This is a genomic window from Streptomyces sp. NPDC096193, assembly GCF_040302905.1.
Classification (GTDB): Bacteria; Actinomycetota; Actinomycetes; order Streptomycetales; family Streptomycetaceae; genus Streptomyces.
In genome coordinates this window covers 56,405-111,522 of sequence record NZ_JBEOSJ010000026.1, presented here as the reverse complement: position 1 = coordinate 111,522, position 55,118 = coordinate 56,405, and the positions used below count along the sequence as shown (strand labels likewise).

At 70.7% G+C, this 55,118-nt stretch carries 52 protein-coding genes and 2 pseudogenes (1 of these 54 cut by a window edge); 19 read left to right on the top strand and 35 right to left on the bottom strand.

What is annotated here, in order from left to right; all coding sequences use genetic code 11:
* Positions 1-86: pseudogene (locus tag ABTX78_RS29735) on the top strand (IclR family transcriptional regulator); the annotation flags it as partial.
* Positions 87-158: 72 nt separating this feature from the next.
* Here ABTX78_RS29735 and ABTX78_RS29730 read toward each other — a convergent pair.
* The 19 genes from ABTX78_RS29730 to ABTX78_RS29640 all read right to left on the bottom strand — a co-directional run bounded on the left by ABTX78_RS29730 (position 159) and on the right by ABTX78_RS29640 (position 23,539).
* Complete coding sequence (locus ABTX78_RS29730; RefSeq protein ID WP_352209864.1) at positions 159-818, bottom strand: HAD family acid phosphatase; 660 nt, start codon at positions 816-818, stop codon at positions 159-161.
* Between the two features lie 184 nt (positions 819-1,002).
* Positions 1,003-2,049 (bottom strand): sugar phosphate isomerase/epimerase family protein, encoded by a 1,047-nt coding sequence (locus ABTX78_RS29725; protein WP_352209863.1) that lies wholly within the window; start codon positions 2,047-2,049, stop codon positions 1,003-1,005.
* Positions 2,050-2,082: 33 nt separating this feature from the next.
* Entirely contained in the window at positions 2,083-3,477 is a 1,395-nt protein-coding gene (locus ABTX78_RS29720; protein ID WP_352209862.1) for an alkaline phosphatase family protein, read from the bottom strand.
* Positions 3,474-4,643 (bottom strand): metabolite traffic protein EboE, encoded by a 1,170-nt coding sequence (eboE, locus tag ABTX78_RS29715; protein ID WP_352209861.1) that lies wholly within the window; start codon positions 4,641-4,643, stop codon positions 3,474-3,476. The genes ABTX78_RS29720 and eboE overlap by 4 nt, the downstream gene beginning before the upstream one ends.
* 12 nt (positions 4,644-4,655) lie before the next feature.
* Positions 4,656-5,504 (bottom strand): TatD family hydrolase, encoded by an 849-nt coding sequence (locus tag ABTX78_RS29710; protein ID WP_352209860.1) that lies wholly within the window; start codon positions 5,502-5,504, stop codon positions 4,656-4,658.
* The gene (locus ABTX78_RS29705) at positions 5,504-6,127 is read right to left on the bottom strand and encodes an EboA domain-containing protein (RefSeq protein WP_352209859.1); all 624 of its coding nucleotides are present in this window, start codon (positions 6,125-6,127) and stop codon (positions 5,504-5,506) included. Before ABTX78_RS29705 ends, ABTX78_RS29710 begins: the two co-directional genes overlap by 1 nt.
* Positions 6,121-6,987 carry a sugar phosphate isomerase/epimerase family protein gene (locus ABTX78_RS29700; protein WP_352209858.1) on the bottom strand — a complete coding sequence of 289 codons (867 nt, stop codon included), beginning with the start codon at positions 6,985-6,987 and terminating at the stop codon, positions 6,121-6,123. Before ABTX78_RS29700 ends, ABTX78_RS29705 begins: the two co-directional genes overlap by 7 nt.
* Entirely contained in the window at positions 6,984-8,039 is a 1,056-nt protein-coding gene (locus ABTX78_RS29695) for an SCO3242 family prenyltransferase (RefSeq protein WP_352209857.1), read from the bottom strand. The genes ABTX78_RS29700 and ABTX78_RS29695 overlap by 4 nt, the downstream gene beginning before the upstream one ends.
* The gene (locus ABTX78_RS29690; RefSeq protein WP_352209856.1) at positions 8,036-9,154 is read right to left on the bottom strand and encodes an inositol-3-phosphate synthase; all 1,119 of its coding nucleotides are present in this window, start codon (positions 9,152-9,154) and stop codon (positions 8,036-8,038) included. Before ABTX78_RS29690 ends, ABTX78_RS29695 begins: the two co-directional genes overlap by 4 nt.
* Before the next feature lie 85 nt (positions 9,155-9,239).
* Positions 9,240-12,938, bottom strand: a complete 3,699-nt coding sequence (locus ABTX78_RS29685; RefSeq protein ID WP_352209855.1) for a ThuA domain-containing protein — start codon at positions 12,936-12,938, stop codon at positions 9,240-9,242.
* 285 nt (positions 12,939-13,223) lie between these two features.
* Positions 13,224-14,228, bottom strand: coding sequence for a sugar phosphate isomerase/epimerase family protein (locus tag ABTX78_RS29680; protein WP_352209854.1), 1,005 nt, complete (start codon positions 14,226-14,228; stop codon positions 13,224-13,226).
* Between the two features lie 9 nt (positions 14,229-14,237).
* On the bottom strand, positions 14,238-15,443 hold the full coding sequence (locus tag ABTX78_RS29675) for a Gfo/Idh/MocA family protein (RefSeq protein WP_352209853.1): 1,206 nt from the start codon (positions 15,441-15,443) through the stop codon (positions 14,238-14,240).
* 46 nt (positions 15,444-15,489) lie between these two features.
* On the bottom strand, positions 15,490-16,536 hold the full coding sequence (locus ABTX78_RS29670) for a substrate-binding domain-containing protein (protein ID WP_352209852.1): 1,047 nt from the start codon (positions 16,534-16,536) through the stop codon (positions 15,490-15,492).
* 74 nt (positions 16,537-16,610) lie between these two features.
* A complete protein-coding gene (locus tag ABTX78_RS29665; RefSeq protein ID WP_352209851.1) occupies positions 16,611-17,642 on the bottom strand; it encodes an ABC transporter permease in 1,032 nt (343 codons plus the stop codon).
* Positions 17,639-19,162: a sugar ABC transporter ATP-binding protein gene (locus tag ABTX78_RS29660; protein ID WP_352209850.1), complete on the bottom strand. Its 1,524-nt coding sequence runs from the start codon at positions 19,160-19,162 to the stop codon at positions 17,639-17,641. Before ABTX78_RS29660 ends, ABTX78_RS29665 begins: the two co-directional genes overlap by 4 nt.
* 354 nt (positions 19,163-19,516) lie before the next feature.
* On the bottom strand, positions 19,517-20,698 hold the full coding sequence (locus tag ABTX78_RS29655) for an ROK family transcriptional regulator (protein WP_313943138.1): 1,182 nt from the start codon (positions 20,696-20,698) through the stop codon (positions 19,517-19,519).
* Between the two features lie 475 nt (positions 20,699-21,173).
* A complete protein-coding gene (locus tag ABTX78_RS29650; protein ID WP_352209871.1) occupies positions 21,174-21,851 on the bottom strand; it encodes a GntR family transcriptional regulator in 678 nt (225 codons plus the stop codon).
* Between the two features lie 144 nt (positions 21,852-21,995).
* Positions 21,996-22,484, bottom strand: coding sequence for an NUDIX hydrolase (locus ABTX78_RS29645; protein ID WP_352209849.1), 489 nt, complete (start codon positions 22,482-22,484; stop codon positions 21,996-21,998).
* A gap of 107 nt (positions 22,485-22,591) precedes the next feature.
* A complete protein-coding gene (locus ABTX78_RS29640; protein WP_340476358.1) occupies positions 22,592-23,539 on the bottom strand; it encodes a beta-ketoacyl-ACP synthase III in 948 nt (315 codons plus the stop codon).
* Positions 23,540-23,765: 226 nt separating this feature from the next.
* Here ABTX78_RS29640 and ABTX78_RS29635 point away from each other — a divergent pair, with 226 nt between their 5' ends.
* From ABTX78_RS29635 to fdhD, 5 genes are read left to right on the top strand one after another with little or no spacing between them, the layout of a single operon-like run.
* Entirely contained in the window at positions 23,766-24,749 is a 984-nt protein-coding gene (locus ABTX78_RS29635) for a 2-dehydropantoate 2-reductase (protein WP_352209848.1), read from the top strand.
* A complete protein-coding gene (locus ABTX78_RS29630; protein ID WP_352209847.1) occupies positions 24,746-26,674 on the top strand; it encodes a molybdopterin oxidoreductase family protein in 1,929 nt (642 codons plus the stop codon). Before ABTX78_RS29635 ends, ABTX78_RS29630 begins: the two co-directional genes overlap by 4 nt.
* Positions 26,665-28,503 carry an NADH-ubiquinone oxidoreductase-F iron-sulfur binding region domain-containing protein gene (locus ABTX78_RS29625; RefSeq protein WP_352209846.1) on the top strand — a complete coding sequence of 613 codons (1,839 nt, stop codon included), beginning with the start codon at positions 26,665-26,667 and terminating at the stop codon, positions 28,501-28,503. The genes ABTX78_RS29630 and ABTX78_RS29625 overlap by 10 nt, the downstream gene beginning before the upstream one ends.
* Entirely contained in the window at positions 28,500-29,360 is an 861-nt protein-coding gene (locus tag ABTX78_RS29620) for a 2Fe-2S iron-sulfur cluster-binding protein (protein WP_352209845.1), read from the top strand. Before ABTX78_RS29625 ends, ABTX78_RS29620 begins: the two co-directional genes overlap by 4 nt.
* 5 nt (positions 29,361-29,365) lie before the next feature.
* Positions 29,366-30,205: a formate dehydrogenase accessory sulfurtransferase FdhD gene (gene fdhD / locus ABTX78_RS29615; protein WP_352209870.1), complete on the top strand. Its 840-nt coding sequence runs from the start codon at positions 29,366-29,368 to the stop codon at positions 30,203-30,205.
* Between the two features lie 94 nt (positions 30,206-30,299).
* Here the strand turns inward: fdhD and ABTX78_RS29610 are convergent.
* The 3 genes and pseudogenes from ABTX78_RS29610 to ABTX78_RS29600 all read right to left on the bottom strand — a co-directional run.
* Positions 30,300-31,012, bottom strand: a pseudogene (locus ABTX78_RS29610) (histidinol-phosphatase); the annotation flags it as partial.
* Positions 31,013-31,355: 343 nt separating this feature from the next.
* On the bottom strand, positions 31,356-31,748 hold the full coding sequence (locus tag ABTX78_RS29605) for a (2Fe-2S) ferredoxin domain-containing protein (RefSeq protein ID WP_352209844.1): 393 nt from the start codon (positions 31,746-31,748) through the stop codon (positions 31,356-31,358).
* A gap of 129 nt (positions 31,749-31,877) precedes the next feature.
* Positions 31,878-32,912 (bottom strand): bile acid:sodium symporter family protein, encoded by a 1,035-nt coding sequence (locus tag ABTX78_RS29600; RefSeq protein WP_352209843.1) that lies wholly within the window; start codon positions 32,910-32,912, stop codon positions 31,878-31,880.
* Between the two features lie 126 nt (positions 32,913-33,038).
* Between ABTX78_RS29600 and ABTX78_RS29595 the strand changes: the two genes are divergently transcribed.
* Entirely contained in the window at positions 33,039-33,938 is a 900-nt protein-coding gene (locus ABTX78_RS29595) for a LysR substrate-binding domain-containing protein (protein ID WP_352209842.1), read from the top strand.
* A 399-nt stretch (positions 33,939-34,337) separates the two neighbouring features.
* Positions 34,338-36,161 (top strand): AMP-dependent synthetase/ligase, encoded by a 1,824-nt coding sequence (locus ABTX78_RS29590; protein ID WP_352209841.1) that lies wholly within the window; start codon positions 34,338-34,340, stop codon positions 36,159-36,161.
* 144 nt (positions 36,162-36,305) lie between these two features.
* Here ABTX78_RS29590 and ABTX78_RS29585 read toward each other — a convergent pair whose 3' ends face one another.
* From ABTX78_RS29585 to pqqA, 6 genes are read right to left on the bottom strand one after another with little or no spacing between them, the layout of a single operon-like run.
* The gene (locus tag ABTX78_RS29585) at positions 36,306-37,088 is read right to left on the bottom strand and encodes a Tat pathway signal sequence domain protein (protein WP_352209840.1); all 783 of its coding nucleotides are present in this window, start codon (positions 37,086-37,088) and stop codon (positions 36,306-36,308) included.
* Between the two features lie 57 nt (positions 37,089-37,145).
* Positions 37,146-38,270, bottom strand: a complete 1,125-nt coding sequence (pqqE, locus tag ABTX78_RS29580; RefSeq protein ID WP_352209839.1) for a pyrroloquinoline quinone biosynthesis protein PqqE — start codon at positions 38,268-38,270, stop codon at positions 37,146-37,148.
* Positions 38,267-38,557: a pyrroloquinoline quinone biosynthesis peptide chaperone PqqD gene (gene pqqD, locus ABTX78_RS29575; protein WP_352209838.1), complete on the bottom strand. Its 291-nt coding sequence runs from the start codon at positions 38,555-38,557 to the stop codon at positions 38,267-38,269. Before pqqD ends, pqqE begins: the two co-directional genes overlap by 4 nt.
* Before the next feature lie 26 nt (positions 38,558-38,583).
* Positions 38,584-39,351, bottom strand: a complete 768-nt coding sequence (gene pqqC, locus ABTX78_RS29570) for a pyrroloquinoline-quinone synthase PqqC (protein ID WP_502994000.1) — start codon at positions 39,349-39,351, stop codon at positions 38,584-38,586.
* Positions 39,306-40,202 (bottom strand): pyrroloquinoline quinone biosynthesis protein PqqB, encoded by an 897-nt coding sequence (pqqB, locus tag ABTX78_RS29565; RefSeq protein WP_352209836.1) that lies wholly within the window; start codon positions 40,200-40,202, stop codon positions 39,306-39,308. Before pqqB ends, pqqC begins: the two co-directional genes overlap by 46 nt.
* A 10-nt stretch (positions 40,203-40,212) precedes the next feature.
* Positions 40,213-40,323, bottom strand: coding sequence for a pyrroloquinoline quinone precursor peptide PqqA (gene pqqA / locus ABTX78_RS29560; protein ID WP_352209835.1), 111 nt, complete (start codon positions 40,321-40,323; stop codon positions 40,213-40,215).
* Between the two features lie 269 nt (positions 40,324-40,592).
* Between pqqA and ABTX78_RS29555 the strand changes: the two genes are divergently transcribed.
* From ABTX78_RS29555 to ABTX78_RS29545, 3 genes are all read left to right on the top strand, one after another.
* Positions 40,593-41,426 (top strand): aldo/keto reductase, encoded by an 834-nt coding sequence (locus tag ABTX78_RS29555; RefSeq protein ID WP_352209834.1) that lies wholly within the window; start codon positions 40,593-40,595, stop codon positions 41,424-41,426.
* A gap of 228 nt (positions 41,427-41,654) precedes the next feature.
* Entirely contained in the window at positions 41,655-42,065 is a 411-nt protein-coding gene (locus ABTX78_RS29550; RefSeq protein ID WP_352209833.1) for a hypothetical protein, read from the top strand.
* 163 nt (positions 42,066-42,228) lie between these two features.
* The gene (locus ABTX78_RS29545) at positions 42,229-42,684 is read left to right on the top strand and encodes an RICIN domain-containing protein (RefSeq protein WP_352209869.1); all 456 of its coding nucleotides are present in this window, start codon (positions 42,229-42,231) and stop codon (positions 42,682-42,684) included.
* A gap of 15 nt (positions 42,685-42,699) precedes the next feature.
* Here ABTX78_RS29545 and ABTX78_RS29540 read toward each other — a convergent pair whose 3' ends face one another.
* On the bottom strand, positions 42,700-43,566 hold the full coding sequence (locus ABTX78_RS29540; protein WP_352209832.1) for a class I SAM-dependent methyltransferase: 867 nt from the start codon (positions 43,564-43,566) through the stop codon (positions 42,700-42,702).
* A 47-nt stretch (positions 43,567-43,613) separates the two neighbouring features.
* On the bottom strand, positions 43,614-44,555 hold the full coding sequence (locus ABTX78_RS29535) for an AraC family transcriptional regulator (protein WP_352209831.1): 942 nt from the start codon (positions 44,553-44,555) through the stop codon (positions 43,614-43,616).
* Positions 44,556-44,635: 80 nt separating this feature from the next.
* On the opposite strand from ABTX78_RS29535, the gene ABTX78_RS29530 reads away from it, so the two are divergent.
* Positions 44,636-45,472 carry an NmrA family NAD(P)-binding protein gene (locus ABTX78_RS29530; RefSeq protein WP_352209830.1) on the top strand — a complete coding sequence of 279 codons (837 nt, stop codon included), beginning with the start codon at positions 44,636-44,638 and terminating at the stop codon, positions 45,470-45,472.
* 43 nt (positions 45,473-45,515) lie between these two features.
* Here ABTX78_RS29530 and ABTX78_RS29525 read toward each other — a convergent pair whose 3' ends face one another.
* Complete coding sequence (locus ABTX78_RS29525; protein ID WP_352209829.1) at positions 45,516-46,469, bottom strand: helix-turn-helix transcriptional regulator; 954 nt, start codon at positions 46,467-46,469, stop codon at positions 45,516-45,518.
* Between the two features lie 40 nt (positions 46,470-46,509).
* Between ABTX78_RS29525 and ABTX78_RS29520 the strand changes: the two genes are divergently transcribed.
* Together ABTX78_RS29520 and ABTX78_RS29515 are read left to right on the top strand one after the other, a co-directional pair.
* Positions 46,510-46,989 (top strand): hypothetical protein, encoded by a 480-nt coding sequence (locus tag ABTX78_RS29520; protein WP_352209828.1) that lies wholly within the window; start codon positions 46,510-46,512, stop codon positions 46,987-46,989.
* Positions 46,986-47,447: a hypothetical protein gene (locus ABTX78_RS29515; protein ID WP_352209827.1), complete on the top strand. Its 462-nt coding sequence runs from the start codon at positions 46,986-46,988 to the stop codon at positions 47,445-47,447. Before ABTX78_RS29520 ends, ABTX78_RS29515 begins: the two co-directional genes overlap by 4 nt.
* Before the next feature lie 298 nt (positions 47,448-47,745).
* Here ABTX78_RS29515 and ABTX78_RS29510 read toward each other — a convergent pair whose 3' ends face one another.
* Complete coding sequence (locus tag ABTX78_RS29510) at positions 47,746-48,051, bottom strand: 4a-hydroxytetrahydrobiopterin dehydratase (RefSeq protein ID WP_352209826.1); 306 nt, start codon at positions 48,049-48,051, stop codon at positions 47,746-47,748.
* A gap of 97 nt (positions 48,052-48,148) precedes the next feature.
* Here ABTX78_RS29510 and ABTX78_RS29505 point away from each other — a divergent pair, with 97 nt between their 5' ends.
* Positions 48,149-48,655, top strand: coding sequence for an FBP domain-containing protein (locus tag ABTX78_RS29505; RefSeq protein WP_352209825.1), 507 nt, complete (start codon positions 48,149-48,151; stop codon positions 48,653-48,655).
* Between the two features lie 9 nt (positions 48,656-48,664).
* Here ABTX78_RS29505 and ABTX78_RS29500 read toward each other — a convergent pair whose 3' ends face one another.
* Genes ABTX78_RS29500 through ABTX78_RS29490 form a run of 3 tightly spaced genes read right to left on the bottom strand, consistent with a single transcriptional unit; the run spans position 48,665 to position 51,302 of the window.
* Positions 48,665-50,197: an ATP-dependent DNA ligase gene (locus ABTX78_RS29500; RefSeq protein WP_352209868.1), complete on the bottom strand. Its 1,533-nt coding sequence runs from the start codon at positions 50,195-50,197 to the stop codon at positions 48,665-48,667.
* On the bottom strand, positions 50,080-50,862 hold the full coding sequence (locus tag ABTX78_RS29495; RefSeq protein ID WP_352209824.1) for a hypothetical protein: 783 nt from the start codon (positions 50,860-50,862) through the stop codon (positions 50,080-50,082). The genes ABTX78_RS29500 and ABTX78_RS29495 overlap by 118 nt, the downstream gene beginning before the upstream one ends.
* Positions 50,859-51,302 carry a hypothetical protein gene (locus ABTX78_RS29490; protein WP_352209823.1) on the bottom strand — a complete coding sequence of 148 codons (444 nt, stop codon included), beginning with the start codon at positions 51,300-51,302 and terminating at the stop codon, positions 50,859-50,861. The genes ABTX78_RS29495 and ABTX78_RS29490 overlap by 4 nt, the downstream gene beginning before the upstream one ends.
* Before the next feature lie 225 nt (positions 51,303-51,527).
* Between ABTX78_RS29490 and ABTX78_RS29485 the strand changes: the two genes are divergently transcribed.
* From ABTX78_RS29485 to ABTX78_RS29470, 4 genes are all read left to right on the top strand, one after another.
* Positions 51,528-52,127: an XRE family transcriptional regulator gene (locus ABTX78_RS29485; RefSeq protein ID WP_352209822.1), complete on the top strand. Its 600-nt coding sequence runs from the start codon at positions 51,528-51,530 to the stop codon at positions 52,125-52,127.
* 70 nt (positions 52,128-52,197) lie between these two features.
* A complete protein-coding gene (locus ABTX78_RS29480; protein WP_352209821.1) occupies positions 52,198-52,746 on the top strand; it encodes a toxin-antitoxin system, toxin component in 549 nt (182 codons plus the stop codon).
* 94 nt (positions 52,747-52,840) lie between these two features.
* The gene (locus ABTX78_RS29475; protein WP_352209820.1) at positions 52,841-54,025 is read left to right on the top strand and encodes an MAB_1171c family putative transporter; all 1,185 of its coding nucleotides are present in this window, start codon (positions 52,841-52,843) and stop codon (positions 54,023-54,025) included.
* Positions 54,022-55,118, top strand: the 5' portion of a protein-coding gene (locus tag ABTX78_RS29470) for an FAD-dependent monooxygenase (protein ID WP_352209819.1). Its footprint extends 355 nt past the window's final position; 1,097 of the gene's 1,452 nt are visible here — the first part of the coding sequence; it begins with the start codon at positions 54,022-54,024; its stop codon lies off the right edge, out of view. The genes ABTX78_RS29475 and ABTX78_RS29470 overlap by 4 nt, the downstream gene beginning before the upstream one ends.

Genomic DNA, 55,118 nt, shown 5'->3' with positions numbered 1-55,118 from the left:
CGCAGCTCTACCGGCGGCAGGGAGACATGCGGATCTGTGTGGCGGCGGCCGAGCGGCTGTCCGGTCTGCGGGACACCGTGCCGGTCCCGGATCGACCGGTCGCGGCGGCCCCCCTCGTCGTGCGTGGAGGACCTTCGGGTGAGACCCGCCGACGAGACCTAGGAGAGGTCGCCGTCGTAGTCGGGCAGCTTGAACGTCTTCTCGGCGTGCCCGCCCACCAGGTCGGTGGTGTTGTTGCCGATGTTGGCGATGATCGTGTAGCCCTTGGCCTCGATCTCGGCGCGCTTGCCGGTCTTGTACGTGCTGACCTCGTGGAAGAGGTCGGGCAGGTCGCGGACGTACAGACCGTCGACCGGGAAGCCGACCCGCTCCAGGTTGTACTCGGTCAGCGAGTAGATGATGCCCGGGCGTGCGGTGACGAAGAAGATGTCCACACCGCGGGACTCCGCGTACGTGGCGAGGTCGAGCACCGGCTTCACCGCGGGGGTCGGGATCTCCCAGAAGTAGTGGAAGTCCGTCTCCAGCGACGTGTTGTCGATGTCGAGGACGATCGCCTGCTTCTTGCCACCGGTGTTCGCGGTGCGCTGCTCGATGTAGGGACGCGCGACATCGATGACGGCCTTCACATCACGCTGCCACGTCGCGTAGTCGACATCGGCGAGGAACGGACCGTTCGACGTCTGCGCCGTGGAAACGGCCTTGGCCGCCGGGCCGTCCGCCGGTGCCGGGGTCGCGGCGGTGGCCACGGGCGTGGCCACGGTGAACGCCAGTGCGGCGACGCCCGCCACCGACCGGACTCTCCACTTGCCTGCATGCATGGGGGGTTCTCCTGGTCTCGGAACAGCTCAGGGAAAGCCCTCCGCCCGTACGGACGGAGGGCCTTGACATGCTCGCGTCCCATGATGGACGGAACCTTACGTTCCCTCTACTGGCCGGTAGCAAGATTCTCGACGGACCTCCGGTGACGGTCCGCGAACCGAACGAGAGACGACGACGGACGGCCTAGCAGTCCTTCTCACGCAGCGAGTGGAGGTGGGCGCTGGACTTGCGGGCGAACGCGAAGGACTCGACCGGGTTGTCGTGCTCCGCCTGCCAGTGGTGGTCGCGGCGTCCGCCGTGGGTCTTGTTCACCGCCGAGATGAACCGCTTGTAGTCGATGTCACCGTCACCGACGTCGACCATGTCGTACCCGTCGCGGGCCGCATCGTTGCGCTCGCCGTCCTTGACGTGGAAGAGCGGGTAGCGGTCCGGCTGCCTGAGGACGTAGCGCAGCGGGTCGAACGGGGCGGGGGTGCCGTCGACCTGCTTGCCGAAGCGGAACTGGGCCACGTACGCCCAGTAGATGTCCATCTCCAGGTAGACGAGGTTCGGGTCGGTCTCGGCGAGCAGCACGTCGTAGAGACGGACCTTCGGCTTGTCGGTGGCGAAGGAGAACTCCTCGGCGTGGTTGTGCTGGTAGAACTTCATGCCGCGCCTGCGAGCGGCGGCGCCGTAGGTGTTGAAGTCCTCGGCGGCGCGCTTCCAGCCGTCGACGGTCGCGCCGTAGCGCCAGGGCCCGGAGGCGGTGCCGATGTGCTTGAGCCCGAGGGCCTGGGCGTCGTCGAGCACCTTCTCCAGGTTCTGCGCGAAGCTGTAGGCGCCCGGGTTGTTGTCGTCGTAGTAGTTGACGTGGCTGCCGATGGGGTTCAGGCCGTGGTCCCTGGCCAGCCGCTTGAGCTGAGCGAGCGTGATGGGGCCCGCGGAGCCCTGGGTGTAGCCCGCGAACTCGACCTCGTCGTAGCCGTACTTCGCCAGCTCCGCGAAGACGGGCGCGAAGCCGAGGGTGGAGACCTTGTCCCGCAGCGAGTAGAGCTGGATGCCGAGTCGCCCGGGCGGCAGGACGGGACCGCCGCGGCCGTGTCCCCTGTCCTGTGCCGCCGTGACGGGGGCCGCGGAGGCCGGGACGGCCGCTCCGAGCATGGCGGCGGCGCCGGCGGCGACGCCGAGCATGCCGCGTCTGCTGAGACGGTGGGAGAGCTCCGGGTCGTGGTTCTTGGAGGTGCGGCTCATGTGGATAACTCCTTGTTGTCGGTGCCGTCTGGTTCAGTGGAGTCCAGCGAGGTGAAGCAGCAGGGACTTCACCTCGGTGGCTTCGACGCGGCCGGTGACTGCCTGGGGGGTGGAGCAGATGATGAGCGGGCCTTCGTCGTCGTGTGCGGGCAGCCGGCCGTGGCTGCCACGAATAGGTGACGGGTCGAGGGGGACGACGGCGAGCCGGTAGCGCATGCCGAGCTTCTTGCGCGCGATCGCCGTGGCCGCCTTGACCTTGACGTACGGATCCTGGGGATCCATGAAGAGTTCGACGGGGTCGTAGCCGGGCTTGCGGTGGATCTCGACCAGCTGGGCGAAGTCGGGTGCCCGGTTGTCGTCGAGCCAGTAGTAGTACGTGAACCAGGCGTCCGGTTCGGCGACCGCGACGAGCTCACCGGCACGGGGGTGGTCCAGGCCGTGGGCCTTCTTGCCCTCGTCGTCCAGGAGTTGCTCGATGCCCGGGAGGTCCGCCAGCGCCTGACGGGTGGCCTCCAGGTCCTCGGGGCGACGGACGTAGACGTGGGCGATCTGGTGGTCGGCCACCGCGAAGGCCCGGGAGGCCATCGCGTCCAGGTACTCCATGCCGTCCTGGGTGTGGACTTCGAGCAGCCCGGCGCGGCGCAGGACCCGGTTGATGTCGACGGTGCGGCTGACCCTCGTGATGCCGTACTCCGACAGCGCGACGACCGTGCGGCCCTCCCTGTGGGCGTCGGCCAGCAGCGGGGCGAGGGCCGCGTCCAGGTCGGTGGCCGCCCGGTGGGAACGGAGGTCGTCGGGGCCGAAGCGCTGCAGGTCGTAGTCGAGATGAGGGAGGTAGCACAGGGTCAGATCGGGATGGCGGGTGGCCATGATGTGACGGGTGGCGTCGATGATCCACTGGCTGGACACCAGGTCGGCGCCGGGACCCCAGAAGTGGAACAACGGGAAGGTGCCGAGCTCGCCGGTGAGTTCGTCGTGGAGCTCCGGCGGGCGGGTGTAGCAGTCGGGTTCCTTGCGGCCGTCGGCGTAGTAGACGGGACGGGGAGTGACGATGAAGTCGGTGTCCGCGCCCATCGCGTACCACCAGCAGATGTTGGCCACCGTGTAGCCGGGGTGCGCACGCCGCGCCGCGTCCCACAGCTTGTCGCCGCCGACCAGTCCGTTGTGCTGCCGCCACAGCAGCACATCGCCCAGGTCGCGGAAGTACCAGCCGTTGCCGACGATGCCGTGTTCGGCGGGCAGGGTGCCGGTCAGGAAGGTGGACTGCGCGGCACAGGTCACGGCCGGCAGCACGGTGGACAGCGGGGCCTGGGAGCCGGAGCCGGCGAGTGCCCGCAGGTTCGGCATGTGCTCCAGGAGCTGAGGGGTGAGGCCGACGACGTCCAGGACGAGGAGAGGGGTGGGCGCGGTCTGTCCGGCGTCGGTCATGGCAGCTCCTTGAGGCCGAGGTCGACCAGGAGGTCGCGGGCGAGGGTGAGTTCGGCGGCGATGCCGTCGGCGAGCTGGGTGCGGTTGCGGGGGCGCAGCTCGGCGGGCAGGGCCTGCCAGGTGTACGTCTCCACTTCCAGGTGACGGGTCAGGGGTGCCGGGCCCCCGACGAGCCGGGCCAGCGTGTCCTTCAGGACGGGGAGGGTGGAGGCGAGGGGCGGGGCGGGCGGGGCGTGCAGCGGGACGTGGAAGTGCGATCGCCACGGTGCGCCGTCGGGCAGTGCCTCACCGGCGACGGCTTCCGGCAGGTCGTCGGTGCCGCGCAGGCCGGCGCTCGTCCGGGTGCGGGTCTGGTGCAGGAAGCGGGGCTCGGCGAAGGCGGCCAACGCGGCGCGTACGTCGGGCAGATGGGGTTCCTCGGCATGCAGGGCCGCGGACAGCTGGGCCTTGGGCACGGTTACGCCGGCCGCGGTGAGGGCGGCCAGGGCGGTTTCTGGATCTTCGAAGGAGGTGGCGAGATGACAGGTGTCGATGCAGACGCCGATCCGGTGGGAGGCGACGCCGCTCAGGGGCGCGATGGCGTCGGCGGTCGTCTCGACGATGCAGCCGGGTTCGGGCTCGACGGCGATGCGGACGGACTTGCCCGTGAGGTCCTCGAGGGCGTCGAGGCGTTCGGCGAGCGCGGTCAGCGCCGCGCGGGCGCTCTCGGCGGCAACGTTGTCGAAGGGGGTGCGCCATGCCAGCGGCAGGGTGGAGATGGTGCCCTCGGTGACGTCCTCGGGCAGGAGGCCGGCCAGCACCCGGGCGAGATCGGTGGTGTGGGAGAGGCGTTCGGGATCCGTCCAGTCCGGCTTGTAGACGCGGTACTTGACCTCTTCGGCGCCGAAGCCCTCGTAGGGGAAGCCGTTGAGGGTGACGACCTCCAGGCCTCTGCGGTCGAGTTCGCCGCGCAGGCCCCGCAGCGCGGCGGGGTCGGTGACGAGGGCCCGGGCCGCGTCCTTGGCCAGCCAGAGGCCGATGCCCAGCCGGTCACGGCCGAGACGGCGGCGCACCGGCTCGCAGTGGTCGCGGAGCTGGGCGAGGACGCCGTCGAGGGTCTCGGCGGGATGGACGTTGGTGCAGTAGCCGAGGTGGACGGTGGTGCCGTCGGGGTGGCGGAAGCGCACGGGACTGCCTCCTCATTCCCCGCCGCGAAGGATGGAGTTGCCCTCGTGCAGGGGCTCCGGTTCCGGGGTGTCGAGCTGGAGGCGGCCGCTGAGGCCGTAGAAGGCGACGGGGTTGCGCCAGAGCACCTTGTCGACGTCGTCCTCGCTGAACCCCGCTGCGAGCATGGCGTCGCCGGTGCTGCGGGTCTTCAACGGGTCGCTCTTGCCCCAGTCGGCGGCCGAGTTGACCAGGATCTTCTCCGTTCCGTACTCCTTGAGCACGGCGACCATGCGGTCCTCGTCCATCTTGGTGTCGGGGTAGATGGAGAAGCCCATCCAGCAGCCGCTGCCGACGGCGTGCTTCATGGTGGTCTCGTTGAGGTGGTCGAGCAGCACGCGCTCCGTCGGCAGGGCGGATTCGCGGATGACGTCGACGGTGCGGTGCAGACCCGCGAGCTTGTCCCGGTGCGGGGTGTGGACGAGGGCGGGCAGGCCGTGGTCGGCCGCCAGCTGGAGCTGGGCGGCCAGTGCGGTGTCCTCCGCCGGGGTCATGGAGTCGTAACCGATCTCACCGACGGCGACGACGTTGTCCTTGACGAGATAGCGGGGCAGTTCGTCGAGCACCGGCACACAGCGCGGGTCGTTCGCCTCCTTGGGGTTCAGCGCGATGGTGCAGTGGTGCGCGATGCCGTACTGGGCCGCGCGGAACGGCTCCCAGCCCAGCAGGGCGTCGAAGTAGTCGGTGAAGGAGGCGACCGAGGTGCGGGGCTGTCCCAGCCAGAACGACGGCTCGACGAGAGCGCGGACTCCGGCCGCGTACATCGCCTCGTAGTCGTCGGTGGTACGGGAGGTCATATGGATGTGGGGGTCGAAGATGCGCATCAGATCTCCTCCGTGGGGGACGTCAGGGCGAGGACGCGGTGGAGGTCGGCGGGTACGGGACGGCCGGCCGCGGTGCGTTCGGCGGCGTAGTCGCCGAGCATCCTGGCGAGTTCGGCATCGCCGCGGACGCGCCGTTCGAGTCCGTGGGCGCTGTCCACGGGCACACCGGTGAACAGGCACTTCAGCAGGGCGTGCCGCCAGGCGTGGGGATCGAGGTGCTCGAAGGCGTAGGGGCCGACGGCGGCGGCGACCAGCCGGGTGTCGTTGGTGCGCAGCGCGTCCTCCACCAGCGGGAGGCCGGCGGAGGGCGGTGGGGAGAGCTGGGGCAGTGCAAGCAGGACGGCCCGGCGTTCGGCGGCGCTGCCCTGCTGGTAGAGGCGGGTCAGGGTGTCGGCGTCGGCGCGTGCCTCGAGGAGCAGCAGGGCGCGGACGGTGTCGGCGTTGTCCTGACCGCACTGACGGCCCGCGGCGGCGAAGCGCATCTCCCATGAGCGTGCCGCGTACACGGTGGTGGCGTCCTCGCCGGCGTCCGCGGCGTGCGCCGCTTCGGCGAGCGACTCGTCGAGCCAGGCGCGGGCGGCTCCGCCGAGCCGGCTGTCCAGCTCCTTGCGGGTCATCAGCATGCCGCCGCCCCCTTGGCGCGCAGGAACTCGATCGAGGTGCGGGCGAGTTCGGGGCCCGCGTGGGAGTGGCGGGGCAGTTCGACGACCGTCAGGCCCTGGTAGCCGGTGGCCGCGAGGGCGGCGAGCACGGGTGGGAAGTCGATCTCGCCGTCGCCGAAGGGCAGGTGCTCATGGACGCCTCGGCGCATGTCCTCGATCTGGACGTGCCGCAGCCAGGGGGCCGCGTCGCGGACGCAGTCCGCGGGCGACGCCGGCTCCAGGCACTGGCAGTGGCCGATGTCGAGTGTGAGGCCGAGCGGGGCGGGGCTGTCGAGTAGGCCTCTGAGGTGGTGGAAGTCGGCGAGGGTGGCGAGCAGATGACCTGGTTCCGGTTCGATGGCGAGGGGCACTCCGGCGCGTTCCGCGGCGTCCAGCACCGGGACGAGGGCCTCGGTGAGGCGTTTCCACGCCGTGTCGTCGTCGGTCCCGGCCGGGGTGATGCCGCTGAAGCAGTGAACGGCGTGAGCGCCCAGGTCGGCGGCGACCTGCACCGCGGTGATGAGCAGCGCGGTCCGGGCGGCCCGCTGGTCCGGATCTGCGTCGAGCAGCGACGGCCCGTGCTTGCGCCGCGGGTCGAGCACATACCGGGCGCCCGTCTCGACCGTGACCTCCAGGCCCAGCTCCCCCAGCCGGGCGGCCACCTGGCGGGTGCGGGCGGCGAGGTCGGAGGCCAGCGGGTCCAGGTGCATGTGGTCGAGGGTGAGACCGACGCCGTCGTAACCGAGGTCGGCCAGCAGGGCGAGCGCGTCGGACAGACGCAGGTCCGTCAGCCCATTCGTGCCGTAGCCGAGACGGATGGAGGGAGCGGGGTGTCGGCTCATGTGGGGCTCACCTTCCGTGCGAGCTTGCGGGCGAGCGGTACCAGTCCCATCAGGGCCACGGCCGACGCACCGCCGCCGGCGCGTGCGGCCAGCGCGGCCTGGAGCGGGATCATCGCCCGGATGCCGCCGCCCACCGCGCGCTGGGTGAGCGGCGGGGACGGGTTGAGGGCGGCGTGCAGGAAGGGCTTCGCCGCGGTGCGGACGTACGCACCCGCGAGCGCGGTGACCAGCAGCCGCGCCGGCGGTGTGCCCGGGGCGGTGCGCTGTTCGCGGATGCCGAGCGCGCCGAGCCCCAGCGTGGCTGCGAGCGCGGTGAGGGGTACGAGCGTCGATCCGCCGTGGGCCTCGTGCCGTGACACGGAGGTGACGGCGTAGGTGTGCGCACCCATCACCACGGCACCGGGCAGGGCGGCGCGGGTCCTCGGGACGGTGGTGGCGGCTGTGCCGCGTACCGCCCTGCCGGTGACGGGCCTGCCGCGGACCGGCGAGCCGGCGACCGACCTGGCACGTGCGGCAGGATTGGTGGCGGCCGTACGGGTACCCGACGTGGCGCGCGCAGCCGTGGCGGTGGCCGCCGACGTGCCCGGAGCTGCCGCCGTACCCGTGGCGGCCGCTCCGAGCAGGACGTCCAGGCTCCGTGCCGCCGCCATCGCCGCCGGGCCTCCTCGGGTGTGCTTGAAGTGCAGGTCGTACGACCAGACCGTCGCCGCGAGGGCCGTGGCCAGAGCCAGTGACCGACGGCCGGCGGCCGCGGACAGGGCGAGGCCCGCTCCCGTCAGGACCGCTGCGGCCGTCAGTGCCGACCGTGGGGCGATACGGCCCGAGGGGATGGGCCGGTGCGGGCGGTCGATCGCGTCCTCGTCGCGGTCCGCCCAGTCGTTGAGCGCCATGCCCGCCTCGTACAGGCAGAGCGAGGACCCGAGGGCGAGGGCCGTGCCGCGGTTGGGGGCCACTCCGAGGGACGCCGCGCCGGCGAGCGCGTCTCCCGGGACGGTGAACAGGGCCGAGACCCGGAGCAGTTCGGCCCACGCTCCCACGTCCCGCTTCCTCACGCCGTCTCCCGCAGCCGCTCGGCGAAGGTCAGAAGTGCCGCGAACTGCTCGGACAGTCCGGCGGGGCCTCCGTCGGGGTCCTTGAAGTAGAAGCCCAGCTCCGGCAGCGGTCCCTCGATGCCCACCTCGTGGGCCCGGGCGACGAGCCGCGCCAGGTCGAGTACGAGCGGCGCGGCGAGTGCCGAGTCGCAGCCCTGCCAGATCGTCTGGAGGATCATCCGCGAACCGAGGAAGCCGTCGAAGGCGATGTGGTCCCAGGCGGTCTTCCAGTCGCCGAGCGCCGGTACGTCGTCGATGTGCACCTCGCCCTGCGGGGTGTGGCCGAGGGTGTCGGCGAGAACGCGTTCCTTGCCGGCGTTCTTCGCCGCCGCGGCCGCCGGATCGGCCAGCGCCGCTCCGTCCCCGCCGCCCAGCAGATTGGTGCCCGACCAGGCCCGTACGGACAGGGCGCGTTGCACGAACATCGGGGCGAGCACGGAACGGAGCAGCGTCTGGCCTGTCTTGCCGTCACGGCCGGCGTGGGGAAGTCCACCGGCAGCGGCGGCGTCCATGAGGGCGTCGGTGCGCAGCCCGGTGGAGGGGGTGAAGTTCACGAAGGGGCTGCCGGCCCGGACGGCCGCGGCCGCGTACAGGGAGCTGGGCGGCAGCCGCAGCGCACCCGGTTCCGGCAGGGGTTCGGTGGAGGAGACGTTGATGACGACGACCCGGGCCAGTGCGTGCCGCTCCCGGAAGTCGCGTATGTCGGCGGCGAAGGCGGCGATGAGTTCCTCGTCGCCGCGGGTGTCGCCGGACTGCGGGCCACCGGGCCGTATCTCGGCGTCGGCGGCGGTGAGTTCACCGCGTACGGCGGCCGCGAGTCCGTGGGGCAGCACGCCGGCGGCGGTGAGTTCCTCGGCCCGCTTGGGCAGCGGGCAGTGTGCGGTGTCGTGGCCGCCGAAGACCAGCGACGGCAGGGCGGGCAGACCCGATGCCGCGAAGGGCGGTGTCTCGGTGACCATGCCCGTCGGCGGATGCAGGCCCGCGCTGACCGCGGCGCATCCTGCGACGGCCGTGGTGGCGACGGAGCCGCGGGCTCCGACGAACCAGACTCCGGTGCGTACATTCTCGTTCGTCACGGACTGCCTCCCTGCCTTGCGATGGTGTGGAGGACGGCGGGCGGGGGGTACGGCGCCTCCCCGCCCGCCGCCGTCTGGGGGGCGCCTAGGAGGGCAGCTCCCTGAGTTGGATGTTGCGGAAGGACGCCTGGTCGCCGGCTCCGTGGTTCTGGAGACCGATGTAGCCGTCCTTCAGGCTGCGGGCCGGGTCCGTGTTGGTGAAGTCGTTGATCTTCACACCGTTCAGGAAGACCTGGAGACGTTCACCCTGGACCTTGATCTCGTAACTGTTCCACTGCCCCGGAGGCCGCAGGACGCGGTCGCGGGCCTTGATGTCCGCCGACTTGAAGCCGTAGACAGCACCGGTGGTGCGGTCGGCGGCGTCGGTGGCGTCGATCTGCACCTCGTAGCCGTTGTTCACGGCTGACCAGGGGTCGTCGGAGGCCGGGAAGCCCACGAAGACACCGGAGTTGTCGTCGCCGTCGAGCTTCCAGTCCAGCTTGAGGGAGTAGGACTTCAGCTCCTTGGCCTGGTACCAGGCCATGCCCATGCCGCCCTCGGAGCGCATCTCACCGTCGACGACGTTGAACTTGCCGGGCCCGGCCTGCTTCCAGCCCTCCAGCGTCTTGCCGTTGAAGATGGGCCGGTAGTCGGTCCGGGGCTTGCAGTCGGCCTTGACCTGGCCGGAGGCGTAGCGCAGTCCGCCCAGCAGGTGCTGCTTGAAGGCCGGCTCGGCGTACGACTCCTTGGTGTGGCCGCCGCCGGTGTAGAAGGCACGGCCGCCCTCGTAGGTCTGGCACCAGGCGATCGGGTGATCGCCCTTCATCGTGCCGCCCTGGTAGGTGGTCTCGTCCAGGGTCGCCAGCACCCGCGCCTGATCACGCGGGTTGGTGCGGTAGTTGTACCACTCGTCGGTGCGCTCCCAGGCCTCGTGGAGGTGCTCGGTCGACGGGTGGGTGTGGTCCTCGACGCGCACGGTCGCGGGCTGGATCTGCGGGTGGGAGGCGAAGTACGCGCCGACGAGCCCGCCGTAGAACTTCCAGTCGTACTCGGTGTCGGCGGCCGCGTGGATGCCCATGTACCCGCCGCCGGTGGCGACGTAGTTCTCGAACGCCTTCTGCTGGTCGGCGTTGAGGACGTCACCGGTGGTGGACAGGAAGGCGACGGCGTCGTAGCGGGCGAGGTTGCTGGTGGTGAACTGGCCCGCCTCCTCCGTCGCGTCGACCGTGATGTTGCTGGACTTGCCGAGTTCCTTCAGGGCCGCGACTCCGGTGGGGATGGAGTCGTGGCGGAAGCCGGCGGTCTTGGAGAAGACGAGGACGCGCTTGGCGGTCCGGTCGGGTGCGCTGTTGGAGAGCTCGAAGTCGTCGATGTCGTAGAGCGCTCCGGCACCGCCCTTGAAGACCAGGAAGAGTTCGGTGGTCTTCTTGGGCACGGCCCGCAGGGGCACGTCGATGTCCTGGAAGGTGTCCCAGCCGCCGGTGACGGGCACGGGCGCGGAGCCGAGGATCGGGCCCTTCGCCGAACCGGTGCGCACCTCGAGGAATCCGCCGGCCCCGCCGGAGGAGATCCGGGCGGTGAGCTTGGTGGAACCGGTCAGGTTGTACGGCTTGAAGGAGATCCAGTCGTCGTTGTCGACGTCACCGACGGTCTTGCCGCCGTGGGCACTCGCCTTGTCGTAGACCTTGATGCCGGAGGAGCCGCTGAAGTGCTCGGCCTGCCGGTGGCGCGGCTGGAGCTGCGCCTGGTCGTGAGAGGTGAGCGCGGCCTGGCCACCGCCTCCGCCATCGGTGTACTCGGCGTCGAAGACTCCGAAGATGTTGGCGTTGGGGTCGTGCCCGCCGTCGGCGGAGGTCTTGATGGTGCCGGTGCAGCCGTTGGCCGAGGTCACGGGGTGACCGTGGCTGTCGTGGCCGAGGATGTACGTCACCTTGACCTTGGCGCAGTCGATGGCCCCGGTGGCGCCGTCTTCGGGGTCGGTGACCGTGACCTTGAACGGGACCTCGTCGCCGAAGCTGAACAGGGCTCCGTCGACGGGCAGTTCGAGTGTCACCTTCGGTGCGGTGTTGCCGACGACGACGTGCACGCCGGCGGAGCCGGTGCGCCCGGTCGGGTCCTTGGCGGTGACGGTCGCGGTGTAGGTGCCGTTCTTCTTGTACGTGTGGCTGGGGTTGGCGGCTGTGGACGTGCCGCCGTCGCCGAAGTCCCACGCATAGGTGAGGGCGTCGCCGTCACCGTCGGTGGTGCCCGCCGAGGAGAACGCGACCCGCAGGGGCGCCTTGCCCGAGGTCTTGTTGGCCGAGGCCTCGGCGACGGGTGAGCGTCCGCCGGTGGCGTTCTCGATCCGGTAGAGGCCGGCGTTCTCGTCTCCGCCGAACCAGGCGGTTCCGTAGTCGAGTACGTACAGGGCGCCGTCCGGACCGAAGGCCATGTCCATGATCTGCGTGCCGGTCCACGGCACGGCGTTGATGGACTGGACCGTGCCGTCCTCACCCTGCTCGATCCGCTTGATCCAGCGCCGGCCGAACTCACCGGCGAAGAAGTCGCCGTCGTAGGCCTCCGGGAACTTCACCGGGGAGTCGGACGCGGCGTCGTAGCGGTAGACGGGTCCGCCCATCGGGGACTCGGAGCCGCTGCCGAACTCGGGCACCGAGCCGCCGTCGTAGGGGATCCAGGCGGCCTGCGCGGGCGGCAGGTCGACCAGGCCGGTGTTGTGCGGCGACTCGTTCTTGGGTGCCGCGCAGTCGAAGGCCGCGCCGGACTCCTTGGTCGCGAAGTCGTAGTCGACATAGGCGTCGTTGTCGCCGGTGCAGAAAGGCCAGCCGTAGTTGCCGGGCTTGGTCACCCGGGCGAACTCCACCTGTCCGGCCGGACCGCGCTTGGGGTCGGCCGCACCCGCGTCGGGCCCGTAGTCGCCGACGTAGACGATGCCCGTCTTCTTGTCGACGCTGAAACGGAAGGGGTTGCGGAAGCCCATCGCGTAGATCTCGGGCCGGGTCTTGTCGGTGCCGGGCGCGAAGAGGTTGCCCTCGGGGACCGAGTAGGTCGCGTCGTCGTTCACCTTGATGCGCAGGATCTTGCCGCGCAGGTCGTTGGTGTTGCCGGAGGTGCGGCGGGCGTCGTACGCGGGGTTGCGTCCGGGACGGTCGTCGATGGGGGTGTACCCGTCGGACGCGAAGGGGTTGGAGTCGTCACCGGTCGACAGATAGAGGTTGCCTTGCGCGTCGAAGTCGATGTCGCCGCCGACGTGGCAGCAGATGCCGCGCGTCGCCGGGACGTCGAGGATCTTCTTCTCGCTGGCGTTGTCGAGGGTGCCGTCGGCCTTCAGAACGAAGCGGGAGAGCCGGTTGACGCCGTCGAACTTGGCGAAGTCGGCGGCGGTGCCCTCGTTGGGAGCGTCACCCGCGGGGGTGTCCATCGGCGGTGCGTAGTAGAGGTAGATGAAGCGGTTCTCACTGAACTTCGGGTCCAGGCCGATGCCTTGGAGACCCTCTTCGTCGTGCGAGTAGACCGGGACGGTGCCGACCACGCGGGTGTTGCCGGCGCTGTCGGTCATCCGCAGCTCGCCGTTGCGGGACGTGTGCAGCACGCTGCGGTCGGGCAGCACGGCCAGGGACATGGGTTCGCCGGTCTCCTCACCCCCCTTGGCGAGAGTGACCTGCTGGAACTCCTCGGCAGCCGGCGCCGGCTCGGGATCGGCGGCGGCCGCGATCTGGGGCGCGGTGAAGAGTAGTGAGGTTGCGGCGAGGAGGCTGCCGGTGAGGAGTGCGAGCGATTTTCTTGCTCTGGGCCTTTTCCTGTGCACGAATGTCCTCCGGGATGGGCCGGTCGAACGGGCGGGGCGGTGTTCTGCCCTCAACCGCCGGGCGGGCTGGTCGTGGAACCGGAGTGCGCCGTCACGCCGGGGACCACCTATGTCCTGTACACCTCATGGGACGGTAGTCGGGTTCGTCCTGGACGGAAAGCCCTTGTGCGGAAGGGAAGTTCAACTTTTTCCTACCGCAGGACAAAGGCGAACCCGGGCAGGCCGGACAGGCCCGGCGGCGGATCGGCCGCCGGGCACTGAACTGCCTGAATGCAGCTCGGAGAGCTAGTCGCCGCCCCCGAAGGCCGCGTCGAAGGAAGCGGTGGGCGGGTCGAAATCGAACCGCTTGAGGTCGGCAAGCGCTTCCGGAGCGCCCGCCAGCCGGTCCATGCCGGCGTCTTCCCACTCCACGGAGATCGGCCCGTCGTAACCGATCGAGCGGAGCATCCGGAACACGTCCTCCCAGGGGACGTCACCATGTCCGGCCGAGACGAAGTCCCAGCCCCGCCGTGGGTCGCCCCAGGGGAGGTGGGAGCCGAGGCGTCCGTTCCGTCCGTCGAGACGCTTGCGCGCCTCCTTGCAGTCGACGTGGTAGATCCGGTCGCGGAAGTCGTACAGGAAGCCGACCGGGTCCAGGTCCTGCCAGACGAAGTGGCTCGGGTCGAAGTTCAGTCCGAAGGCGGGCCGGTTGCCGACGGCCTCCAGCGCCCGCTTGGTGGTCCAGTAGTCGTACGCGATCTCGCTCGGGTGCACCTCGTGCGCGAACCGCACCCCCTCGGCGTCGAAGACGTCGAGAACCGGGTTCCAGCGCTCGGCGAAGTCCTCGTAGCCGCGCTCGATCATCCGCTCCGGCACCGGCGGGAACATCGCCACCAGATGCCAGATCGAGGACCCGGTGAAGCCGACCACCGTCCGCACACCGAACGCGGCCGCGGCCCGGGCGGTGTCCTTCAGCTCCTCGGCCGCCCGCCGGCGCACCCCCTCGGGCTCACCGTCGCCCCAGATGCGGGCGGGCAGGATGCCCTGGTGCCGCTCGTCGATGGGGTTGTCGCAGACGGCCTGGCCGACGAGGTGGTTCGAGATCGCCCAGCACTTCAGCCCGTACTTGTCCAGCAGCGCATGCCGGCCGTCCAGGTAGGAGGGGTCGGCGAGCGCCTTGTCGACCTCGAAATGGTCCCCCCAGCAGGCCAGTTCGAGACCGTCGTATCCGAAGTCGCGGGCGAGCCGGCACACCTCCTCGAGGGGCAGATCGGCCCACTGGCCGGTGAAGAGCGTGAACGGACGTGGCATGGAGGCCTCCTAGTCCTGCGCCTGTACGGGGGTGTAGACGGCGTTCTTCTCGGCGCTCTCCTCCACCGCGGCGAGGACCCGCTGCACCTGGAGCCCGTCCGCGAACGACGGCGCGGGATCACGGCCCGTGGCGATGGCCTCGACCAGGTCGCGCGCCTGGTGGGTGAAGGTGTGCTCGTAGCCGAGCGCGTGACCCGGCGGCCACCACGCCTCGAGATACGGATGCTCCGACTCGGTCACCAGGATGCGGCGGAACCCCGCGGTGGCGGCCGGCTCGGTGTTGTCGTGGAAGGAGAGCTCGTTGAGCCGCTCCAGGTCGAACGCGATCGCTCCGAGCTCGCCGTTGATCTCCAGCCGCAGAGCGTTCTTGCGGCCGGACGCCATCCGGGTGGCCTCGAAGGAGGCGAGCGCGCCCGACGTCAGCCGCCCGGTGAACAGGGCCGCGTCGTCGACCGTGACCGGCCCCCGCTCGGCGCCGCCGCCCGCCCCGGACAGGCCGGTCGACGCCCCGGCGAGCAGCGGACGCTCCCGTACGAAGGTCTCCGAGAGGGCCGACACCCCCACGAGGTGCTCCCCCGCCAGGTACTGCGCGAGGTCGACGATGTGCGCCCCCAGATCGCCGAGCGCCCCGGAGCCGGCGTGCTCGCGCTGGAGCCGCCAGGTCAGCGGGAACTCCGGGTCGACGAGCCAGTCCTGAAGGTAGGTGAAGCGCAGATGGCGGAGGGTGCCGAGGCGCCCCTCCCCGATCAGCTTCCGGGCGTAGGCGATGGCCGGCACCCGCCGGTAGTTGAAGCCGACCATCGCCATCTGGCCGCGCGCGCGGGCGCGTTCGGCCGCCGCCGTCATCGCCTCGGCCTCCGCGACCGAATTGGCGAGCGGTTTCTCGCACAGCACGTGCTTTCCCGCCTCCAGCGCCGCGATGGCGATCTCCGCATGGCTGTCGCCCGGGGTGCAGACATCGACGAGCTGTACGTCGTCCCGGGTGATGAGGTGGCGCCAGTCGGTCTCCGCCGCGGCCCAGCCGTGCCGGTCCGCCGCGGCTCTCACCGCAGACGGGTCGCGGCCGGCTATCGCGGCGAGGACGGGCCGCATCGGCAGGTCGAAGACCCGTCCCACGGTGCGCCACCCCTGGGAGTGGGCGGCGCCCATGAACGCGTATCCGACCATGCCGACGCCGAGTGTCGGCGGCGCGGCTCCACTGTCCCTCTGTTCCATACGGATTCCTCCTCGTCGGTCTGCTCGGTGGGGGCGGGCGCGCCGGTCAGCTGAAGCCGGTGGGCAGGTACTGGTCGACGTTGTCCTTGGTGACGACGGCCGAGTACAGGGTGAGCGAGGCGGGGATCTCGAGTTCGGCGAGGCCGCTGACGCCCTTGGCCTGTCCGAGAGCGCGGGCGATGTCGACGGCGGAGGCGGCCATCGTCGGCGGGTAGAGCACGGTGGCCTTCAGCACGCTGTTGTCGGCCTTGATGGCGTCCATCGCGGACTTGGCACCCGCGCCGCCGACCATCAGGAAGTTGTCGCGGCCGGCCTGCGCGATGGCGCGCAGCGCGCCTACGCCCTGGTCGTCGTCGTGGTTCCACAGGGCGTCGAACTGGCTCTGTGCCTGGAGGAGTTGGGCCATCTTGGCCTGGCCGGACTCCACGGTGAAGTCAGCGGCCTGACGGGCCACCTTCTTGATGTTGGGGTAGTTCTTGAGCGCGTCGTCGAAGCCCTGGGTGCGCTGCTTGGTCAGCTCGAGGTTGTCGATGCCCGCCAGCTCGATGACCTTGGCGTTGGGCTTGTTCTTGAGCTGTTCGCCTATGTACCTGCCGGCGTTGAGGCCCATGCCGTAGTTGTCGCCGCCGATCCAGCAGCGGTAGGCCTGCGGGGAGGCGAAGACGCGGTCCAGGTTGATGACGGGGATGCCCGCCTTCATGGCCTGGAGGCCGACCTGGGTCAGCGCCTTTCCGTCGGCCGGGAGGACGACGAGGACGTCGACCTTCTTGTTGATCAGCGTCTGGATCTGGCCGATCTGCGTGGCCGTGTCGTTGGAGCCCTCGGTGATGTCGAGCGTCACGTCGGAGTACTTCTTCGCCCGTGACCTGGCGTTCTGGTTGATCGCGTTCAGCCAGCCGTGGTCGGCCTGCGGTCCGGCGAAGCCGATGGTGACGGCCTTGCCGGGCTTGTCGTCGGCCACCGGTGCGTTGTTGGTGGCCTCGCCCTTCGATTCGGGCTCGTTGCTGGTGCAGGCCGTCAGCAGCGCACCGGCGCCGATCGCGGCGGTGCCGAAGAGAAGTCCTCTGCGGCTGGGGACGGGAATTTCTGGCATGGCGGATCGACCCTTCGCTGGGCGGTGCGACAGATGGGGGATGGGGGACGAGGGTGGCGTGGGCGGCCTGGTGGTCAGGCGTCCCCGCCGCGCAGGGTGCGGTGCTGCACCAGGACGGCCGCGACGATGATCGCGCCCTTGGCGATCTGCTGGACGGCGGTCTCCAGGTTGTTGAGGGCGAAGATGTTGGTGATGGTGGTGAAGACGAGGACACCGAGGACGGAGCCGACGATGGTGCCCCGGCCTCCGCTCAGCAGGGTGCCGCCGATGATCGCGGCGGCGATGGCGTCGAGCTCGTAGAGGTTGCCGTTGGTGTTCTGACCGGAGCCGGCGAGGACGATCAGCATGAAGGCGGCGATGCCGCAGCACAGTCCGGAGAGCAGGTAGAGGTAGAGCCGCTGCCTGCGGACGTCGATGCCGGCGAGCCGGGCGGCTTCCGCGTTGCCGCCGACGGCGACGCTGCGGCGTCCGAAGGTCGTACGGTTCAGCACCAGCCAGCCGATGACGGTGACCGCGGCGAACACGATCACCAGCGGCGGGATGCCGAGGACGTACGCGTCCTTCACCCCGAGGTCGAGCACCGAGTTCACCGTGACGATCTGGGTGTTGCCGTCGGTGATCTGCAGAGCGAGTCCGCGGGCCGACGCGAGCATGGCCAGGGTGGCGATGAAGGGAACCATCCGCCCGTAGGCGATCAGTACCCCGTTCACCAGTCCGCAGGCGACGCCCACGATCACGGCGGTGAACAGAATGCCGGCGAAGCCGTACTCCTGGGTGGCCAGGGTGGTCGCCCACACCGATGCCAGCGCCACGATCGCGCCGACCGACAGGTCGATGCCGCCGCTGATGATCACGAACGTCATGCCGACGGTGACGACACCGATGACGGACGCCTGGGTGAGGACGAGTTGGAGGTTGCTGACGGCGAGGAACTGATCGGGCTTGGTGATGCCGCCGACCAGGATCAGCACGGCGAGCACGCCGAGCAGAGAGAGGTTGCGGACATCGGCGCGCAGTCCGAGCGGTCGCCGGCCCCCGGTGTCCGGTGCTGTCTTGGCAGTGGGTGGCGGCGCGTCCTGCTGCGCAGGGGTGGCTGGCTGCGTCATGCCGTCGGGCTCCCTTCCATCACAAGGTCGAGTACGCGGTGCTCGTCCAGCTCCCGGGCGTCGGCCGTGTGCACGACGCTGCCCTCGCGCAGGACGAGCACCCGGTCGGCGAGGCCCAGGACCTCGGGCACTTCGCTGGAGACGAGCAGGACGGCGAGGCCTTCGTCGGCCAGCCGCCGGATCACGGCGTAGAGCTCGGCGCGCGCGCCGACGTCCACGCCTCGGGTCGGCTCGTCCAGCAGCAGGACCTTGCAGCCGCGCAGCAGCCAGCGCGCGAGCACGGCCTTCTGCTGGTTGCCGCCGGAGAGCGTTCGGATACGGGCGTCCGGGTTGTCGGGACGCAGGGAGAGCTCCCTGGTCGCCTGCTGCGCCGCGGCCCGCTCGGCACGGCCGTCGAGCCAGCCGCCGCGGGAGAACCGGGAGAGCGTGGAGACGGACACATTGCGGGTGACCGATTCGAGCATCAGCAGCGCCTGCGCCTTGCGCTCCTCGGGCGCGAGCCCGATGCCGGCGCGCACCGCGGAGCGGACGCTGCCGGGGCGCAGCGGGGTCCCGTCGACGACGACGCGTCCGGCGGTGGGCCTGCGGGCTCCGTATATCGTCTCCAGGATCTCGGAGCGGCCCGAGCCGACCAGACCTGCGAGACCGACGATCTCGCCCGGCCGCAGTTCGAGGTCGACGGGCGCGAACTCCCCTTTCCTGGCGAGTCCTTCGACCCGCAGCACGGGGGGCCGGCTGTCGGCCGCGACCGGGTCGGGACGCTCGGGGAAGACGTACTCGACGTTCCGTCCGGTCATCAGCGCGACGACCTCGCGGGTCGGTGTGGTCTTCGCCGGCAGGCCGACCGCGACCGCGCGGCCGTCCTTGAGGACGGTGACCCGGTCGCCGATGGTGCGGATCTCTTCGAGGCGGTGCGAGATGTAGACGACCGCGACTCCCTCGGCGGTGAGGTCGCCGACGATACGGAAGAGGTTGGAGACCTCGTCGGGGTCGAGCGCCGCGGACGGCTCGTCCATCACGATCAGCCGTACGTCGTGCGAGAGAGCGCGGGCCATGGAGACGATCTGCTGCTGGGCGGCGGAGAGGTCGCCCACCAGGCGGGCGGGGTCGATCTCCGGGTGGCCGAGACGCTTGAGGAGCCGGCTCGCCGACGCACGGGCCTCGCCGCCGCGTACGACGAAGCCGGCCGCGGTGGGCTCGTGGCCCAGGAAGACGTTCTCGGCGACCGACAGGCCCTCCACCAGGTCGAGTTCCTGGTAGATGGTGGCGATGCCGAGCCTCATGGCCGCGATGGGCGACTTCAGCGAGACGGTCTCGCCCTGCCAGGTGATGGTGCCGCCGTCGGGCTGGTGGACTCCGGCCAGGACCTTGATCAGGGTGGACTTGCCCGCGCCGTTCTGGCCGAGCAGGCACTGCACTTCGCCGGCCTGGACCTCCAGGTCGACGCCGTCGAGTGCGCGGACGCCCGGGAACGACTTGGTGATTCCGGACATGGTGAGCAGGGGTGGTTCTGGTGCCATGACAAATCCCCTCGGCGGGTGCGGCCGGTGAGTCGGGCAGTCCGTGATACGTGGGTGCGGCAGGGCGGGTGGAGCGACAGAGCTGGTGGTGCCGTGGTGCCGGCGGTGCGGTGTTGCTGAACGGGCGGTGGTGCTCGCGGTGCCGTGGTGCGGGTGGTGGCAGTGGGGCTTGTGGTGCCTGGCGGTGCTCGTGGTACCGGTGGTACTTGCGGTGCCGTGGTGCTGACGGTGACAGTGGGGCTTGTGGTGCCTGGCAGTGCTCGTGGTGCCGGTTGTGCCGTGGTGGTGCTGGTTCCGTGGTGGTGCTGGTTCCGTGCGGCGCTCGTCCGTTGTCCGGGCGTACCGGGCCCGGGGTCAGGCCGGTGAGAAGAGGTGGTCGCTGATGAGCCGGGCCGCGCCGATCACTCCGGCGGTCGGGCCCAACTCGCCCAGCACAATGGGCAGATTCCCCGTGGCCAGCGGCAGCGACTGGCGGTAGACCTGGGTCCGGACGCTCGCCAGCAGGGTGTGGCCGAGGCCGGTCACTCCGCCGCCGATCACCACGAGACCCGGGTTGAAGAAGCTGACGAGGCCGGCGATGACCTGGCCGACGCGGTTGCCTCCCTCACGGATCAGCTCGATCGAGGTGGTGTCACCGGCGGCCGCCGCTGCCGCGACGTCGACGGCGGTGAGCCGTCCGGCGGTCTCCAGCCGCGCGGCGAGTTCTTCGGAGCGGCCGCTGCGGGCCGCCTCCTCGGCGTCCCCCGCCAGTGCGGCACCGCTGAAGTGGGCTTCCAGACAGCCCTTGTTGCCGCAGGCGCAGGGGCGGCCGTCGGGCTCGACCTGGATGTGGCCGATGTCGCCCGCACTGCCCGTCGTACCGCGGTAGACCTCTCCGCCGACGACGATGCCGCAGCCGATACCGGTGCCGATCTTGATGCAGAGGAAGTCCACGACGGAGCGCGCGACGCCGGCGTGCTGCTCCCCCATCGCCATGAGGTTCACGTCGTTGTCGACCATGACGGGGCAGCCGAGATCCTGGCTGAGCGCCTCGCGGACCGGGAAGCCGTCCCAGCCGGGCATGATCGGCGGTGCGACCGGCACGCCTTCGGGGAAGCGGACCGGACCCGGCACACCGATGCCGGCGCCGTCGAAGCCCTCGGCAAGGCCGGTGGCCCGGAGCTTGGCGGCCATCGACAGCACCTGCTCGAAGACCGCGACCGGGCCCTCGCGCACGTCCATCGGGTGGTTGAGGTGTCCGAGTACTTCCAGTTCGGCGTTGGTGACGGCCACGTCGATGGAGGTGGCTCCGATGTCCACACCGAGGAAGCGCAGTTCGGGTGCGAGCCGGATGTTGTGGGAGCGCCGTCCGCCGCGCGAGGCGGCGAGTCCGTCGGCGACCACCAGCCCGGTCTCCAGCAGCCGGTCGACCTCGACCGCGAGCTTGGACCGGGAGAGATCGACCTGATCGCCCAGCTGCGCACGGGAGTTGGGGCCCCCGTCGCGCAACAGCTTGAGGAGTCGCGCCTGATGCGCATTCGCGGGTCGAGCGGTCATGCGTCTCACGAACCCCTCCCTCCCCTGGCCATCGGCACGGGGCACCTGATTCGGCTCCGTCTTGTCGTGCTTTCGAGGGGAACGTAGCAGCGCTTTCCCCAAGTGGGAAGAACTTGCGCAGAGTTCCGGTCCAACTTTCTCCACACTCGGGACAAAGGCCAGTTCGGCGAGCAAGGCCGATCTGCGGGAAGCGCGTCGAGAGGGGTGTCTGCCGGGGTGTGCGGGCATGCCGAAGCACCGTACGGAGATCCGCACGGTGCGGTTTCGCAGAGGATCGAGCGGTGGTCGACCTGAACGGAGCGGCAGCCCTGAGGTTCCGCGACCGAGGACGCCGCGTTTTCGCACGATCGGGGAGAACGCTCGCGCGGACCACCCTCACGCCGGGCGACCTCGGACCACCCTCACGCCCCGCGCCCTCGGACCCCCCTCACGCCCCGCACCCTCGGATCCGCCGCTCTCCGACGGGCGCCGGCCGCTACCCCTGTTCGCGCTGGTGGTACGTCTTGCGGGTGTGCTCGGTGTGCGCCTTCATGACCTCGGTCGCGCGCTGCTCGTCACGGTGGGCGATCGCCGCGATCAGTTCACGGTGCTCGATCCACGACTGCCGGCCACGCTGCCGCGCCACGGGGGTGTAGTACCAGCGGACGCGACGGTCCACCTGGGAGGCCAGTTCCCGCAGGACGACGTTCCCGGCGAGCTCCATCACCTTGGCGTGGAAGGTGGCGTTGGTGGCCACGGCCAGATCCACGTCGTCGTCGGCGACAGCCTGTTCGCCTTGCGCGCACAGCTTTTCCAGCTCGGCGATGCCCGCGGAGCCGGAGTTCGCCGCGGCGAGCCGGGCCGCCTCGGCCTCCAGGAGGGTGCGCACGGAGAGCAGCTGGTCCGCCTCGTCCTCGGTCGGCTCGTGGACGAAGGCCCCCTGCGCCGGCCGCAGATCGACCCACCCCTCGGTGTTCAGCCGCTGCAACGCCTCGCGCACGGGCTGACGGGAGACTCCGAGATGACCCGCGAGTTCGCTCTCGACCAGATGCTGGCCGGGGCGCAGCGCCCGCGTCGTGATCAGCTCCAGCAACGCCTCGTACACGCGCTCACGCAGCGGACCAGGTCGTTCCAGCTTGGGCACGGCGCCCTGCGGCAGTCCTGCGGACAACATCATGGTCCCCCTTGCGGCCGACGGCGACACAATTGGTTATCGTCTACAGTCTACCGAGCGCAATCACCGTCATGCGGAAACCGCACCGAGATACACGTCACCTCTGGCGGGATTCCCCTGCTTCCAGAGGCTCTTCGGCGGGATTCACGCTGTGCCGGGCTCCTGGCGACCGTCGAGAAGGTCTTTGAGGCGGTCGATGAAGACCTGCTGGCCGGCGACCAGCTTCCCGCGCGCCTCGTCCAGCCGGAGCCATGCGACCCGGTCGATCTCCGGGAACTCCTCCATCCGCCCCGACCGGGGCGGCCACTCCATGGTGAACGTGCCCGGCACCACGCGTCCGATGTCGAGGTCGCCCTCCAGCGCCCAGGCGATCACGATCTTCCCGCTCGGCTGGCGGGCGTCGCCGAGCGGCAGCCACTCACCGTCGGGTGGCGCGAGCCCCAGCTCCTCCTCGAACTCCCGACGCGCCGCGGTCATCGGCTGCTCCTCGGCGAGGTACTCCCCCTTCGGCACCGACCAGGCCTTCTCGTCCCGGCCCTCCCAGTACGGGCCTCCCATGTGCCCGATGAGCACCTCGGCCTCCGTGCCCGTGATGCGGAACAGCAGAAGGCCCGCGCTTCGCTTCGCCACCATGCCGTTCAGTCTGCCCGGCAGGCGGGCCGCCCGGCGCGCCGACGCCCGGAGACAGCCGCAGGAGCCCAGCGGATCCAGGAGACGGCGCATCCCCGGTGCAGCAGATCTCAGGGGCAGCGGACGATCTGGCCCGCGTAGGAGAGGTTGCCGCCGAAGCCGAACAGCAGCACCGGATCGCCGGACTCGATCTCCCCACGCTCGATCAGCTTCGACAGCGCCAGCGGGATGGAGGCGGCCGAGGTGTTGCCGGACTCGACCACATCGCGCGCGATGACGGCGTTCACGGCCCCGATCTTCTGGGCGACGGGTTCGATGATCCGCAGATTGGCCTGGTGGAGGACGACCGCCGCCAGTTCCTCCGGGGTGACTCCGCCACGCTCGCACACCTTGCGCGCGATGGGCGGCAGCTGCGTGGTGGCCCACCGGTAGACGGACTGGCCCTCCTGCGCGAAGCGCGGCGGGGTGCCCTCGATCCGTACGGCGTGGCCCATCTCGGGGACAGAGCCCCACAGGACGGGACCGATGCCCGGCCGCTCGCCCTCCCGGGTCGCCTCCACGACCGCGGCCCCCGCGCCGTCGCCGACGAGGACGCAGCTGGTGCGGTCGCTCCAGTCGGCCACCGCGGCCATCTTGTCGGCTCCGATGACCAGTGCCCGCTCCGCCGATCCGGCACGCAGGGCGTGGTCGGCGGTGGCGAGGGCGTGGGTGAAGCCCGCGCAGACGACATTGAGGTCCATCACGGCGGGTGAGCCCATGCCGAGCCGGGCCGCGACGCGCGCCGCCATGTTCGGGGACCGGTCGATCGCCGTGGAGGTGGCGACCAGGACGAGGTCGATGTCCCCCGGGGTGAGGCCGGCCGCGGCCAGGGCCTTGGCGGCGGCGTGGGCGGCGAGCTCGTCGACGGGCTCGTCCTCCGCCGCGACGTGACGGGTCCGGATGCCGACGCGCGAGCGGATCCACTCGTCACTGGTGTCGACCATGGCCGCCAGGTCCTCGTTGGTGAGCACCTTGGCGGGCTGGTAGTGCCCCAGCGCGGTGATGCGCGTGCCGGTCATATAGGGATCCCGTCCTGGAGGCCAGATGGAACGTCCCAGTCTTGGCTGCTACCACCCGGTACGACGGCACGTGACCCCACAGGATTCGGGGGGCGGATTTTGGAGCTTTCCCGAAGGGTGTGACGAGTATTGACCGGCAGAAAGGCATACTGTAGACAATATTCTGTCGACTCAACCCTCGTCACCTCCGCCCTCGCTCGGTCGCTCAACCGAACGGAGAGCCCCCGTGAAAGTCGCAGTTGTCGGCGCCGGAGCCATCGGCGCATACGTCGGGGCCGCGCTGCACCGCGCCGGCGCCGAAGTCCACCTCATCGCCCGCGGTGCGCACCTCGCGGCCATGCGCCGTGACGGTGTCCGTGTCCTCAGCCCGCGCGGCGACTTCACCGCGCGGCCCAACGCCACCGACGACCCCGCCTCCGTCGGGCCCGTCGACCATGTCTTCCTCGGCCTCAAGGCGAACTCCTACGCGGCGTCGGGGCCGCTGGTCCATCCCCTGCTGCACGAGCACACCTCGGTGGTCGCCGCACAGAACGGCATCCCGTGGTGGTACTTCCACGGGCTCCCCGGCCCGTACACCGGACGCCGTATCGAGAGCGTCGACCCTGGCGGTTCGGTGAGCGCGACGCTGCCGCCGGAGCGCGCCATCGGGTGTGTCGTCTACGCGGCGACCGAACTCGAAGGCCCCGGCGTCGTACGCCACTTGGAGGGCACGCGGTTCTCCATCGGTGAACCCGATCTGAGCGTGTCGCGGCGCTGCCTCGAATTCAGCGAGGCCATGGTCGCGGGCGGCCTGAAGTGTCCCGTCGAACCCGACCTGCGCAACGACATCTGGATCAAGCTGCTCGGCAACATCTCCTTCAACCCGATCAGCGCCCTCTCCCGGGCCACCATGGCGCAGATCTGCCGCCACCGGGACACGAAAGCCCTGGTCGAGACGATGATGCGGGAAACCCTCGACGTGGCGGCCGCGGTCGGCTGCCACCCCGAGATCTCCGTGGAGAAGCGCATCGCCGGCGCCGAACGCGTCGGCGACCACAAGACCTCCACCCTTCAGGACCTGGAGAAGGGCAAGCCGCTCGAACTGGACGTGCTGCTCGCGGCAGTCGTCGAGCTCGCCGCGCTGACCAGGACCCCGGTGCCGAAACTGTGCGCCGTGCACGCGCTCGCCGATCTCCTTGCCACCACCGCCTCAGCAGGAAGTGCAGCATGAAGAAGAAGACGCAGAAGACGTATCCGAGGCTCACCCACCCACTGGTGCGCGACGACGACGGACGGTTGCGCAGGGCGAGTTGGGACGAGGCACTGGACCGGGCGGCGGCCGGCTTCCGGCAGGCCCGGGAACTGCACGGCCCCGACGCCTTCGCGATGCTCTCCTGCGCCCGTGCAACCAACGAGATGAACTATGTGGCGCAGAAGTTCACGCGTGTGGTGATGGGCACGAACAACGTCGACTCCTGCAACCGCACGTGTCACGCGCCGAGCGTGGCCGGCCTCTCCGCCGTCTTCGGTTCCGGAGGGGGGACCTCGTCCTACGAGGAGGTCGACCACACCGATCTCATCGTGATGTGGGGCTCCAACGCGCGCTTCGCCCACCCGATCTTCTTCCAGCACGTGCTCAAGGGCGTACGCAACGGCGCGCGCATGTACGCCGTCGATCCCCGGCGCACCTCGACGGCCGAGTGGGCGGAGAGCTGGCTCGGCCTCAATGTGGGCACCGACATCCCCCTCGCGCACGCCGTCGGCCGGGAGATCATCCATGCCGGCCTGGTCAACCGGGCTTTCGTGGAACGGGCGACGACCGGTTTCGAGGAGTACGCCGCACTCGTCGAGCCCTGGACCCTGACGGCCGCGGAGAAGGTGACGGGCGTGCCGGCCGCCGCGATCCGTGAGCTGGCGCACGCCTACGCCACGGCCGAACGGGCCCAGCTGTGCTGGACCCTCGGCATCACCGAGCACCACAACGGCACCGACAACGTGCGGGCACTGATCAACCTGTCGCTCCTGACCGGCCAGGTGGGGCGCTACGGAGCCGGGGTCCAGCCGCTGCGCGGCCAGAACAACGTCCAGGGCGGCGGCGACATGGGAGCCATCCCCAACCGGCTGCCCGGCTTCCAGGACATTCTCGACCCGGTGGCCCGCACCAAGTTCGAGCGGACCTGGGACGCGGTCATCGAGCCCCGGTACGGCATGACGCTCACCGAGATGTTCGAGGCGATGGACAGCCGTGAACTGCGCGCCGTGTACTGCATCGGCGAGAACCCGGCGCAGTCCGAGGCCGACAGCGAACAGGCGATACGGCGGCTGAAGTCGCTCGACCACCTGGTGGTGCAGGACATCTTCCTGACGAAGACCGCGGAGATGGCCGATGTGGTCCTGCCCGCGACCGCGGCCTGGGCCGAGACGGACGGCACGACGACGAACAGCGAGCGCCGGGTGCAGCGGGTACGGGCCGCGCTCGTGCCGCCGGGCGAGGCCCGCGAGGACATCGACATCCTCTGCGCGATGGCCGAACGCCTCGGCCACGACGACTGGAAGTTCACCGACTCGGAGGCGGTGTGGAACGAGCTGCGCTCCCTGTCCCCCGACCACTTCGGCATGACGTACGACCGCCTCGACGAGCACGCCGGCCTCCAGTGGCCCTGCCCCGACGTGGACGCACTGCCCTCCAGCTTCCTGCACGCGCGGCTGTGGGAGACCGACCCGGTCAAGCGCGGCACCCCGGCGGCGTTCGGGCTCGTCCATCATGATCCGCCGGTCGATCTCACCGACGAGGAGTACCCGCTGCGGCTGACGACCGGCCGACGGCTCGACTCGTACAACACCGGTGTGCAGAGTGGCAGTTTCGCCTCTCCGCTGCGCCGTGGTGAGTACATCGAGCTGTGCCCCGAGGACGCGGCCGCCTACGGGGTCGAGGCGGACGAGGAGGTGCGGATCTCCTCGCGGCGCGGCTCGGTGACGGCGCCCGTCTGGATCGACCCCGGACTGCGGCCGGGGCTCGCGTTCATGACCATGCACTTCCCGGACGAGGTCGACACCAACCAGCTCACCATCGAGGCGAACTGCCCGATCGCGGGCACGGCCGAGTTCAAGGCGTCCGCGATCCGCATCGAGAAGCTGGTACCGGCATGGACCTGAAGTTCGCCGACGCGGCGAAGGTGACGGACGACGAACGGGACGCGGTCGACTCCCTGCTGGGTCCGGCCGGAACGGGCTGGGAGGGCGGGGCGGAACGCACCGACGAGGACCTGCGCTGGGCGCGCGGCGGTGCGGCGGCACGTGAGCGGCGGGATCTGCTGCTGCCGGCGCTGCACGCGGTGAACGACCGGGTGGGCCGGCTGAGCGAGGGCGCGCTCGACTACATCTGCCGGCGTCTGACGGTGCCGCCGGCCGAGGCGTACGGGGTGGCGACCTTCTACTCGCTGTTCTCGGTGCGGCCGCGGGTGTCGAAGGTGCTGCACGTGTGCACCGACCTGGCGTGCGCGGCGAAGGGCTCGTCCACCCTGACGGCCGCGCTCCAGGACCGGCTCGGGCCCGATGTGGCCTACCAGCCGAGCCCGTGCCTGGGCCTGTGCGAGCGGGCTCCGGCGGCGCTGGTCATGCAGGCGGGACAGGGCGATCCGGCCCGTCCCGCGAACGAGGAACCGGCCGACGGACGTACCGGATACGCGACCGCCGTCGTCGCCCCCGCGACGGCGGAGGCGGTCATGACGGCGGTCGCCTCCGTCGCCGGGGCGCCCGCCGAGGCGGACGCCCGCACAGCCGTGCCCCAGGCCGGTGACCCCGGCCTGACGCTGCTGAGGCGGGTGGGCGTCGTCGACCCGCTGAGCATCGACGACTACCGCTCGTACGGCGGTTACGCGGCTCTCCGCCGCGCCTTCGCCCTCGGCCCGGCCGGCGTCATCCGGGAGGTCACCGACTCCGGGCTCGTCGGGCGCGGCGGTGCCGCGTTCCCCACCGGACGCAAGTGGCAGGCGACCGCCTCGCAGCCCGACCACCCCCACTACCTCGTGTGCAACGCGGACGAGAGCGAACCTGGGACCTTCAAGGACCGGGTGCTGATGGAGGGCGATCCGTACGCCCTCATCGAGGCGATGACCATCGCCGGGTACGCCGTCGGGGCCCGACGGGGCTATCTCTACCTCCGCGGCGAGTACCCCCGCGCGCTGGCACACCTCACGAACGCCATCGACCAGGCACGGGCCCGCAATCTGCTGGGCGACGACATCCTCGGCCATGGGTACGCGTTCGACATCGAGATCCGGCGGGGCGCCGGCGCGTACATCTGCGGCGAGGAGACCGCGATCTTCAACTCGATCGAGGGCTACCGCGGCGAGCCGCGCAGCAAGCCGCCGTTCCCCGTCGAGAAGGGCCTCTTCGGCAAGCCGACCGCGGTCAACAACGTGGAGACGCTCGTCAACGTCCTGCCGATCCTCACGGGGCGCGCCGAGGAGACCAAACTCTTCTGCCTCTCGGGGAACGTGGCACGGCCGGGCGTGTACGAACTGCCCTTCGGCGCCACGCTCGGCGAGCTCATCGAACGCGCGGGACCGCCGCGCACCATCCGCGCCGTCCTGCTCGGCGGCGCGGCCGGCAGCTTCGTCCGGCCCGACGAGCTGGACATCCCCCTCACCTTCGAGGGAACACGGGCCGCGGGCACGACGCTCGGCTCGGGGGTGATCCTCGTACTCGACGACACCGTCGAGCTGCCGCGCATCCTGCTGCGGATCGCGGAGTTCTTCCGGGACGAGTCCTGTGGTCAGTGCGTGCCCTGCCGGGTCGGCACGGTCCGCCAGGAGGAGGCCCTGCACCGCATCAAGGACCGCACGGGCGCCGCGGCGGCGGACGACATCGCCGTCCTGCGCGAGGTCGGCCGGGCCATGCGCGACGCATCGATCTGCGGTCTCGGACAGACCGCCTGGAACGCCGTCGAATCCGCCATCGACCGGCTGGGAGCCTACGAATGACCGCGATACCGCTCGGGCCGCCGCGGCGGCTGGTCGAGTTCACGCTCGACGACGCCCCCGTCAGGGTCCCCGAGGGCGACACGATCCTGGACGCCTGCCGGGCCGCCGGCAAGGACATCCCCACCCTGTGCCAGGGCGACACGCTCACGCCGAAGAACGCCTGCCGGGTGTGTGTGGTGGAGGTGGAGGGGGCACGGACACTCGCGCCGGCCTGCTCGCGCCGTGCGGAGCCCGGCATGACGGTGCATACGGACACCGAGCGCGCCCGGCACAGCCGCAAGGTCGTGCTGGAACTGCTGGCCTCCTCGACCGATCTGTCGACCACCCCCCGGGCGGCCGAGTGGATCAAGGAGTACGAGGCGAAGCCCGCCCGGTTCGGCCCGGACGCGGCGACGGTCAACGAGGAGCCGAAGGTCGACAACGACCTGTACGTCCGCGACTACGACAAGTGCATCCTCTGCTACAAATGCGTGGACGCGTGCGGCGAGCAGTGGCAGAACACCTTCGCCATCGCGGTGGCGGGCCGCGGTTTCGACGCCCGTATCTCCACCGAGCACGACGCCCCGCTCACCGACTCGGCCTGTGTCTACTGCGGCAACTGCATCGAGGTGTGCCCGACGGGTGCGCTCTCCTTCAAGTCGGAGTTCGACATGCGCGCGGCGGGTACCTGGGACGAGTCGGCGCAGACGGAAACCACCACGGTCTGCGCCTACTGCGGTGTCGGCTGCAACCTGACGCTTCATGTGCAGGAGAATGAGATCGTCAAGGTCACCTCGCCGCACGACAACCCGGTGACCCACGGCAACCTCTGCATCAAGGGTCGCTTCGGCTACCAACACGTACAGAATCGGAATTGATCGCCATGGGACGGGTCACCGAGCGCCGACGCACCATCCGCATCAGGGACGGGGCGGTGACGTCCCGCCCGGACACCCTGGTGGCCGAGGAACCGCTGGAGATCCGTCTGGGCGGCAAACCGCTCGCCATCACCATGCGCACCCCCGGCGACGACTTCGCCCTCGCCGCCGGGTTCCTGGTGAGCGAGGGCGTGCTGGGGGCGGCCGACGAGCTCCAGTCGATCGTCTACTGCGCCGGGGCGACGGCCGACGGCTCGAACACGTACAACGTGGTGGACGTGCGGCTCGCCCCCGGGGTCGTGCTGCCCGACATCACCCTCGAACGGAACGTCTACACCACCTCCTCGTGCGGACTGTGCGGCAAGGCCAGTCTCGACGCCGTCCGCACGACCGCACGCTTCCCGATCGCCGACACTCCCCCGGTCCGTATCGAGCCCGCTCTGCTGGCGGGCCTCCCCGACCGGCTGCGCGCCGCACAGCGGGTCTTCGACCGGACCGGGGGGCTCCACGCGGCGGCCCTCTTCTCCGAGGAGGGTGAGCTGCTCGACATCCGGGAGGACGTCGGACGGCACAACGCCGTCGACAAACTCATCGGCCGCGCGCTGCAGAACGGCGATCTGCCGCTGTCCCGGGCGATCCTGCTGGTCTCGGGCCGCGCCTCGTTCGAGCTGGCGCAGAAGGCGGTGATGGCCGGGATCCCGGTGCTGGCCGCCGTCTCGGCGCCCTCCTCACTGGCCGTGGACCTGGCCGCCGAGACGGGACTGACGCTGGTCGGGTTCCTGCGGGGCGCCAATATGAACGTGTATGCGGGCGACGAGCGGATCGCCCTGGGCACCGGGGTCTGACGCTCCCCGCTGCACGGGATACGGGCCCGGCCGGCGGGGAGCGCCCCCTGCGCCGGCCGGGTCCTTCCGTGAGACGCCCCTCCTCACCGGTGCGTCAGCGCACCACGTCCACGAACACCGGGTTCGTGTAGCACCACGTGTCGAGCCACGGGTCACCGTTGCCGGGCTCGTGCGGGACCGGGCCGTGCGGGTCGACGGTCGCGCCGAGGAAGCCGGGGCCGTTGCGCCGCCCGTCGCTGCCGCGCAGCCGGACGTAGAACGACTCAGCCGCCCTGCCCCCGGGATACGCAGCGTGAACCGGCCGCGGCGGCCCTCGACGTCCGTGGTGTGGACGACCTTCGTGTCGGGTGCCCGCCAGTCGTCGCGGTCGGCCACCGGACCGGGGACCGCTCCGCGGATCACGTCCAGGTGGGCCAGGCGCGGGATCTCGCCGTGGTGGTTGGGGCGGGTCGCCGTGGTGACCGTGACGGTGAGCTCGACGTTCTCCCCGCGGCGGACACGCAGCCGGCCGCCGAGGGTGGCGCCGCGGCCGATGCCGTGGCGCCGGTTCACGCGTACGTCGATGCCGTCGACGAGCTGTGCGTGGTCGACCCAGACGCGTCCGGCCCGCAGTCCGGCCATCACGTCGCGGTAGCCGTACCGGGTCACACCGACGTGCGTACGGCTGATCTGGCCGGGCCAGAAGTCCCCGCCGGGCTGCGGCTCGGTGGTGTTCACGGGGTCCGGCAGCCGGCCCGTGTTGTCGAAGTTCTGCCCGGGGAGCCAGTCGCCGTTCTTCCATGTGTCGTGGGCGACGCGGTGCACGTCGGGAATGCCTGCGGCTGAGGTGTTGAGGCGGCGACGGGGCATCGCGCGGTGCGCTGAGGTTCGCCCCTGCGGCCGGGGAAGACAGGCGGGTAAGGGCAGCGCGGCCGGCATCAAATCGCCACGGCATGCCGCATGCACGCACGCATCGGATCGGCATCAACCCGCCGCGATCCGCCGCACGTACGCACCCGACCGGTATCAAACCGCCGGAACCGCCGCACGCACCCGGTCGGCATCAACCCGCCACGGCCTGCCGCACGCACGCACGCACCCGGTCGGCATCAACCCGCCACGGCCTGCCGCACGCACGCACCCGACCGGCATCAAACCGCCACGGCCTGCCTCACCTTCGCGTCGCCGGTGCCGGGATCACCTGGAGTTCCAGCGTCGGCGACGGCTCGGCGAAGCCAGGACCGCCCGCCTGCGCCCAGGCGAGGACGTCGTCCGTGGCGTCGTCGTCGAGCGCCCAGCCGATCCAGGCCGCCCTGGCGCCTCGGCGTCGGCCCTCCGTCGAGGGCTGGACCACGATCACGTTCGCCTGGCCGCACGGGCCGAGGCAGTCGCTCGTGCGGACCGCGAACCTGCCGCCCGACGCCCCGGCCGCCGCCCGCAACCGGGCCAGTTGGCCTTCGTGGTCGGTGCCGGGGTGCTTGGCCGCGTCCCCGCAGCAGCAGCCGCGGCAGACGACCAGAGTGCAGGGGCGGGCGCCGAAGGGGCGTGTCGCGTACGTCGTCACCCGACGATCTTGTCAGGCGCGGGCGGCTTCAGGGTCGCCCGGCCGCGGGCAATGCCGCGAGGCGTTGGTCACGTCGGACGACGTGACCCGGTCACCGCCGACACGAACAGACTGCGCACGCACCGCTGTTCAGGGTGCTGACCGCGCACCCGACAGAACCTTCGTACCGGGCGCCTGGACCACCTCGGCCTCCACCTCACGACTGCGGCGCTTGGCGATGACCGCGCAGACCATCAGTTGCATCTGGTGGAAGAGCATCAAGGGCAGGACGGCGAGGCTCGCCTGGGCGCCGAAGAGCACCGTGGCCATGGGCAGGCCGGCCGCCAGGCTCTTCTTCGAGCCGGCGAACTGGATCGCGACGCGGTCCGCCCGCTCGAAACCGAGCCACCGCGAGCCGTACCAGGTGAGTGTCAGCATCGCCGCGAGGAGCACCGCCTCGACCAGCAGCAGAGCGCCGAGGCGCACCGGGGTGACCTGGTGCCAGACGCCCGCCTTCATGCCCGCGCTGAAGGCCGTGTAGACGACGAGCAGGATCGAGCCGCGGTCGACGTACCCGAGCACCTTCTTGTGACGGGTGAGGAAGCCCCCGACCCACCGTCGCAGCAACTGGCCCGCCAGGAAGGGCACGAGCAGTTGCAGCACGATCCGCAGCAGCGAATCCGCGGAGAAGCCGCCGGCCCGGCCGCCGAGCACGATCGCCGCGAGCAGCGGGGTGAGCACGATGCCGGCGATGCTGGAGAAGGAGCCGGCACAGATCGCCGCGGGCACGTTCCCGCGCGCCATCGAGGTGAAGGCGATCGACGACTGGATCGTCGACGGCACGAGGCACAGGAACAGCAGTCCGCTGTAGAGCTGCGGTGTCAGCAGCCAGGGTTCGAGGCCCCGCGCGGCGAGCCCCAGCAGCGGGAAGACGAGGAACGTCGCGGCGAGCACCGTCACGTGCAGGCGCCAGTGCCGCAGACCGTCGACCGCCTCGCGCGTCGACAGCCGCGCGCCGTACAGAAAGAACAGCAGGGCCACGGCACCGGTCGACGCACCGCCCGCGACGTCGGCGGCGCGTCCGGACGCCGGCAGGAGGGCCGCGAGCACCACCGTCCCGAGGAGCGCCAGGATGTACGGGTCGACGGGCAGCCAGGACGGCAACGACAACGTGCGGCGACTCATGTGCTCCATGCTCTCGGTTCAGGATCGTGCCCTCCCCATGGTGCTCCTGACGGGACCGATCGGGAATCCCGTACACCACGCTCACTGTCATCGCGTTTCGTGATGGACGCGGGGAAACGGCCTACCGTGGAGGTCATGTACGACCCCGCACAACTGCGTACCTTCCTCGCGGTCGCCCAAACGCTCAGCTTCACCCAGGCCGCCCGCCGGCTCGGGCTGCGCCAGTCGACCGTGAGCCAGCACGTGCGCAAGCTGGAGGAAGCCACCGGTCGGCAGCTGTTCAGCCGGGACACGCACAGCGTGGAGCTCACCGAGGACGGGGAGGCCATGCTCGGCTTCGCCCGGACGATTCTCCAGGCGCACGAGCGCGCGTCCGCGTTCTTCACCGGCAAGCGGTTGCGCGGCCGCCTGCGCTTCGGCGCATCCGAGGACTTCGTCCTGACCCGGCTGCCGGAGATCCTGGAGTCCTTCCGGCGCGATCACCCCGAAGTGGACCTGGAGCTCTCCGTGGAACTCTCGGGCACGCTGCACAGGCGGCTGGAGGCGGGACGACTCGATCTGGTGCTCGCCAAGCGGCGGACCGGCGACACCCACGGCGAGCTCGTCTGGCAGGACACGCTGTCCTGGATCGGCGCCCCGCAGCTGCGGCTCGACCCGGCCCTGCCCGTACCGCTGATCGTTTATCCGCCGCCCGGCATCACGCGGGCCCGCGCGCTGGAGGTCCTGGAGGCGGAGGGGCGGGCGTGGCGGATCGCCTGCACCAGTACCAGCCTGAGCGGGCTGGTCGCGGCGGCGCGGGCCGGGCTCGGCGTGATGGCGCACAGCCGCGGGCTGATCCCGCCGGGCCTGGTGCCGGTGCCGTCACGTGCCGGTCTGCCCGAACTGGGCGATGTGGATTTCGTCCTGCTGCACGGCCGCCGGGCGGGCGCGGGGCATGCGGCGCAGGAGGCGGCGGCCGCGCTGGCATCGTCGATCCTGGCGGGTGCCGACCGGCTGCATCGCGGCGGCGGCGCGCGGCAGCGGTGACAGCCACGCGCGACGGCTCGGCGACTCGATGGTCCGGCCGCTCGGCGGCTCCGTCGCGCGAAGGCCGGTCCGGTGGCTCGATCATGACCTCGCACCGATCCGTTCGCGTACCGTCACCCGCCGGGCCTGGTCACGGACCCGCCCGCCGGCCTGGTACGGACCAAAGCTTCTGGACTCCGTAAAGCGACGGTGCGTGCTGCGTCGAGATTCGGTGGAGATTCGACACCGGCATACTTACTCTTCGGTCAGAACTGTGGTCCAACTCTCTTTTGTGTGGCCGGACATCTATGTCTGACCTGTAGTGATGCCATTCGTCCACAGTTCTGCCAGGCCCTCCCGCCGGTCAGCGTGGTGGGGTAGCGTCGCGGCGCTGTGCGGAGCGCCACAAGGAGCAGGCCATTGCGCGAGTTCACTGTCCCCCCGCTGGACGCAGCGCCTCAGGTCGGTGGACTGGCGGATGCGGTGTTCGACCATGCCCAGGAGGATCCCGATCGGGTCGTTCTCGGACGCAAGGACGCGGAAGGACGTTGGCACGATGTGACGTCCGCGCGGTTCCGCGACGAGGTGCTGGCCCTGGCCAAGGGGCTGTTGGCGCACGGGGTGCGGTTCGGTGACCGGGTCGCCCTGATGTCCCGTACCCGCTACGAGTGGACGCTCTTCGACTTCGCCATCTGGACGGTCGGCGCGCACTCCGTGCCCATCTACCCCACCTCCTCGGCGGAGCAGGTCTTCTGGATGCTGCACGACTCCGAGGTCACCGCGTGCATGGTCGAGCACGAGGACCACTCCATGACGGTCGGCTCGGTCATCGACCGGCTTCCGCAGTTGAAACGGCTGTGGCAACTGGACGCCGGAGCCGTGGCGGAGCTGAACGCGGCGGGCGCGCACATCGACGACGAGGTGGTCCACCGGCACCGGCGCGCGGTGACGCCCGACACGATGGCCACGGTGATCTACACCTCCGGGACCACCGGTCGTCCGAAGGGCTGCGTCATCACGCACGCCAACTTCATGTTCGAGACCGACACCCTCATCAAGCGCTGGGAACCGGTCTTCCACTCCAAACCGGGTGACGAGGCCGCGACACTGCTGTTCCTGCCGCTCGCCCACGTCTTCGGCCGCATGGTGGAGATCGCGGCGATCCGCGGCCGGGTCAAGCTCGGCCACCAGCCGGTGCTCCAGGCGAAGGCGTTGCTGCCCGATCTGGTGGCGTTCAGACCGACGTTCATCCTGGCGGTGCCGTACATCCTGGAGAAGATCTACAACGCGGCGCACCGCAGGGCGGAGATCGACGGGAAGACGGGCCCGTTCGAGAAGGCCGTCGATGTGGCGGTGCGCTACGCGGAGGCCATGGAACACAGGGCCTTCGGCCTGGGCCCCGGCCCGTCCGCCGGGCTGCGGATGCAGCACCAGTTCTTCGAGAAGATGGTGTACGGCAAGGTCCGCGACGCGATGGGCGGCCGGGTGCGCCACGCCATGTCCGGCGGCTCCGCCATGGACCGGCGGCTCGGTCTCTTCTTCGAGGGGGCGGGAGTCACCGTCTTCGAGGGCTACGGACTCACCGAGTCGAGCGCCGCGGCGACGGCGAACCCCCCGGAGCGCACCCGCTACGGCACGGTCGGCCAGCCGATCCCTGGAACCACGGTCCACATCGCGGAGGACGGCGAGGTGTGGCTTCACGGCCAGCACGTGTTCGCGGGCTATCTGGGCGACCCCAAGTCGACCGACGCGGTGCTGCACGACGGCTGGCTGGCGACCGGCGACCTCGGGGCGCTGGACGAGGACGGCTATCTGACGATCACGGGCCGCAAGAAGGAGATCCTGGTGACCTCCGGCGGCAAGAGTGTGTCGCCGGTGGGGCTGGAGGAGCGCGTACGGGCGCATCCGCTGATCAACCAGTGCATCGTGGTCGGCAACGACCGTCCCTACATCGCGGCGCTGGTCACCGTCGACCAGGAGGCGGTCGACCACTGGCTGGCGATGCAGGACAAGGCACCGCTGGCACCGGCGGATCTGGTGCGTGACCCGGATCTGGAGATGGAGGTCCGCCGGGCCGTGGTGGCCGCCAACACCCTGGTCTCGCAGGCGGAGTCGATCCGCACGTTCCGCATCCTGGCCCACCCGTTCAGCGAGGAGCACGGACTGCTCACCCCGTCGCTGAAGCTGAAGCGGAAGGCGATCGAGGCGGCGTACGCGGTCGAGGTCGACGCGCTCTACCGCTGACGACGCGGCGAACTGGCCGGCTCGCGGCACGGCGAACTGGCCGGCTCGGCATCGCGAACCGCCCGGCGCCGGGCAGCTCGGTCACCGCGCGCAGCCGGCCGTACGTGCCGCTGTCGTACGCCTTCGCCGTACCGACGCCCATCCTCAGACGAGCTGATAGCCGCGCATCTCGGTGAGGAGCATGTGGCAGTTCTGGAGTGAGCCCGAACTGTCGCCCAGGGAGCGGTAGATACCCCACTTGGGGCGCACCCGGTCCGCGAGGAAGGTGTCGACACCCGACTTCGACGCGTCGATCACGGTGGTCCCGCCGTTCTTGAGGATCCAGCGGACGGAGCCGGCCGTGCCGTTGCCGATCCTGATCTGGAAGTCGACGTCGATCCATTTGTTGTGCAGCGGTTCGAGGTTGGTCCGCCCGACGAGGACATCACCGGATATGACCTTCAGCTCGATGGTCTGTACGCCGTTCACCCGGCGCAGCGACTGCACGACGATCGGGGACGACCCGGTGCCCGGCTGCTTCATCTGCATGATGTGCGTGAAGCTGGTGGTCGCCTTCAGCGTGCTCGGGATGAACATGCGGTAGGTGACCCGCCAGGTCTGGCCCGACGTCCACTGAAGCGACGAGCTGCCGTTGCGGCAGCCGGTGACCTCGTGGCGCTGCCGGTCCGTCGCGGTGTCGCGGTCCACGGTGTGCATGGTGAAACGGAAGTTGTCGCCTTCGGTGGTGATGTGGGGCGCGGCCGACGTGTGCGAGTCGGCCCGGTCGTCCTCGATGGTCTCGAAGGCCCGCAGTTTGTCGGTGCGTGCCGACGGGGACCAGCGCAGCTGCCAGCCGGCGGCGGCGGCCTGTGACATGAGTCCGGGCAGCCCGGCCGCGACGGCGCCGCCGAGTGCCGCTCCAAGGACTGCTCTGCGTGATGCGGTCATCTGTCCTTCCCCTCACTGCGAGTCATCGCGAGCCGTTGCGAGTTGCGAGTCGTTCGTTCAGGACGGGACGGGCGCCGAGACCGTGGACGGCGGCTTTTCCGCGCGGTAGACGTACGCGGGGGCGGCAGCGGGCTCCGGCAGATGCGTGCGGTCGACGAGATCGCGTACGAGAGCGTGGTCGGGAGCGAGCGAGCAGACCGGGTCCGTGCGGGTGGCCTCGCCGGTGAGGGCGTACGCCTGGCACCGGCACCCGCCGAAGTCCTGGGTGCGCAGCTCGCAGCCACGGCACGGCTCCCGCATCCAGCCCTCGCCGCGGTAGGCGTTGAACGCCTTCGAGTCGCGCCAGATCCACTCCAGGGAGTGGTCCTTGACGTTCGGGGCGTCCAGACCCGGCAGCGCGGCGGCCGCCGGGCAGGGGTACACCGTCCCGTCCGGTGCCACGGTGAGCGAGCGCGCGCCCCAGCCGCCCATGCAGGGCTTGGCCTTGCCGTCCACGTAGTCGGGCCCGACCCACACCAGGTCCATCCGGCCCACGAGCCGCGGCCTCCACCGTTCGACGCGGGCCACCGCCTCGGCGATCTGCCGTCGGGCCGGCAGCAGGGCGTCCCGGTTGCGCAGCGCCCAGCCGTAGAACTGGGTGTTGGCGAGTTCGATCCGCTCCGCGCCCCAGGCGAGGCCGAGTTCGATCAGTGCGTCGAGGGAGTCGAGATTGTCGCGGTGGAGGACGACGTTGAGACCGAGCGGCAGGTCCGCCTCGCGCACCAGACGCGCCGCTCGTGCCTTCGCGGCGAACGAGCGTGCTCCGGCGATGCGTTCGGACGCCGTGGGGTCGGCGTGCTGCACGGAAAGCTGCACACTGCGCAGCCCCGCTGCGACGAGCGCCGCGAGGCGTTGCTCATGGAGTCCGACGCCGCTGGTGACGAGCTGGGTGTGAACGCCGGCGCCGTCAGCCGCCGCGACGATCTCGGTGAGATCGCGGCGCAGCAGCGGCTCGCCCCCCGACAGATGACTCTGCACAACGCCCAGCTCGGCAGCCTGTCGGAAGACGTCCGCCCACTGCTCTGTGGTCAGTTCACGCGACCGACCAATGAGTTCGAGGGGGTTGGAGCAGTAGACGCAGTGCAGCGGACAGCCATGGCTCAGCTCGGCGAGCAGGGCCCAAGGTGGTTCGATTCCGGTCACCTGATCCAGCCCTCCTTGCGCATCCGTTCCAGGAACTGCGGGACGTCGTCGGCCACCGGCGCTCCCGGGTGCCGTGCGGCCAGTTCGGCCACGATCGTGCCGACGTTCCGTTCGCCGTCGCAGAGACGGACGATGTCCCCGGCGTGGCCGCGCAGCACGACCACGCGTTCCGGCAGGACGAGCAGGTCGGTGCCGCGCACCCGGTCGTGCCGGAAGACCACCGACCGTGACAGCACCGGTTTCCAGGTGCCGACCGGGCCCCCGCCGGTCCCGTTCGTTCCTCTCACGCCCTATGGGGCGGCGGCGTTGTCGGTCATGTGCTCTCCCCCGCCCGGTCGACCGCGTCGAGCAGGGACCAGAGCACCTCGCATTTGAACCGGAGCGCGGCGACCGCCGCCTCCTGACCGCGTCGCGTGTCGGCCCAGCCGAGGACCAGCGCGAGGGCCTCCTGACTGTCGCGACTGCCCTGTCCGATCCGGTCGCGGAAGTAGGCCAGACCGTCGGCGTCGATCCACCGGTAGTGGCGCTCGAAGGCGTTGATGCGGGTGCGCATCATGGTGGGGGCCGCGAGTTCGGTGAGCGAGGAGGCGACCGCTTCGAGAGGTGGACGCAGCCGACAGAAGTTGACGTATCCCTCGACCGCGAGCCTGACGCCGGGGAGCACTTCGGCGCCCGAGGTGAGGCGCTGCCGGTCGATGCCGGCGGCTTCGCCGAGCCGCAGCCAGCGCTCGATGCCGCCTTCCCCCTCGACGAGCCCGTCGTGGTCCTGGATCCGGCGCAGCCACGAGCGGCGCAGCGCGGGGTCGTCGAACGCGGCGACGATCAGGGCGTCCTTGACCGGGATGTGGCGCTGGTAGTGGAAGCGGTGGACGATCCACCGCCGCAGTTCTGCGCGGCTGAGGTGGCCCTGGTGCATGCGGACGTTGAAGGGATGGCGGTCGTGGTAGCGCTCGGCGGGCACGGCACGCAGGCGTGCGGTGAACTCCTCGGCGCTCCACAGCTCGCCGGTGCCCGTGGAGGGCGGGGCGACTGCGCTCACAGCTCGATCACCATTCGGTCGGCGGCGACCTCGAGTCCCCATGCGCCGAGTTGGTCGTGCTGCGCGGCGTCCGGATCCACGAGGGGGTTGGTGTTGTTCAGGTGTGTGTACAGGCAGCGGGCGCGCAGGCCGGCCAGGCGCTCCGCGGTGCCGCCCGGTCCCGCGATGGGCAGGTGCCCCATGGCGGTCGCGGTCCCCGAGGAGATCCCCGTGCGCAGGGGCTCCTCGTCGTCCCAGAACGTTCCGTCGACGATGACGCAGTCGGCTGCCTCGGCCGCTTCCTGGAACTCGCCGGTCCAGCGGGCGAGCGCCGGTGCGTACAGGAGGCTGCGGGCGGTCGCCCTGTCGCGCAGCCGCAGGGCGACCACCCAGGTCGGGTCGTCGGGGCCGGTGCCGACGGCGTACCGCGGCCGTTTGGCCGAGACGGGGACGGCGGCAATGTCGACGGTGCCGCACTTGTGGAGGGAGGCCGTCTCGGTGGTCAGCTCCCGCCATTCGATGCGGGTGTAGGGGGAGAGCACCTCGCCCAGCCGTAAGCGCCGGAGCAGTGCCTCCCGTACGGGTCCGGTGGCGAGGATGCCGAAGCCGTCCGCCTCGCGCAGCCGGGCGATGCCCAGGGTGTGGTCGAGTTCGGCGTCGGTGAGGACCACTCCCGTGACGGGCGATTCGCGTGGGCCGGGGCCGGGCCGGAGGGTGTGGCTGTCCTCGATCTGGTCGCCGATGTCGGGGGTGGCGTTGACGAGGAACCAGCTGCCCTCGTCCGCGCACACGGCGAGTGAGGCGTGGCGGCGGCGCCGGTGCGGGTGCGCGCGCGCCCCGGCGCAGCCGGGACACGCGCAGTTCCACTGGGGCAGTCCGCCGCCCGCCGCGGTGCCGAGCACCTGCAGCAGCATGGCGGCGGGGCTACCGGTCGGTGAGGGCGTAGGCGGTGACTTCGAGCGCGGTCTCGACGACCTCGAACTCGGGAGCCTGCCAGGGGACCGTCTCCTCCGGTGTTTCCTGGGTGTCGTTCATGAGCGGTGCCTGCCTTCCTGAGGTGTGGGGGTCAGGATCGATTCAGGGTCTGCTGCTCGGTGACACAGGGTGGTGCAGCTGAATCACCGTTCACATGAGCGACCGGCGTTCAGTGATGTGCCATAGCGTTCCGCCTTGACGGAACGCGGTCAATGGTCCGGACCGAGAACGCCGGAGCCGTATCGGCCAACTTCCCTGGCGGGAATGCGCTCGGCAGGTTGATCGTTGACGATGGGAGTACCAACCGACGACGTAAGGATCGACCGCTCGTGAGCAAGGTCCCCTCCATCACCCTCAACAACGGCGTCGAGATGCCGCAGCTCGGGTTCGGTGTCTGGCAGGTACCGGACGACGAGGCGACGCAGACGGTTTCCACTGCTCTGGAAGCCGGTTACCGCAGCATCGACACCGCGGCGGCCTATGGGAACGAAGAGGGCACCGGACGCGCCATCGCCGAGTCCGGCATCCCGCGCGAGGACCTCTTCGTCACCACCAAGCTGCGGAACGGCGACCAGGGTTACGACGCGACGCTCCGCGCCTTCGACACCTCGCTGACGAAGCTCGGCCTCGACCACGTGGATCTGTATCTGATCCACTGGCCATTGCCCTCGCGGGGTCTGTACGTGGAGACGTACAAGGCTTTCGAGAAGCTTCTCGCGGACGGCCGCACCAGGGCCATCGGTGTCTCCAACTTCCTTCCGGAGCACCTCGAGCACCTGATCGCGGAGACCTCGGTCGTGCCCGCGGTGAACCAGATCGAGCTGCATCCCCAGCTTCAGCAGACCGCGTCGCGCGACGTCCACGCCCAGCACGGCATCGCCACCGAAGCGTGGTCCCCGCTCGGCTCGGGCAGGGGCCTGCTGGATGTCCCGACGGTGGTCGCCGTCGCCCGGAAGCACGACCGCACGCCGGCCCAGGTGGTGCTCCGCTGGCACCTCCAGGTCGGCAATGTGGCAATCCCCAAGTCCGTGACCCCCTCGCGCATCCGGGAGAACCTCGACGTCTTCGACTTCGAGCTGGACGGCGACGACCTGGCGGCTTTCGCGGCCCTGGACGAGGGGAAGCGACTGGGCCCGGACCCGGCGACGTACAACGCCGGCTGATCTCCACCCGCGCCCCGAGCGCTCAGCGCCGTCCGGCTCCCGCCGGGCGGCGCTTCGCCGTTTTGGGCCGCCCCCGGCCTTCGGATCCCCGGAACGGCCCTCCCCGAATGGCGGGCTTCCGCCGGTCGTGGTATTCCTTTCACCGCATGCGCGTCGTCTCGTCATATTTACTGGCGGTATGCCTACTTTTGGTGCTCCGAACGAACCTGCACCCCTGGAGGCAGTCCGATGGAGCGCATCAAGAAGGCAACCGTCACCGGCATCACCACCGCCGCTCTGCTGGCCGGGTCGATCGGCGTTTCCATGGCCGTCGTCGACTCGGCACCCTCGAAGACCGTGACCGCTCGCGACAACGGACGCGACGAACGCCCGGCCCTCACGGCGAGAGCCACCAAGCGCGGCGTCGCCGCGTGGCAGCAGTTCCGTGTGTACGGGTCGGCCAAGCAGCTTCCCCCCGGCACCCGTGTGCGTCTCCAGCAGCGGCAGGGCGGTCACTGGACGACCCTCCCCGCGTCGATGAACACCACGCGCAAGGCCACCTACAAGATGCGCGTCTACCTCGGCTTCAAGGGCCGCAACACGCTGCGCATCGTCGGCGGCGGCATGGCGTCGGCCCCCTTCACCGTCACGGTGCGCTGATCCGGTCCCTCCCCGGAGACGGACAATGCCCTCGTCGGCCGCGGCAGCGGCGACGAGGGCATTCCGTATGCCCTCCCGCGCCCCTCTCGTCCATGTCCTCGGCGCCCCTCTCGTACGATCGTTCCGCGTGAACGTCACGGCGCCGGACAAGGAGTACGGGAAATTGAGCGGTCCCTTCAGACCTGGCCGTCATCTGGTGCGCAACGTCGGCAGCGGGCTGCTCCTGGAGGTGTACGGCGGGGTCCGGGGCAGTGGGGCCGTCGTCCAGCAGGGCAAGGAGACCGGCGCCCCCGGACAGCAGTGGCAGATCGACCCGGTGCCGAACGGCAGCGGACTCCACCACTTCGTGAGCGTCGTCAGCGGCAAACGGCTCGACGTCGCCGACGCCTCCACCGAGAACGGTGCCCGTATCCAGCAGTGGCGCCCCAACAACTTCGGCGCCCAGGAGTGGATCATCGAGCGGCATCTCGACGCGCCGGGCACCGTCACCATCGTCAGCCTCATCAGCGGACTACTCCTCGAAGTCGCCGACGGCAGCACCGAGGACGGCGCACGCGTGCGGCAGTGGGAGGACACCGACTCGCCCGGTCAGTGGTGGCGGCTCGAACCCTGCCCGTGACCGGGCCCGCGGCCGTCAGCCGCGCCGGGCGGTGTGCACCGTGCGCGCGGTGAGCATGAAGGCGTCCGGGCGGCGCGCCAGACCGTGTTCGTCGTGCGGGTCGAGCAGCCGGTCCAGTACGGCGACGTCGTCCGGAGCCAACAGCCCGTCCAGCACCTTCCGTTGCCAGGCGAAGGCCGAGGCCAGCTGCTCGCGTACCGTCCGGGGCACCGGCGCGGGGATGTCGAGGAGGAAGGACCGTGTGCCGCTCGGTGTGAGGCCCACCGCCGCCATCAGCGCCCGCCAGTCCTCGATCTCGTCCTTCGCACCCGGCAGTTCGGCGCGCATGCCGAGGAACCACTCGGCGGCGGCCGCGTCCAGGCGTGCCTCAAGGCCCGGCCGTCCGATGCCGATGTCGCGCGGCAGATGGCGGGCGGGCAGTCCGCCCTCCACCACGGCCAGCAGGCCGCCCGGGCGCAGCAGCCGGGAGAAGCCGGCGAGAGCCGCGCGCTGGTCGCCGATGTGGTGCAACGAGGAGCCCGCCCAGATCAGGTCCGCCTCGCCCAACGCGGCGAAGTCGTCGGGCAGTTCGGCGTGCAGGGTACAGATCCGGCCGCCGAGGCCGGCCCGCTCGGCACGGGCCCGTGCGAGTTCCAGGAGCGGGACGGTCGCATCGACCGCCACGACCTCGGCGTACGGAAAGGCCTCGGCGAGTACCAGGCTCATCACCCCCGGTCCGCTGCCGATGTCGAGGATCCGCCGGACGCCCGCCGCCGGCACCTGCTCTCCGAGCCAGGCCACGGCCTGGCGGTTCACGGGTCCCTGGAGCTCCGCGCCGCGTTCCAGCAGCGGGCTCATCTCGTCCCAGTCGATGTGGCTCTTGTCGTGGTGGTGACTGCTCATGTCCTCACCCTGTCGCGCCGGTGCCGATTCGGCGAGCCTTGTTGCGGTTACGGCAAAACACTGTTCGCGCGGTGCGTCATCGGGCTCATCCCGCGGACCCGCTTGAAGGCGGCGCTCAGCGCGAAGGAACCGCTGTAGCCGACCTTCCTGGCCACCGCCTCGATGGTGGCATCGCTCTCGCGCAGCAGGTCCGCCGCCAGGTCGAGCCGCCAGGTGGTGAGATAGCCCATCGGCGGCTCGCCCACCAACTCGTGGAAGCGGCGCGCCAGTTGAGCGCGTGACACCCCGCACTTGGCGGCGAGGGACGCGACCGTCCAGGGGTGGGCGGGATCGTCCTGGAGCAGGCGCAGCGCGCGGCCCACCACGGGGTCGCCCATGGCCACGTACCAGGCGGGCGCCTTCGCGTCCGGCCGGGAGAACCATGCCCGCAGGACGGCGATGAGCATCAGGTCGAGGATCCGGTCGAGCACCACGCTCTGGCCGGGCTCGTCCCGTGAGATCTCGTCGTCGAGGACCGGCATGAGGGGGCAGTTCCACTCGTCGGCGGTGAGATGGACCAGCGGGGGCAGGGCGTCCAGCAGTCTCGCCGAGACCTCGCCCTTCATCTGGTAGGTGCCGACCAGCATCACGGACGAGCCGTGCGGGTCGTTGCCCCAGCTCCGCACACCCAGCGCCATGGAGATGGCGAGCGGTTCGCCGCGCAGGGTGTGGCAGGTGCCGCCGGGGCCGATCAGCGCCAGCGGCTCGGTCCGCAGGTCGTCGCCCGCGGTGTAGCCGCCCGGTCCCCTGGCGATCGCCACGTCACCGGGCCGCAGCAGCACCTCGTCGCCGGCGTCCGAGCTGATCCACGTCTGCCCCTCGGTGACACACATCAGCGAGAGTGGGGCCTGGTCCTCGATCCGCACGGACCAGGGCGGCTCCATCACCATCCGCAGCAGGAAAGCGCCTCGGGCACGCGGTCCGTCGAGCAGCCCGGCAAGAGCGTCCATGACTCCAGCGTAGACGCAGAAACATGTCATTGAGCCTTTGCAGCATGGAGAGTCCAGAGCGCGGCCGCGAATCTGGACGCATGACAGAGAACCCGAAGCAGGAAACGGTGTTGGTGACGGCGGCCACGGGCAAGACGGGTCACCGGGTGGCGGAGCGGCTCACGGAGCGCGGGGTGCGGGTGCGGGCGGGCTCGCGCCGCGGCGCGGTCCCCTTCGACTGGGAGGACCCCTCGACCTGGGCCCCGGCGCTCGGTGGCGCGGACGCGGCCTATGTGACGTACTACCCCGACCTCGCGGGTCCCGGCGCCACCGAGGCGATGCGGGCCTTCGGGCAGGCGGCGGCCGCGGCCGGCGCGGGGCGACTGGTGCTCCTCTCCGGCCGTGGCGAGCCGGAGGCCGTGAAGGCCGAGAGCGCGCTGCGCGAGGCGGGCGTGCCGCTCACCGTCGTACGCGCCAGCTTCTTCGCGCAGAACTTCAGTGAGGGCCCGATGGCCGAGGGTGTGGCCCACGGCGAGCTCGTCTTCCCGGCGGGCGGCACGGCCGAGCCGTTCATCGACGCGGACGACCTGGCGGACGTGATGGTCGCCGTCCTCACCGAGGAGGGCCACATCGGCGAGACGTACGAGGTGACGGGCTCGCGGCTGCTGACCTTCCAGGAGGCGGCCGAGGAGATCGAGCGGGCGACCGGCCGCGAGGTGCGTTATGTGCCGGTGTCCGGCGAGGAGTACCAGGGGATGCTCCAGCAGGTCGGGCTTCCCGCGCAGGACGCGGAGTGGCTGGTCGAGCTGTTCACGATGCTGATGGACGGGCACAACGCCTCGACCACGGACGGCGTCCGGCAGGTACTGGGCCGTGCGCCGAGGGACTTCGCGGACTACGCCCGGGACGCGGCGAAGGCCGGCGCCTGGGCGGCGTGAGGCCTGCGGTCCCGGGGGACGAGCGCGGTCGGTACGCCGCCGGTCAGCCGCCGGCGTAGAGTGCCGCGAGCTCGCGGACCGTCCCCGCCATCCGGGCACGGAGTTCGTCGGGTTCGAGGACCTCGATGCCCGTGCCCAGCGCCAGGAATTCGCGATGGGCGTGATCGAGCGACTCGATGGGGAGCGACGCGCGGATCCAGCCGTCCGGTTCGGCCGTGCCGGTGTCCGCGAGCGCCTGCGCCACGGGCCCGGTCAGTCCCTCGGCGGCGGGCGAGATCCGCACGAGCGCCCGGCCGCTGTACAGCCGGGCGTGGAAATCGGCCTGGTGGCGCTGCCAGTGGGCGGCCAGATCGAACCCGGGCGGCGGTTCGAACACGCTCCCGTCGCAGGAGAGTCGAAGGATCTGGTCGACGCGGTACGTGCGCGGACCGGGGGCCGCGACGACGTACCAGCGCCCCGCCTTGAGCACCAGACCGTACGGTTCCAGACGGCGGTCCACATCGGTCGGCTCCTTCCAGCGGCGGTAGCGGACATGGATCACCCGGCTGTGCCAGACCGCCTCGGCGACCTGGGTCAGATACGGCACCGCTTCGTCGGGGGCGTACCAGCCGGGTGCGTCCAGATGGAAGCGCGAGCGCATCCGGTCGGCCTGGTCGCGCAGTTCGGCGGGCAGCGCGGCCCGCAGTTTGAGCTGGGCGGCGGCGAGGTCCGAGCCGAGGCCGAGTTCGGCGGCGGGTCCCGGGACGCCGGACAGGAACAGGGCTTCCGCCTCGCCGGCGGACAGCCCCGTCAGCCGGGTGCGGTAGCCGTCGAGCAGTCGGTAGCCACCGGCATGGCCGGCGTCCCCGTACAGCGGGACACCGGACGCGTGCAGAGCCTCGATGTCCCGGTAGACGGTCCGGACCGACACCTCCAGCTCCTGCGCGAGGGCGGCGGCGGTCATCCGGCCCCGGGTCTGGAGCAGCAGAAGGATCGACACAAGACGGCTGGACTTCACTGACACAGGATGTCAGTGAAGCGGCTCTAGCGTCCTGCCCATGAGTTTCGCCGAGAAGTTGCTGTTCGTGCCGCCACCGATCGAGGTGGGCGGCCGTCGGATCAAGCGCTACCACGTCACGAGGGACCCGGCCGGGATGGAGCCCGCGGTCGAGAAGGCCGCGTACGAGATCCTGCCGACACTGCTGCCGGAGCCGGACGGTACGCCTGCGGCCGCGTTCGTCGTCCTCCACAGGGGAGAGGACGACGGCGCGTACCTCAACGCGTACAGCTGGGTCTGGGACAACGCCGTGCACTTCGCGGGCGCGGCGGCCGGACAGCCCGTGCTGGACTGCCCGGACCGTGATCCGACCCATTTCATCAGGTTGTCCAAGCCCTGGATCGGCTGTGTGTACGAGCTGCCGCCGGTGGTGCACGAGCGGGACGCCTGGGTACGGCATGTGCTCACGCCCGACGTTCCCGATCTGGACGCCTATCTCGCCGACTCGCTGACCGAGGGAACGACCGGGGGGCGCTCATGAGCACGACGGACTTCGACTTCCTGGTCGGTGAGTGGGTCGTCGCGAACCGCCGCCGCACGGATTTCCTGGACGGGACGAGCGCGTGGGAGGAGTTCACGGCGATGAGCCAAGCGTCACGTCACTTCGACGGCGGGGCGAACGTCGACGAGATCGTCTTCCCGTCGCTGGGGTTCCGCGGTCTGACGCTGCGGCTGTACAACCCGGACCGCGACGAGTGGTCGCTGTACTGGGCGAACGACCGTTCCGGCGCGCTGTTCCCGCCGGTGGTGGGGCGCTTCGGCGAGGACGGGCGCGGTGAGTTCCACGGGGACGACACGCACGACGGGAAGGACGTGCGGGTGCGGTTCGTCTGGTCCGGCATCAGCGACACGACGGCGCGCTGGGAGCAGGCGTTCTCGGTCGACGGGGAGCGGACCTGGGTGACGAACTGGGTGATGGACATGTCGCGGCCGGGTTAGGCGGTGTGCCGGGGCGGGCGCGTTCCGCCGGCCGGGCTGATGTCGGCGGCTGACGTTGTCGGCGCGGCCGGTGTCGCCGGCACGGCTCGTGCTTTCGACGCGTGTTTCGGCTCGGCTCGGCTGGTGTTTTCGGCGCGGCAGGTTTCACCTGCGCGGCTGGTGTTTTCGGCGCGGCCGGTTCACCTGCTCGGCCGGTGTCGCCGGCGCGGCCGATGCTCGGCGACGGTGCCGGACCGCGGGCCTGGCGACGCGGCTGCCGGGCCGGCCGGACCGCGGTCGTGCCCGGCACGCTCCGGGATCAGCTCGCGCCGTGCCCGGGCGCGAGCTGCTCCACCCGTCGCGCCAGTGTGAAGTCCTTCTCGGTGACCGCCCCGCCCGCGCTGTGGGTGTGCACCGTCAGCGAGACGCTGTTGTAGCCGAGCGTCAGGTCGGAGTGGTGGTCCAGCTCCTGCTGGACCCGCGCGATGTGCACGACCATCGCGGTGGCCGCGAAGTGGTCGGCGAGCCGGTAGGACCGGGCGATGCGGTCTCCCTCCAGCGACCAGCCGGGCAGCTCCGCCAGCCTGTCCTCGATCTCCTTCTGCGACAGCGGCTCTGTGGCCATGACCAGGGTCCCTTCGGCTGCGGATGAGTGGGCGGAGGCGGCTTCGGCCACCATAAAGGGGATGCCCACTCCCACGCGATCTGTGTACCTTCCACCGGTGGAAGCGCTGACCGAAAAACAGATTCGCGGCTCGTTCGTCAACTGCACCAAGGGCGAGGCGACCCGCCTGAAGCTCCCCGCCGACTTCGGGCAACTGCCCTGGGGCGATCTCGACTTTCTGGGCTGGACCGATCCGGGGGCTCCGCTGCGGGCCCACGTCGTGCTCCCCCGTGCGGACGGCCCGGTGGGCATCACGCTCCGGGTGCCCTCCGCCGGGCGGACCAGCGCCATCAAGTCGAGCATGTGCCATGTGTGCCTCACACCGCACGCGTCGTCCGGGGTGACCCTGTTCGCCGCACCCCTGGCGGGCGCGGCGGGGCGGGGCGGGAACACCGTGGGCACCTACCTCTGCTCCGACCTCGCCTGCTCGCTCTACATCCGCGGCAAACGGCAGCCGAAGCTGCGGACCGGGGTGGACGCGGAGACCATCACCGAGCAGGAGCGCATCGACCGAACGGTCGCCAATCTGACGGCCTTCGCCGAGAAGGTGCTGGGCACGCGCTGACCGCGCCGCTCAGCCCCGGGACCGGAGGACCTGCTCGATGGTGTCGGCCTCCTGCGCCGGCTTGTCGGTGCGGTGACGCAGCACCCGGGCGAAGCGGAGCGTGACGCCCGCGGGATAGCGGGGAGAACGCTGGATTCCGTCGTACGCGATCTCCACGACCAGTTCGGGACGGACCCGGACGGTGAACCCGTCGTCGTCGACGGCGAGTTCACGCAGCCGGTCCGTCTGCCAGCGCAGCATCTCGTCGGTCAGCCCCTTGAAGGTCTTGCCGAGCATGACGTACGTACCGTCGGAGGCGCGGGCGCCGAGGTGGAGGTTGGACAGCAGGCCCGTGCGGCGTCCGTGCCCCCATTCGGCGGCCAGGACGACGAGGTCCAGGGTGTGGACGGGCTTGACCTTCAGCCATGAGCGGCCTCGCCGGCCCGCGACATAGGCGGAGTCGAGTGCCTTGACCAGGACGCCTTCATGACCGCGGCGCAGTGTCTCGGCGAAGAACTCCTCGGCGGCGGCGACCTGTTCGGTGTCGCCGGGGTCGGCGACGACATGGCGGCGGACCCGCATGGGCTCCGGCACGAGGCGGGCGAGGACGGCGTGCCGTTCGCCGCCCGGGAGGTCGAGTGTCTCCTCGCCGTCGGCCGCCAGTACGTCGAAGAAGACGGGAGAGACGGGCAGCGTGGCGCGGGCCGCGTCGACGTCGACCCGGGAGCCGACGCGGGAGGCGATCTCCTGGAAGGAGAAGGGGCGGCCGTCCCGGTCGAGTGCGATCACCTCGCCGTCGAGGATGAACCGATCCCCCGTCATCTTCCTTGCGGAGTCGACGACTTCGGGAAGCCGGTCGGTGATGTCGTCCAGTGAGCGGGTGTAGATCCTGATCTCGTCGCCGCTGCGGTGCACCTGGACGCGGATGCCGTCGAGCTTCTCCTCGACCACGCAGGGCGCGTCGAGGGTCATGACGGCTTCGGTGACCGACTTCGCCGTGTGGGCGAGCATCGGCTGCACGGGGCTGCCGACGCGCAGCCGGAACTCCGCGAGCGCCGCCGGCCCGTCGGCGAAGAGCGCGCCCGCGACGCGCGGCAGCGATCCGTCCAGCATCACCGCCCGGCGTACGTCCTCGGCGGGGGCGCCCGCGGCCTTGGCGACGGCCTCCAGGGCCACGGCGTCCAGCGCGCCCTGCCGCACCTCGCCCGTCAGCAGACGCGTCAGGAACTGCTGCTCCTCGGCCGTGGAGGCCGCCATCAGATCGCGGACGAGGCGTTTGCGCTCGTTCTGGGAGCCGGCGCCCTGGAGTCCGGCGAGCGCGGTGAGTGCCGCATCGGTCTCGGGAACGGTGAGCGCGGCGGTCTCCGCGGGCGCAGGACGCTCCTTGAGCACGCTCCAGCCGATTCCGATGCGGCCCTGCGGGACCCGCCCGGAGAGATACGAGATCACGAGCGCGACATGCTCGGGCCGGGTGTCCGCGAACAGCTCGGCGAGGAGTGCGATCTTCCGTGAGCGTGCCGAAGTGGCGGCCACGTCCCTGGACACGTCGGCGACTCGAGCCAGCAGCATGCGGCCATGGTGCCCCGAAGGAGCGCGGGACGCACGCGCAGGGGGTCAGCCCTGTCGGAGCCGGGGTGTCGCACCGAGCACCCACAGCTCCCCGGACCGGCGCCGCGCAGCGGGTCACGCCCACCGGAGGCCGGGCACGCTGCCGGGCCCCGAGCCGAGCACCACAGCTCCCCGGACGGCGGCAGGTCCCCCGGTTCACCTGCCAGGCCCGCGGACAGGAACGGCTCGCGGGCGAAGAGCCGGGGGATGGTCCATCTCGCGGCCAGCCCCTGAGCCGGCTCGCCCCGCGGCCCGGCGCACAGGAAGCCGATCTCGTGATCGGCGGCCGCGTCCGCGAGGCGTTCCCGCTCGTCGTCGCTGGTCCGGCCCATCTGGAGCCAGACGGAACCGATGGGCAGCTGCGGCAGTACATAGGGGACGACGGCCCCAACGAGGATCTCCGGGTTGCGGCACACGGTCACGGTGATCTCCGTCCCGGCCAGCCGGTCCGTCCACTCCCCACCCCGGCCCGCCTTCAGCGCGATCGCGGCGGCCTCGCCGGCGCCCAGTTCTTCCGGCAGGATCCAGGTGCCGACATCCGCACCCGCCGCGCGCAGTTGCTCGGAGATCCGCCGTGCGTCGCCCGCGGATCCGAGCACGGTGGCGTGGCGGAACGTCATGCGGGCGGCTTCGCAGTGCCCGCGCGGGCACGGGATGCGCGGATGCCGTCCTTGGCGCTCTCCCAGGCCGCGGGCTCGGCGGTGGTCGTGAGCAGCGGGACGCCCATACGGCCGGCGAAGCTGCGGGTCGCGGCGGGGCAGACCCGTGGGCCGTGCGAGACAACGGCCACCACCAGCCCGGCCGCCTTGTGTTGCGCGAGATCGCACAGCATCCGGTCGACGGCCGAGGCGGTGGCCCCCTCGAGCGCCGGCTCGGTGATCCTGAGGACCACGAGGGCGCCCGCAGAGTGCGAGAAATCGCTCCGCACCGCGAGCAGTTCGTCCTGCCCGACAGTGACCAGGCTTCTCACCTCGGTCGCCGCCAGCAGCGCCCCGTGTCGCTCGACGAACCGCAGTTGAAGCTCCGAGCATTCCTCGGCCAAGTGTCTGAGTGTGGGCATGTCCCCCCTCACGCCGACAGCACTTGGGACTGCACTCTGCAGCGTGATCCTCGTCTCCGCGGCACGCACATGTCAACTTCTCTTACCCTGCTGGGTAATAATTTCTGTCGCCCTCGGTGGCTCACCCACATCCGGAGCGGATATTCTCCGGGCGCAGCCGCCGCACCGCCCGGACCGGCCGCCGTACCGCACGGATCAGTCCTCGAACCCCAGGGAGACGCACCGGTGAGTGACGCACGCGCCGCCCTGGCCGAGACCCTGAGGACGATTCACGCGATCGTCGACGAAGCGGGGCTGCGCCGCGAGGACGTCCTCGACGCGGCGGCGCTTTCGTTCGAGACCGGCATCCCCGAGGAGACCGTCACGGCGCTCCTCGATGGTGAGTCCGTCGAAGAGGTGGAGCTCGGGGAGCGGGTGAGCCAGCGGTTCAGGTTTCTGCGGGAGACCCGGCCGCGGCCCGGCGACGGCAAGGAGTACTCGCTGCCCGAGATCGCCGCGTCGTTCGGGGCGTCGCGGCAGTCGCTGACGCCCCTGGCCAAGGGAACCGGCAAACCGGGCCTCCAACACGCGTTCAGCATCGAGAAGTTCTTCGGCGTCCCCACCGGGTTCCTGACGACCGAGGCGGTCCCGGCGCTCGACCGGGCCCTCCAGTCGGTCCTGAAGGACCTGCGGGAACTGCATCCGCTCACCGCCCTGATGGCCAGTCACGACATCCAGGAGATCGCTCTGCGGTCGGGGAAACTGAAGGGGCTGTCCGACGACAGCAGGCGGTTGCTCTGGGAGACTCTGGACGCCCTCTTCGAACGCGACAGCAAGGGCCAGTAGCGTTGTCCCGTGCAGAGCGGGGCCCGGACGTGGGCCCGCGCCGGGGCGGGCTTCGAGCGGGGAGTGGGCTGTGGGCGGCAGAGCCAGGGAGATGCGCCGGTTGTGCGCGCAGTTGTCCACGAGCCTGGAGCTGCCCGTTCCCGCCGATCCGGCGCGCCTGTTCGAGGAGCTCGCGGCGACGCTGAGCGCCCAACGACAGCGCGAACTCCGCCTGCGCTTCGTCGCGTTCCCGCCGGGAACGGCGAGCGGGATCTGGGCGGACCGGGGCGACCACGATCTGATCGCGGTCGAGGAGGCTGCGGCGCCGCAGCATCAACTCGTCATCCTGGGCCACGAGATCTGGCACATGCACGCCGGGCACGGGGCTGGACACGCGGGCGCCTCCTCCGCGGCGCGGTCCGTCACCGAGGAGGGGGATCTCCAGGAGGTCATCGTGCGTGCCGCTGCCCGGACGGACTTCGCCGACAAGGAGGAGAGGGCAGCGGAGTTGTTCGGCATCATGCTGGGGGCCGAACTCCGTCCGTGGCTGGAGGGTCATCCCGGCGGCGCGGCTCCGGAGGGTTTGGCGGGCCGGCTCCAGGCGTCCTTGGGCCGCCACGGCGTCCAGGGACGACGGTGAACGACGGAGGGCGCACCGTCACGAGCACGACCGCGGGCGAGCACCGCACTCCGCCCGTGACGCCGCCACCGCGGACAACGCACGGCGGTGGCACATGGACGATCTGAGCATGACGATTCCGGCGCTCTTCGTCTTCGCCGCGTTCCTGCTGAAGCTGCCGGCGTTGCGGCGCAATCCGCAGGACGTACTCCTGCGGGCGGTGTGCGGACTGCTGCTCGTGGCGGGCCTGGTGTTCCTGCTGGGTGCGGTGCCGGTGATCGCCGCGGTCAACCGCGTCACCGGCGTCCCGAACCTCGCGGCGCCGCTGGTGTACAGCGTGCTGAGCGCGTTCAGCGGCGCCTGTGTCGTCCTCGTCCTGATCTGGCGCACCGGCCCGACCCCCCGGACGATGCGCGCCTGCCGTCTGTGCGTTTTCGGCTACGGCGCCGTGATCGTGTCGCTCAACGCCCTGTTCGTGCTCGGGGACGCGCCGGTCGAGCGGCTGCGGGACCTGGACACCTACTACGCGAACACACCGTTCATCCGCGAGATGATCGTCCTGTATCTGCTGGCTCACACCGTCGCGGCCGTGGTGGTGACCGTCCTGTGCTGGCGCTGGTCGCTGCGGGTCGGTGGCATGCTGCGGGTCGGTCTCGTGCTGATCGTCGTCGGCTATCTGCTCAACCTGGGCTACGACGCGGCCAAGCTCAGCGCCGTCGGGGCACGGTGGGCCGGGCACGACTGGGACAGCCTGAGCACCGATGTGGCCCGCCCCATCGCATCGGCGTCCGCCGTCCTGATCGGCATCGGCTTCGTCCTGCCCCACCTGGGGCAGCGCCTCGGCATCAGCTGGCGTACGGCCGTCCGTCTACGCCAACTGCGCCCGTTGGCACATGAGTTGGGGGGCACCACGGGCTACGGCTCCCCCGGGGTGGCCATCGGGCGGTGGGCCTCGCTGGAACTGCGGCTGACCCAGCGCGAAGCCGCCATCCACGACGCCATCATCCATCTGCGTCCGTACTTCGACCAGGCGCTGCACCGCGACATCAACGACTCCGCACTGGCGCGGGGGCACTCCCCCACCCAGGCGAGGATCGTCGCCGACGCCGCCATGATCGCGGTCGCCGGCAAGGCGCAGACGGCGGATCCGGGGCGGACAACCCTTGCCGAAGGCGCGGAAAGCGTGCAACCTTCCACACGAGCGGACGATCTTGTGCAGATGTCCCGTGCGCTGCGCCGCTCGCCACTCGTCCACGAAGCGTGCCGCCGCACGGCACTGTCCGGAAGCAGCAGCCCATGAGCGAACCCTCCAGACCCACCCGGACCGGCACGCCCCGCAGGGCGGTCATCGTCGGAGGAGGACTCGCCGGAATGCTGGCCGCGGCCGCATGCCGGGCGTTCGTGGACGACGTCACCATCGTGGAACGCGATGTGCTGCCGAGCGGCCCGGAGCCCCGCAAAGGCCTCCCGCAGGCGCGCCATGCTCACATGCTGTGGTCCGGGGGCGCCGACGCCATCGAGGCACTCGTACCGGGCGTGACGGGCAAACTGCTGGATGCCGGGGCGCGGCGCATACCCCTGCCCTCCGGTGTGGTGACCCTGTCGCCGGAGGGCTGGTACCGACGCTGGCCGGAGTCCCACTACGTCATGGGGTGCAGCCGCGACCTGCTGGACTGGGCGGTTCGCGAGCGGGTGCTGCGCGACGAGCGCATCCAGGTGATCTCCCGGGCCGAACTGCTGGGCCTGACCGGTGACACGAGCAAGGTCGACGGCGTACGCCTGCGGCTGGCCGACGGGACCGAACAGCGGCTGGCGGCCACCCTGGTCGTCGACGCGGGCGGCCGTGCCTCCCGCGGTCCGCAGTGGCTGCGGGAGCTGGGCGCCGGACCCGTGCGGGAACTCACCGTCGACGCGGGCGTCGTGTACGCGAGCCGCTTCTACCGCGCCCCCAAAGGCAGCGAGAACTGCCCGATCATCAGCATCCAGGCGGACCCGCGGCTGCCCCGGCCCGGCCAGGTCGCCACGATCATCCCCATCGAGAACCAGCAGTGGCTGGTGAGCCTCTCGGGCACCCGGGGCGGCCGGCCCACCGACGACGAGTCGGCCTACGTGGACTTCGCCAAGAGCGTCCGGCACCCGCTGGTGGGTGAACTCCTGGCGCATGCAGAGCCGTTGAGTGAGATCACGGTGACGCGCAGCACCGTGAACCGGCGCCGGCTCTTCGAGAGGGTCCGCAACGCCCCGGAGGGCTATGTGGCGCTCGGCGACGCCCTGACCGCCCTCAACCCCGTCTACGGGCACGGCATGTCGGTGGCGGCGCTGGGCGCGCTCGCGCTGCGCACCGAGCTGAGACGCTCAGGGTCCGCGGCACCCGGCTTCGCCCGCCGGGCCCA

Coding starts and splice junctions, on each gene's coding strand:
- ABTX78_RS29730 (WP_352209864.1), bottom strand. CDS start 818: ATGCATGCAGGCAAGTGGAGAGTCCGGTCGGTGGCGGGCGTCGCCGCA.
- ABTX78_RS29725 (WP_352209863.1), bottom strand. CDS start 2,049: ATGAGCCGCACCTCCAAGAACCACGACCCGGAGCTCTCCCACCGTCTC.
- ABTX78_RS29720 (WP_352209862.1), bottom strand. CDS start 3,477: ATGACCGACGCCGGACAGACCGCGCCCACCCCTCTCCTCGTCCTGGAC.
- ABTX78_RS29710 (WP_352209860.1), bottom strand. CDS start 5,504: ATGCGCATCTTCGACCCCCACATCCATATGACCTCCCGTACCACCGAC.
- ABTX78_RS29705 (WP_352209859.1), bottom strand. CDS start 6,127: ATGCTGATGACCCGCAAGGAGCTGGACAGCCGGCTCGGCGGAGCCGCC.
- ABTX78_RS29700 (WP_352209858.1), bottom strand. CDS start 6,987: ATGAGCCGACACCCCGCTCCCTCCATCCGTCTCGGCTACGGCACGAAT.
- ABTX78_RS29680 (WP_352209854.1), bottom strand. CDS start 14,228: ATGCCACGTCCGTTCACGCTCTTCACCGGCCAGTGGGCCGATCTGCCC.
- ABTX78_RS29675 (WP_352209853.1), bottom strand. CDS start 15,443: ATGGAACAGAGGGACAGTGGAGCCGCGCCGCCGACACTCGGCGTCGGC.
- ABTX78_RS29670 (WP_352209852.1), bottom strand. CDS start 16,536: ATGCCAGAAATTCCCGTCCCCAGCCGCAGAGGACTTCTCTTCGGCACC.
- ABTX78_RS29665 (WP_352209851.1), bottom strand. CDS start 17,642: ATGACGCAGCCAGCCACCCCTGCGCAGCAGGACGCGCCGCCACCCACT.
- ABTX78_RS29660 (WP_352209850.1), bottom strand. CDS start 19,162: ATGGCACCAGAACCACCCCTGCTCACCATGTCCGGAATCACCAAGTCG.
- ABTX78_RS29655 (WP_313943138.1), bottom strand. CDS start 20,698: ATGACCGCTCGACCCGCGAATGCGCATCAGGCGCGACTCCTCAAGCTG.
- ABTX78_RS29650 (WP_352209871.1), bottom strand. CDS start 21,851: ATGTTGTCCGCAGGACTGCCGCAGGGCGCCGTGCCCAAGCTGGAACGA.
- ABTX78_RS29645 (WP_352209849.1), bottom strand. CDS start 22,484: ATGGTGGCGAAGCGAAGCGCGGGCCTTCTGCTGTTCCGCATCACGGGC.
- ABTX78_RS29640 (WP_340476358.1), bottom strand. CDS start 23,539: ATGACCGGCACGCGCATCACCGCGCTGGGGCACTACCAGCCCGCCAAG.
- ABTX78_RS29630 (WP_352209847.1), top strand. CDS start 24,746: ATGAAGAAGAAGACGCAGAAGACGTATCCGAGGCTCACCCACCCACTG.
- ABTX78_RS29625 (WP_352209846.1), top strand. CDS start 26,665: ATGGACCTGAAGTTCGCCGACGCGGCGAAGGTGACGGACGACGAACGG.
- ABTX78_RS29620 (WP_352209845.1), top strand. CDS start 28,500: ATGACCGCGATACCGCTCGGGCCGCCGCGGCGGCTGGTCGAGTTCACG.
- fdhD (WP_352209870.1), top strand. CDS start 29,366: ATGGGACGGGTCACCGAGCGCCGACGCACCATCCGCATCAGGGACGGG.
- ABTX78_RS29600 (WP_352209843.1), bottom strand. CDS start 32,912: ATGAGTCGCCGCACGTTGTCGTTGCCGTCCTGGCTGCCCGTCGACCCG.
- ABTX78_RS29585 (WP_352209840.1), bottom strand. CDS start 37,088: ATGACCGCATCACGCAGAGCAGTCCTTGGAGCGGCACTCGGCGGCGCC.
- pqqC (WP_502994000.1), bottom strand. CDS start 39,351: ATGGGGACTCGAGGTCGCCGCCGACCGAATGGTGATCGAGCTGTGAGC.
- pqqB (WP_352209836.1), bottom strand. CDS start 40,202: ATGCTGCTGCAGGTGCTCGGCACCGCGGCGGGCGGCGGACTGCCCCAG.
- pqqA (WP_352209835.1), bottom strand. CDS start 40,323: ATGAACGACACCCAGGAAACACCGGAGGAGACGGTCCCCTGGCAGGCT.
- ABTX78_RS29550 (WP_352209833.1), top strand. CDS start 41,655: ATGGAGCGCATCAAGAAGGCAACCGTCACCGGCATCACCACCGCCGCT.
- ABTX78_RS29540 (WP_352209832.1), bottom strand. CDS start 43,566: ATGAGCAGTCACCACCACGACAAGAGCCACATCGACTGGGACGAGATG.
- ABTX78_RS29535 (WP_352209831.1), bottom strand. CDS start 44,555: ATGGACGCTCTTGCCGGGCTGCTCGACGGACCGCGTGCCCGAGGCGCT.
- ABTX78_RS29530 (WP_352209830.1), top strand. CDS start 44,636: ATGACAGAGAACCCGAAGCAGGAAACGGTGTTGGTGACGGCGGCCACG.
- ABTX78_RS29520 (WP_352209828.1), top strand. CDS start 46,510: ATGAGTTTCGCCGAGAAGTTGCTGTTCGTGCCGCCACCGATCGAGGTG.
- ABTX78_RS29515 (WP_352209827.1), top strand. CDS start 46,986: ATGAGCACGACGGACTTCGACTTCCTGGTCGGTGAGTGGGTCGTCGCG.
- ABTX78_RS29510 (WP_352209826.1), bottom strand. CDS start 48,051: ATGGCCACAGAGCCGCTGTCGCAGAAGGAGATCGAGGACAGGCTGGCG.
- ABTX78_RS29495 (WP_352209824.1), bottom strand. CDS start 50,862: ATGACGTTCCGCCACGCCACCGTGCTCGGATCCGCGGGCGACGCACGG.
- ABTX78_RS29490 (WP_352209823.1), bottom strand. CDS start 51,302: ATGCCCACACTCAGACACTTGGCCGAGGAATGCTCGGAGCTTCAACTG.
- ABTX78_RS29475 (WP_352209820.1), top strand. CDS start 52,841: ATGGACGATCTGAGCATGACGATTCCGGCGCTCTTCGTCTTCGCCGCG.